Source organism: Roseisolibacter agri (assembly GCF_030159095.1).
Classification (GTDB): Bacteria; Gemmatimonadota; Gemmatimonadetes; order Gemmatimonadales; family Gemmatimonadaceae; genus Roseisolibacter; species Roseisolibacter agri.
The window spans coordinates 501,243-558,274 of the sequence record NZ_BRXS01000002.1; the positions used below are offsets into that span (position 1 = coordinate 501,243).

The window sequence follows — 57,032 nt, forward strand, 5'->3', positions numbered from 1 at the left end:
GGTGCCGCTGCAGGCCGCGCTCGCGAGGGAGCAGAAGCGGCTGCGCCTCCCGCCCGAGGCGCTCGACCGCGTGCTGGAGCTGGACCTGCGCACGCCGCTCGACCGCGACCGGAGCGTGCTGCTGCACCGGCTCCTCGTGCTCGACGTGCCGTGGGGCGCGTCGGAGCGTTCGGCGGGGAAGGGCACCTTCAAGGAGGCGTGGAAGCTGTCGTGGCGGCCGGAGCTCGCGCTGGCGGTGATCGAGGCCGCGCGCTGGGGGAACACCGTCCCCGACGCCGCGGCCGCGCGCGGCGCCGAGCTGGCCGAGCGGGCGGAGGATCTGCCCGCGCTGGCGCGTCTGCTCGGGCGGCTGCTGCTGGCCGACGTGCCGGCGGCGACCGCGCGCGCGCTCGCGCGTCTGGACGCGCTGGCCGCGATGGCGAGCGACGTCGCCGTCCTCGCCGACGCGATCCCGTCGCTCGCGCGCACGCTGCGCTACGGCGACGTGCGCGGCACCGACCGCGACGTGCTCGGGCACGTGGTCGCGGGACTCGTCGCGCGGCTCGCGGCGGGGATGCCCGCCGCGGTCGCGTCGCTCGACGACGACGCGGCGCGCGGCTGGTACGACCGGCTCGTTGCGGTGGACGACGCGATCGTACGACTCGGTGACGAGGCGCTGATCACGCTCTGGCGCGAGGCGCTGGCGCGCGTGCTCGCGCTGCCGGCGGTGCACGGGCTGGTGGCGGGGCGCGCCTGCCGCCTGCTGGTGGACGCGGGCGCGATGACGTCCGAGGACACCGAGCGGCGCTGGGCGACGGCCATCGCGCGCGGCACCGACCCGGCGCACGTCGCCGCGTTCATCGAGGGCTTCCTGCGCGACGCGGGCACGCTGCTCGTGCACGACGCGACGCTCTGGCCGCTGCTGGACGCGTGGCTGGCCGCGCTGCCGGAGGACGACTTCAGCGCCGCGCTGCCGCTGCTCCGTCGCACCTTCGCGACGTTCGCGGCGCCGGAGCGGCGCAAGCTCGGCGAGCGCGCGGTCGCGCCAGCGTCGCGGGCGCACGCCGCTTCCGCCGACGCGGTGCCGTTCGACGCGGCGCGCGCGGCCGCGACGCTGCCGACGCTCGCCCTCCTGCTGGGTGTGGAGACATGACGCACTTCCCCTTCCCGCACGCGCTCCCCACCGACCCCGAGGAGCGGCGGCTGCACCGCTGGCGCCTGGTGCTCGGCGGCGAGGCGCAGGAGCCCATGGGCGTCGCGCTCGACCCGGCGGCGACGGCGATGGACCGCGCGCTGCGCGCGCTGTACGAGGCGGGCGAGGGCGGCGCGAGCGACGGCGACCGGCGCGGCGGGCTCGCGGCGTCGTCGCCGCAGGTCGCGCGCTGGCTCGGGGACATCCGCACGTACTTCCCCAGCTCCGTCGTGCGCGTGATGCAGCGCGACGCGCTGGAGCGCCTCGGCCTGCAGCGCATGCTGCTCGAGCCCGAGCTGCTGGCGTCGGTCGAGGTGGACGTGCACCTGGTCGCGACGCTCCTCTCGCTCGGCCGCGTGCTCCCGGAGCGCACGAAGGAGACGGCGCGCCTGGTCGTGCGCCGCGTGGTCGAGGAGATCGAGCGCCGGCTGCGCGAGCCGCTGCAGCAGGCGGTGCGCGGCGCCCTCAGTCGCGCGACGCACACGCGCCGCCCGCGCCCCGCGGAGATCGACTGGCACCGCACCATCCGCGCGAACCTGAAGCATTACCAGGCGGAGCAGCGCACGATCGTCCCCGAGACGATTCATGGGACGGCACGTCGTCGGCGCGCGCTCCGCGACGTCGTGCTCCTCGTCGACCAGAGCGGCTCGATGGCGACGTCGGTCGTCTACGCGGGCGTGCTGGGCGCCGCGCTCGCGTCGCTGCCGGCGCTCGCCACGCGCATGGTCGTCTTCGACACGGCGGTCGTCGACCTCACCGACACGCTGAGCGATCCGGTGGAGCTGCTCTTCGGCGTGCAGCTCGGCGGCGGCACGGACATCCACCGCGCGCTCGGCTATGCGCAGGGCGTGGTACGGCGGCCGGAGGACACGGTGCTGGTGCTGATCACCGACCTGTACGAGGGCGGGGACCGCGACGGGATGCTGGAGCGCGCGGCGGCGCTGGTGGGCGCGGGCGTGCAGGTGGTGGTGCTGCTGGCGCTGAGCGACGACGGCGCGCCGAGCTTCGACGCGCGCAACGCGGCCGCGCTGGCGGCGATGGGCGTGCCGTGCTTCGCGTGCACGCCGGACCTGTTCCCCGAGCTGATGGCGGCGGCTCTGGAGCGGCGCGACGTCGCGGCGTGGGCGGCGGAGCGGGAGCTGGTGGTAGCGCGGGCGGAGGCGTAGGCGGCCGTGGAGCCGTCTGGTCTGGTCGACGTGCCATGGTCGTCGCATCTTGGGCTGCGATCCGGTGCGGCAGGCGATCGTCGCTCGCAGCACAACGGGCGCTAGCCAGACAATGCGAGCATCGATGACCAGCAGACGTGTCCGGCGCGAGCGCGACGATCTTCAGTCCATCCCGGGTGTGGGACCGAGCCTCGCGCAGGACCTGCGCGATCTCGGCATCCAGCACGTGGCCGACCTGCGAGGCCAGGATCCGGAGCGCCTCTACGCGCGGCTGATCGCCGAGCGTGGCGTCCACCAGGACCGGTGCGTGCTCTACGTCTTCCGCTGCGCGGTCTACTTCGCCGAGACCCCACAGCCAGATCCGGAGCGGCTGAAGTGGTGGAACTGGAAGGATGCGCAGCCGGTGGCAGCAGCGCGCCGCAACCGGAAGGCCAGATCCAGCGTCACCCGCTAGCTGACGTGGCGTTGCAGCTGGCCGAGCGACCGAGCATCAGCTTCTCCCTCTCGGCGCCCCATGCCCGGCTCGGCGCCTGTGTGCGCGCTCGGCTAGCATCTCGGCAGCTGAACCTGGGCGTTCGGCCGCAACCAACCCCGGCGATCGGACTGCAGCCGACGACGTAGGTCGTCTTGGAGAGTCCTCGTGAAACAACCGCCGATCATCGCCGCGCTCGTGCTGACGACCGGCTCATGCGCTCTCGCGCAGCACCGGAGCGCACGGTCAGGTGCTACGGCGAGCACCGCGCAGGCGGTTCAGCAGCAAGACCTGGAACGGATTCATGCGCAGATCACCGCCGACACCCTGGCGCTGCGCCGGATCTACGCCGATGACTTTCTGGGCATCGGACCGACGGGCGTCGTGCGTAACAAGGCAGAGGTCATCGCCGACTTCACCTCGCACGCGCTGACGTACCAGTCCATCACGACCGCCGAGGTGCGCGTTCGCGTCTACGGGAACGCGGCCGTGGAAACCGGCCGCTCCACGATGGTCGGCCAGGATCGGGGCAGGGCCGTTCCGCGCGACAACCGCTTCACGCGTGTCTGGGTCATGACCGCCGGGCGGTGGCAGCTGGTGGCGAATCACTATTCGCTGATGACGTCACCGTGAGCAGCGCCGTTGTGGCATTTTCGAGTCATGCCTGTGCTCGATGCGCCTGCGGCCTGCCGAATCGTTGAAGCCGACGTGGCCCGTCACGCATGATGTCGGAGCGTCCGCCGGCATCATCGAGCGGAGCAACCCGCATCACCCCATGGAGTTCGGCCACGCAGCCTAACTCGGGCTTGGATCGCCACATCGCTTCATGCACACGCTCCGCGATGGCCCGTTTCGCCGCTGAGCTCCGGCGTTGCAGGGATTCTCCGCATGGTGCACGACGCGGCGCTCATGCGACTGGCTGCGACGCGATGCGCTGCGCATGTTGAATCGCGCGGGCGGCGCGCAACCGACGACGGCTCGCAGCACGGCCGGCAGCGCGCGACCTCCCATTCCTCTCATCGGACTTCCCGCCATGGTGCGCCCTCCGCAGTGGGAGTACACGACCGCGCTGATCGACGTCTCCGGCTGGGTGCGGGCCAAGGTGGACCCCGAGGCGACGAGCGCCGAGCTGAATCGCTACGGCGCCGAGGGGTGGGAGCTGGTGAGCGCGTTCGACGTCAACGAGGGGCACGGGCGCACGTCGAAGATCGTCGCGCTCTTCAAGCGCCCGCGGCCCTGAGGCGGGCCGCTCGCTGCCCGTCGCTCCCACGCAGGCACGGCATCGCCGTCGACCGTCGCCCTCCACGCCGCTGCTCGGGCTCCTGCTGGCCATCGCCTGTCACGACGAGGTGCCCGCCGCGCGTCCGCCGGCCACTGGCTCCGACACGGCGCAGCGTGTCTCTGCGAGCGAGCGTCCCGCGCCGCTGCCGTGGGACCCGGCGGCGCGTCCCGACGTGATCGTCTTCGTCAAGCACACGCCGGGATCCCTCGTGCTGACGATCACGCTGGCTCCCGCCGACTCGGCGCAGGTCGCGGCCTTCCGGCAGCGCGCGCGCGGCGCGATCGGCGGAGTGCCGGGGGCGCGGATCCTTGGTCCGTACGGCTGGCCACGATCCGGCACGCGCGGCGAGACGCTCCTCGAAGTGGAGCTCGTGAGCGAACGCATCGCACGGGACAGCGCGCGGGTCGCGCGATGGCTCGCGGCGGATCCGCTGGTGCGCCGCGTGGAGACCGACCGGGCCCCATCCGCGCGCTGAGCGACGCGGAGCGCATGGTGCGCGCGCGGACCGCGTCGCACGATCGCGCCCCACGCAACCGACGACTCGACGCCATGCAGCCGCATCCAGACCTGCCGGACGGGTGGGAGGACCACGAGTGGATCGAGGCCGTGAGCGAGGGCGGCCCGCCCGCGTTCCACGTCCGCGACCAGGACGCGCGCATTCGTGCGCTGCCACCGTGCGAGATCGCGCCCGCCGAGCGACCCGCGCTCGTGCCCGTGCGCCTGGAGACCTATCCCGCCACCATCTGGCTTCCCGCCGCCGCGCGACCCGAGGCCGACACCGAGGACGATGGCGGGTCGGACGCGGCGAACGGCGACACGCGCGCCTACGCGGAGGTCGAGTCCTGGGAGTGGCCGGACGGCGGGTCGCTGCTGGTGTGGATCTCCGGGTCGCCCGAGCTCCCCGGTCTCCACGCGCTTCCGGGCTACCGTCCGGAGGACCGCTGCGCCGACATCGGCGGGCGCCCGGTGTGCGTCCGGCGCTATGGGCGGCCCTCCGCCTCGGGGCGGGCCGACCACTACGCCGTGGTGGACGGACACGTCGACGAGCTGCATACGCTCTACGCCCGCGTGCTTGCCGCGACGGCGGAGGCGCGGGACGCGATGCTCGCGGTACTGCTCACGCTCACCCCGGACGCGTCGGCGACGGGCGACCCGTCTGGGGAGAGGGCATGACGGGTCGTTGCAGCTGACCAGATCCCGAGCTGATGGCGGCCACGCTGGAGCGGCGCGACGTGAGCGCGTGGGCGGCGGAGCGGGAGTTGGTGGTGGCGCGGGCGGAGGCGTAGGCGGCCGGGGGCCGTCCGGTCTGGTCGACGTGCTGTGGTCGGCGCATGTTGGCCTGCGAGGCGGCGCGGCAGGCAATCGCGGCTCGCCGTACGACCGGCGTCAGACGCCAACCCCCATCCCGGACGTGCGCCCCATGACCGAGACCTTCCCGATCGTCCCCGGCCAGCTCCGGCTGCTCTGGATCGCGGTGCCGCTCGTCCTCGTCGTGCTCGGCGCCGCCGGCGCGCTCGCCTACACGCTGTCGGCGGCCCGCACTGCGCGGTTCGAGGTGTCGGCGCACGGCCTGCGCCTCCGGGGCGATTTCTACGCGCGCACCATTCCCGCCGCCGCGCTGCAGCCGGACGCAGCTCGCGCGGTCGACCTGCGGACCGAGCAGGCGCTCCAGCCGGTGGCGCGCACGGGCGGCACGGCGGTCCCCGGCTATCGGGCGGGCTGGTTCCGGCTGCGGGATGGGGAGCGCGCGCTGCTCTATGTGACCGATCCGAGTCGCGTCGCGTACGTGCCCACGCGGGCGGGCTACAGTGTGCTGGTCAGCGTCGCCGATCCGGCCGCCTTCATCGATAGCCTGCGCCGGCTCACGGCGGGCGCGCCCGCGCCGACCGGTGCGCCCGGCGTCTGACGCGGCGTTGCAGCTGACGTACGGACGCACCAGGAAGCCGACGCCCACGCGCTGCGGCGACGCTCGCCGGGGCGTCGGCCGTCGGACCGATCAGACGGGCGGAGCGCCCGGCGCACCGCCCCTGCCCGCCGCGACCATCGCGACCGCCTCGCCCAGCGCGCGCGCCACCTGCCACCGCGACTCGACCTTCAACCGCGCCAGGATCTGCTCGGCGTGATTGCGGACGGTGAACCGGCTGATGCCCAGCTGCCCCGCGATCTCCGGATTCGAGCGCCCCTCGGCGATCAGCAGCGCGATCTCCGCCTGTCGCAGCGTCAGCCCACAGGCGCCGGTGATCTGCAGGGCGGTGAACGGCGACGCGTCCGGCACCGGTGCCGCCGCGACCGGCGCGGCCTGCTGGATCGACGCCGCGGCCCGCTCCCGCACGACGCGCCGCCCCATCGCGTCCACCCGCGCCATCAGCTCCAGCGTGCGGAACGGCTTCGTGACGTAGTCGTCCGCGCCCAGCCGGAACCCCTCGACCTTGTCCGAGTCGGAGTCGCGCGCGGACAGGATGAGCACGGGACACCAGTGCCCCTCGGCCCGCAGGCGTGACAGCAGCGCGAGCCCGTCGAGCCCGGGGATGCCGAGGTCGAGCACCATGAGGTCGGGCGGATCGGCGCGCACCATCGCCAGCGCCTGACGCCCGTCGCTCGCGACCGTCGCCTGGTAGCCCTCGCTGCGGAGGTTCGCGCGGAGCGCGTCGGCGAGGTCCTCATGGTCCTCGACGATCAGGATGCGCAGGCTCGGGCTCACGTCGTCGACGGCGTTCGGGATGCTGAACATGCTGGACGGGGCAGGGGCCCGCGACGCGATCTGGCCGGAGCGCGACGCGAGGATGGGTCACTGCCCCATGTTGCCGCCCGCCCGCTGGAGCGCCATGGGTGCCTGACCCATGGGACACGCGCCGCCCGGGGTGCATCTTGGGGCACCTTCGACCGGGAAACTCGTTGCGCCTCGATCCGATGCGACAGACACTGCGGTCCGCCCTCGCGCGTCGCGGCCGCGAGACGGTCGCCTGGCTCGCCATCGGTGGCACGCTGGCGGTGATGCTGTTCACCGCGCACCAGGTGCGTCAGGGCTGGGCGCAGCGGCGAGTCGCCGCGGAGCAGGCCGTCCGCGACCAGCTGACGACCACCGCGGTGCTCATCGGCACCGAGGCGGCGAAGATGAGCGCGCTCGAGCTGCGGTCGCTCCTCTGGCCCGTGCTCGGCACGAACGGATCGCCGAACCGGCGTCCGCTCACGCTCGACGCCTTCGCCCGCGCCGGCGCGGGGCAGGTCGCCGCCATGAGCGACGATCGCGGCGCCGCGCGGCCGGGCTACTTCCGCCTCGCGCGCCGCCGCCGCGGCGAGTGGACGGCCGAGCTGCGCGGCGCGCTCGCCACCGACTCCGCGTACGGGCGCGCGGTGCTCGACGAGGTCCGGCGCTGGACCGGACGCGTCGACGTCGACCGGCCCGGGCTGCGCATCGGCATCCTCCACCCGAACGTGCAGGGCGTGCCCGTCGTCGTCGGCATGGCGCCGGAGCGCGGCGCCGACGGGCGCGCCGTCGCGCTGTTCGGCGTCGCGTACGCGCGCAGCGCGGCGCTCCGCACGCACGTCGGGCACGTGCTGCACGGCGTGTCGCTGCTGCCGGCGCCCGCGCGCGAGCGGAGCGACGGCGTGACGCACGACCGCGCTCGCGTGGACAACGCCGCACTCGCCGTGCGGCTGCGTTACGCGACGGGGTTGCGGGACGCGGTCTCCGCCGCCGCGGCGGACGACGCGGTCTGGCGCTCGGGGTTCGTCGCCACGCGCGCCATCGAGGGCCCCGACGGCGGGTTCACGGTGGAGGTGGCGGTGCCGGCGCACGTCGGCCGGCGCTACGTCGCGGCCGCGATGCCCTCGGCCAGCGAGCGGCTGATGCTCGGCGGCGTGCTGCTCCTCGGCCTCGGGTTCGCCGTGGCGGCGGCGCTCGGGCTGCGGCGCCAGTACAGGCTCGCCGAGGCGCGCCGGACGTTCGTCGCGGCGGTGTCGCACGAGCTGCGCACGCCGCTCGCGCACGTGAACGCACTGAGCGAGACGCTGCTGCTCGGGCGCGCGGAGTCGCCGGAGCAGGCGCAGCGCTGGCTGCGCGCGATCCACCGCGAGGGCCGGCGCCTCAGCGTGCTCACGGAGAACGTGCTGCTGCACGCGCGCGGCGAGCGGCGTGGCATCCGCGCGGCCCCGCAGTGGACGGACCTCGGCGCGGTCGTGCACGACGCGGTCAGCCTCGTCGAGGCACAGGCGCAGGCACGCGCGGCGCGCATTGTCGTCGTCGGGACGGCGGTGGACGGCACGACGGGCAGCGCGCGCGGCTGGGTCGACGCGGCCGCCGTGCGGCAGATCGTCATCAACTTCATCGAGAACGCGTTGAAGTTCGGCCCCGACGGCCAGACGGTGACGGTCACCGTCGACGTGGAGCACGCGCCGGCCGCCGATGGTGGCGGGAGCCTGCTGCGCCTGAGCGTCGACGACGAGGGGCCGGGTGTCCCACCCGCCGATCGCGACCGGATCTGGCAGCCGTTCGTGCGACTCGCGGAAGGTGGGAGCGCGCCGGCCGGCACGGGGTTGGGGCTGAGCGTCGTGCGGCAGCTGGTCGCGGAGCACGGCGGACGCTGGTCGGTGTGCGACGTGCCGGGGCGCGGCGCGCGATTCCGCGTCGAGCTGCCGCTCGCGGCGCCCGCGCCCATCGTCGCGGAGCGCGTGGACGAGCCCGCGACGTCGCCGGCCGCGCCGCGACGCACGATCGCGGCGACCGGGCGTTGAGCGCGCGCTGCGCGCTCGCTGCGCGTTCGCCGAGCGCACGGGGATGATGGGTCACTGCACCATGCTCGCGGTGGCGCGCGGGCGTAGGGTGTGGCTCCCACAACCCTGGTGCGTGCCATGTCGCGGTCCCGCCGTCTTCTCGCGTCCGTCCCACTCCTCGCGCTAGCCACGTCGGCGGCTGCGGCGCAGGGCCGCGCGGCGTCCGACACGCCGCTGCACGTGCCCGCGAGCGAGTTCGCGTTCGTCGCGTCGGGCGGCGGGCCACCGCCCACGAAGCCGCTCGCCGTGCACAACGGCGGCACTGCGCGGCTCACCGACGTGCGGCTGACGCGCCTCGCGTACGCGGACTCGGCGCGCGGCTCCGCGTGGCTGGTCGCGCTGCCGCGTCAGACCGCCGTCGCGCCCAACGAGCTGGCGACCGTCGGCACGCTGTGCGTCGATGCGGCGGGGCTGCCGGCGGGGACCTACCGCGCGACCGCCGCCGTCGGCGCGCGCGAGGTCGCGGAGCCGGTCCCGATCACGATCACGCTCGTCGTGACGGACGCCGCCGCTCGCGCGCGCCGCGCGGCCACACGCTGCGCCGGCGCCACCACGAAGTAGCCCGCGCACGGGGAAGTCCATCCGGCACGTCCACGCGCTTCGCCCACACGCAACGGAGACCGATCATGTCGAAGAGATCGCTCGCGAGCCTCCTGGTCCTCGGCACCGCGCTGGCGGCGTGCGCCGACGGCACCACCAGCCGCACGCTGACCGCCCCGGACGCGAGGCGGGAGATCAGCGAGGCACCGGCCGACCTCCGCGGCTCGGCCGCAGTGGATGGACCGGCCGACGTCGTCCTCGCACGCGAGGCCGCCTCCACGCAGATGGCCGCGTCCGCGCAGGCCGCGAGCGGCGGTCGTGCCTCCGGCCACGTCGAGCTCACGCTCGGCTTCGGGTTCTTCACCAACATCGTGAGCGAGCAGTACTCCTTCGTGGCGCTGCGGACGGACCCGCTCACGCCCTACGCGGCGAAGGGGCAGTACGACATGACGCTGACGACCGCGACCGGCGTCGTGCAGGAGTTCCACGGCGTCGTGGTCTGCATGGGCACCACCGGCAACACGACGCGCGTCGTCGGCCAGCTCACGTCGGTCGTCGTCAATGGCATCCCGCGCGCGATCAATCCGGCGCAGTCGCACAACATCTGGAACGTGACGGACAACGGCGAGGGCCAGGGGACGGCGGACACGGCGTCGCCGATGATCTTCTTCCCCGCGGCGATCGCGCCGCGGCACTGCGCCAACGACTTCATCCCGCCGCAGTTCGCCATCCAGGCCGGCAACGTGCAGGTCAGCCCCTGAGCGCGTGGGGGCTGACGGTCCGCGTGGCGGCGGCTCCCTGCGCCGCCACGCGACCGACGTTCAGCTCGCGTGCAGCGTGACCGCCGGATCGATGCGCGCCGCGCGGAACGCCGGGAGCCAGCACGCGCCGATGCCGACGACGGCCATGACGAACGCCACGACGCCGAGCGTCACCGGATCGTGCGGCGGCACGTCGAACAGCAGGCCCTGCATGAGCCGCGTCAGCGACAGCGCGCCCGCGACGCCGAACGCCAGCCCGACGAGCACGAGCCGTCCGCCTTCCGACAGCACCATGCGCTGCACCATGGACGCGTTGGCGCCGAGGCTCATACGGACGCCGATCTCGTTCGTGCGCGCGGTCACCGAGAACGCCAGCACGGCCGCGATCCCCACCGCCGCGACGATCAGCGCGAGCACGCCGAACGACGACACGAGCATCGCGTTCAGGCGCCGCGGCGCCACGCTCTCGTCGCGGATCTGCTCCACCGTCAGCACCTTCTCGATGGGCTGCTGCGGCGCCGCCTGACGCACGATGCGCGTCGCCGCCGCCGCGAACGACGCCGGGTCGGACCGGGTGCGGATCACGAAGCCGCCCGACGGGAAGTCGCCCTGCGCGAACGGGATGAACGTCGCCGGGATCGGCGTCGCGTCGAGGCCACCGTCCTTCGTGTCGCCCACCACGCCGACCACCGTGCGCCAGTCGCCCGAGACACCGATGAACTTCAGCACCTCGCCGGTCCACGCCACGCGCTGGCCGATGGGATCCTGACCGGGGAAGAGCTGGTCGGCGAGCGTCTTGTTCAGGATCACGACGCGCGGGCTCTCCGCGCGGTCGGTGGACGTGAACGCGCGCCCCTGCAGCAGCGGGATGCCCGCGGCGCGGAAGTAGTCGGGGTTCGCGGTGCGGTACTCGGAGTGCGGCTGCGCCTGCCCGGGCGCGATCGGGTGGCCGTCCGCCTTGATGTCGAGCGTGATGCCCGACGCGCGCAGCGGCATCGTGGAGCCGAGCCCCACCTCCGACACGCCGGGCAGCGCCGCGAGCTGGCGCTGCATCTGCTCGTACTGCCCGATGGTCGCCGCGGGGTTCGAGCCGTCGAAGTCCTTCGGCACCTCCATCGTCAGCACGCGCTCCGCGTGCAACCCCGAGTCGACGACCGAGAGGCGCTGCATCGTGCGCGTCAGCAGCCCGGCGCCCGTGAGCAGCACCACCGACACGGCGATCTGCGCGACGACGAGCGCCTGCTGGAAGCGCTGCCGGCGGACGCTGCCCGTCGTGCGCCGGCCGCCCGCGGCCAGCGTGGCGCCGAGCGTGCGCTCGCTCGCCATGCCGGGCGCGAACGAGAGGAGGATCGCGACGACGACGGCCAGCAGGAGGCTGAACGCGAGCACCGCGCCGTCGATGCGGATCTCGCCCGCGCGCGGGCTGTAGCGCGCCGCGAAGGTGGCGAGCATGCGCACGCCGCCAAAGGCGAGCAGCAGGCCGAGCGTGCTGCCGGCCAGCGCCAGCAGGAGGTTCTCCGCCATCAGCAGCCGGCGCAGCCGCCACGTGCCCGCGCCCATCGCCGTGCGGACGACCAGCTCCTGCTCGCGGCGCACCCCGCGCATGAGCGTCAGGTTGGCGACGTTCGCGCACGCGATGACCAGCACGAACGCGGCCGCGCCCATCAGCAGCAGCATCGTCAGCCGCGCGTTCTGGCCGAGCACCTCTTGGAACGGCGTCAGCGTCACCTGGAAGCCGGAGCCGGCGTCGTACGCCTCGGGATGGTCCGCGTGCGCGCGCGCCGTGATCGCCGCGACCTCTGCCCGCGCCTGCGCGACCGTCGCGCCGGGCGCGAGGCGGGCGATCATCGCGGTCATGCGATGCGTGCGGCCCGTCACCATCATCGCACTCAGGTGGTGCTCGCTGTTCACCATGTTCATGAGGGCGTCGATCCGCGCCGGGAAGTACGGTGCCGGCTGCAGCACGCCCACCACGCTGACCGCCTTGCCGCCCACGCGCAGCGTCCGGCCGACGACCGACGGGTCGCCGCCGAACCGCTTCTGCCAGTAGTCGTGCGTCAGCATCATGACCGGCGTGGCGGCGGGGCCGTCGTCGCGGTCGGTGAAGCTGCGGCCGAGCACCGGCGAGAGCCCCATCACCGAGAAGTAGTTCCCCGTCACGAGCCCCACGTCGATGCGCACCGCGTCGTCCTCGCCGACGAGCGTGAGCGTGAGCGGCGAGTACTCGGCGATCCCGGCCAGCGCCTTCGATCCCGTGCGGAAGTCCGCGATCTCGGGCACCGAGAAGAACACGTCCTCGCCGCCGGGCCCGCGGATGGACTGCCGCAGGTACATCAGGCGGTCGCCCTCGCGGTGCGGCAGCGGCTTGAGCATGACGCCGCGCACCACGCTGAAGATCGCGGTCGTGGCGCCGATGCCGAGTCCCAGCGTGACCACCACGGCGAGCACGAAGCCCCGGGCGCGCAGCAGGGTCCGGACGGCGTAGCGCAGGTCGGCGACGAGCATGGGGGGTGTCCTTCGGAGGGTGGGCAGGGGGGCGGCAAACGTAGGCTCCACTGATACGACGCACGAGGGCGGGCGGAATCGACAACGCGCCGGATGTTTCTTCGCGGCGCCGGCGACGGGGACCACGGGAGGCGCGGCGTCGCCCGATCCAGCAGAAGCCGGGCGGTCGTCGGTCGCTACCTTGCGGCCATGTGGCCAACCGTCTGGACCGTCGGGCACTCCACCCGGCCGCTCGACGAGTTCCTGGCGGTGCTCGCCGCGCACGACGTCGGGCTGGTCGCCGACGTGCGGCGCTTCCCCGGCTCGCGACGCCTGCCGCACTACGCGGCGCCGACGCTGGAGGCGTCGCTCGCCGCGCGGGGGGTCGCCTACCACTGGCTGCCCGCGCTCGGCGGACGACGGCGGCCGGATCCCGCCTCGCCGAACGTCGGCTGGCGGCATCCGGCCTTCCGCGCCTACGCGGACCACGTGGCCACCGGGGAGTTCGCCGACGGGCTGCTCGAGCTCCTGCTGCTCGCGCAGGGGCTCCGCACCGTCGTCATGTGCTCCGAGATCCTCTGGTGGCGCTGCCACCGGCGGCTCATCGCCGACGTGCTGGTGTCGCTCGACGTGCCGGTCGTGCACATCCGCGACGCGCGCGTGGCGGAGCCGCACCGCCTCACCGCACCCGCGCGGCTCGTGGACGGGCGGCTGACCTACGAGCCGGACGACGGCGCGTCCGGCTGACGCGACTCAGCGCTTCGTCGCGCGACACCCGCGCCCCGTCTCCGCGCACGCCAGCGCCGCGCGCAGCGCACGCTCGTAGGCGGCCGACTGCTGGTCGCCCGGCATCGCGGCGACGCGCACGGCGACGTCGCCCATCTCCAGCTGCATCCGCTCCGCCTGCCGCACGGCCACGCTGTCGCCCGCCGACGCGCGCGTGAGGATGCGCTGATAGCGCGTCATCAGGCTGTCGAAGGCCGCGTCGCGGTCGTCGCTCGCACGGTCGTCCGGCGTGCGGTCCGCGTGTGCACGACTGCTCGCGGCCGCGCGGCTCGCCTGCTCCGCACGGCGCGCCTCCAGCAGCGTGCGGCCCAGCATCACCGTCGGCGACAGCGCGACCGCCTCCTCGCCGATCCCCACCGCGAGCGCGAGCGCCTTGTCCAGCTTCCCCTCGCCGCGGCCGGCGCGCGCGTCGCCCACCTTGTCGACCACGCTGGCGCCGAGCGCGCGGGCGCGGCCCAGGAGGCGGCGTGGGGACTTCGTGGCGGGCGCGGTCGCGGTGTCGGCGGCGGGCTGCGGCGTCGGCTGCGGGGCCTGCGCGGCGAGCGGCGTGATCGCGACGAAGGTCAGCGCGAGCGTCAGCGCGGCAGTGGAGAGGCTGGGCATGGGTGGGTCCCCCGAGTGGCGTGGCGGATGCCGGACGGCCGCACGTTGGGACTCCTCGCCGATCGCCACATGGGGAGCGCCTCCCCATCCCCCGTCACGCCGTGGGGCGCGCCTCCGCGAACTCGGCCGCCACGCACTCGACGAACGTCCGCACCACCGGGCGCGCGTCGGCCGCGCGATGCAGCGCGAACATCCCGAGCGCCCGGTGCACGCCCTCGACGCGCCGGACCACCGTGCCGGGCGGCGGGTCCTGCTGCGTGGACTGCGTCACGAACGTCCACCCCGCGCCCGCGGCGATGAACGCCACGCCCGCGGCGAAGCTCGGCGGCGCGGTGGCGATGCGCGGCTCCACGCCGCCGCTGCGCGCCGCGTCCACCATGTGGTCGTAGAGCGCCGCGTTCACGTCGCGGCCCGGCACCAGCAGCGGCAGGTCGGCCAGCTCGCGCAACGTCACCTGCGCGCGCGGCGCCAGCGGGTGCGTCGCCGGCAGCAGCGCCCAGCTCGACGACTCGTCCGCCAGCCACACCGCGTCCAGCTCGGGCGCGAAGTCCGACGCCGCCGCGCCGATGCCGAAGCCGACGTCGATCCGCTCCTCGCGCAGCGCGGCCGGATGCAGCGGCCACGGCGTCGGGTCGAGCTCCACCGTGCTCCCCGGCGTGCGCCGCCGGAACGCGTCCAGCGCGGCGGTCACGCGTCGCATGGCGCTCGCCCAGTCGGGGAGCGCGAGGCGCAGCACCGCGCCCTCCAGCGCCGCCGCCTGCGCGGCCCTCCGCCCCGCCTCGACCTCCGCCAGCGCGCGCCGCGCGTGGTCCAGGAACGCGCGCCCCGCGGGCGCGAGCCGCAGCCCGCGCGACGTGCGCTCGAACAGCGCCACGCCCAGCTCGCGCTCCAGGTCCTGGATCTGCCGGCTGAGCGCGCTCTGCGCGACGTGGAGCCGCGCGGCCGCGCGCCCCAGGCGCCCGTCCTCCGCCACCGCCACCAGGTAGCGCAGGTGCCTCAGCTCCACGACGCCGCGCTCTCGTCCGCACTCTCGTGCGGGTGCTGCTCGTGGTAGGCGTCGCGCAGGCACGCGAGGAACGCCCGCACGAGCGGCCGCTCGTCGTCTTTACGCCGCAGGGCGAACAGCCGCACCGTGATGGACGCGTCGCGGATGGGCAGCACGACCGTGCCGGGCGGCGGCGTTCGCATCAGGCTGCGGAAGCCGAGGATGAAGCCCGCGCCCGCGGCCACGAGCCCCGCCGACGCCGCGGGGCTCGGCGGCGCGACGATGACGCGCGGCTCGCGTCCCGACCGCCGCAGCTCCGCCACGCAGTGGTCGTACATCGCCGGGTAGACCGCGCGCTCGGGGAGCAGCATCGGCACCTCCACCAGCTCGCGCAGCGTGACCGCCTCGTGCCGCGCCAGCGGATGCGTCGACGACAGCACCACGCGGTCCACCGGCTCCTCGGCCAGTGCCTCGCCGTCCAGCGCCGACGGCAGGTCGGTCAGGCGCACCGCCGGGCAGAAGCCCGCGTCCATGCGCCCCGCCGCGATCGCGGCCGGCTGCTCGGTCCACGCCGTCGGGTCGAAGGTCACCGTCGCCGCCGGCATCCGCGCGCGCAGGCAGTCCACCGCCAGCCCGATGCGCGCCACGTGCTCGCCCCAGTCCACGGTGCCGATGCGCAGCGTGCCCGCGGCGCCCGCCACGACGTCGCGCACCGCGTGCGCCCCCGCGTCCGCCGCCGCCAGCGCCCGCTGGGCGTGCGCGAGGAAGACGCGCCCCGCCTCGGTGGGCTGCATGCCGCGCGGCAGCCGCGCCAGCAGCGGCGCGCCCAGCTCGCGCTCGAGGTCCTGGATCTGGCGGCTGAGCGCGGACTGGGCGACGCGCAGCCGCGCCGCCGCCCGCGCGAGGTTCCCCTCGGCGACCACCGTCACGAAGTAGCGCAGGTGTCGCAGCTCCATGCCCGTGAACATGTGTCCCCCGGGCGGCACTGTCGAGGCCGCGGAGGGGGGCGCGTTCGCTCGGAGAGAACGGTCCGTTCGGAACAAAGTCATGCGCGAACGCGCCCGGGCGCCGTAGTGTCCCTGCGCCCCGAACGCGTGGCGCCGACTGCGGTTGCACCGGACCCCGTGCGATCCCGACCATGACTCCCAGCCTGACCCCGACCGACCTGGCGCGCCTCGCGACGGCGGCCGACGCGCTGCTCTCGCCGCTCGCGAGCCCAGACGGCGCCGCCTGGCGCACGCGCGTGACCGGCGCGATGCGCGAGCTGTTCGGCATCGACAACGCGCTCTTCGTCACCACCGAAGGCGAGCGCCTGCGCTTCGACTGCGACACCGCGCCGCCGGCCGTGCTCCGGCGCTTCGAGCAGCTCACGCGCGCCGAGGCGCGCACGGGGCGCATCCGGTCGGTCGACACGCTGGTGGACACGTGGTTCCAGCGCCGCGCCGCGATGGGCGTCGAGATCTACAACGAGCCGCTCAACGACCGCATGGTCGACTACCAGCTGCACCGCAGCACGATCGTCAACGAGGCCGTGCGGCCCGGCGGCATGTACGACTTCCTCGGCTTCATGACCGCGACGGCGGGGCACGAGCTGATGCTCTTCATGGGCCACGAGCGGCCGGGGCGCTCGCGCTTCGGGAGCGACGGCGAGCTGCCCGTGCTGCGCGCGCTGCTGCCCGCGTTCCGCGCGGGACATCAGGCCCTCGCCGCCGTCGGCGCGCATCGCGCGGCGCTCGGCGCCACGCTCGACGAGCTGACGGACGCGGTGCTCGTGGTGGGACCCGACGGGCGCGCGCTGCATCGCAACACCGCGCTCGTGCGCCTGCTGGCCGCCGATCCGCAGCGCGAGCGCCTGGAGGCGGCGCTCCTGCTCGCGTCGTGCGGCTGGACCGGCACCGCGCGCCGCACCGCGACGCCGCGCGCCGCGGAGCAGCGCGTCGCCACGAGCGTCGGCCGCTACGTCGTGCGCGCGTCGCACCTGCCGCCCGACCTGCTGGGCGAGGCGGGCGGCGCGCTCGTGACCGTCGTGCGCGACGTGGCCGGCGCGGACGCCGCGCGCACGCTTCCCGCGCGCTTCGGCCTGACGCAGCGCGAGGCCGAGGTGGCGCAGGCGCTCGCGCGCCGCCTCACCAACGCGGAGGTCGCGCGCGCGCTCGGCATCAGCCCGCACACGGCGGAGCGGCACACCGAGCGCGTGCTCGCGAAGCTCGGCGTCCGCTCGCGCCACGAGGTCGCGCAGAAGCTGCACGAGGAGAACGACACGCTGGCGCTGGCCGTGGCCTGAGCCACGCGCGCGCGCGCAATCATGCGCGCGCGAGATGGGGAGCCGCTCCCCATGTGCGCGGAGCACGGAAGGACGATCGTGGCGTCGCACCACCGACGACCCGACCCGTCCCCCTCCGCGACTCCGCGCCATGCGCTCCTTCACGACGTTCGTTCGCACCGCCCTCGCCATCGCGCTCGTGAGCGCGTGCGGGGGCGATGCCGTCACCGGCAGCACCGGCAGCCCGCCGGTCACGGTCCCGCCGCGCGACACCACGCCGGCGCCGCCACCGCCCAGCACGACGCCCGGTCCCGTCGGCCCGCTGACGCCGGTCGTCGACCGCGCGCGCGCGGCGAGCGACAGCATCCCGCTCTCTGGCGGCACGCTCGTCGCCACCGGCGCCGACGGCACCACGTATCGGCTGACGATCCCCGCGACCGCGCTCCTGCGGCCCGTGCGCATCACGATGACGCCCATCACCGACGTGACGGGCTTCACCGCGCGCGGCGGCCGCTGGCTGGGCGTGGACCTGCAGCCGCACGGGCTGCGCTTCGCGAGCCCGCTCACGCTCGACGTGGTGCCGGCGGGCGGCACCGGCGCGGTGCGCGCGCAGACGTTCGCGTACGGCGCGGACGGGGCGGACTTCCACCGCTTCCCGCTGGTGGCCGACCGCACGCGCCTGCGCATGCAGCTGCTGCACTTCAGCGGCGCGCTCGCCTACGTCGGCGACGGGATCTCGATCCCCGTGCTCCCCGGCCCGCCCGCCGACGCCGAGGCACAGCTGGAGCAGGCGGTCGCGGAGCTGGTGAACGCCGAGCGGGACGCGCAGCTCACCGGCCGCCCGGGGGACCCGGACTTCGTGGCGAAGCTGGAGCAGCTGCACGCCGCCTACTTCGACGCCGTCGTGCAGCCGATCCTGACGCGCATGGTGAGCGACTGCAAGTTCGCGGAGCAGAACACGAGCAAGGCGCTCGGCTGGGCGCGCTCGGTGGAGCTGCTCTTCCCGGACCGCTTCGGCCGGCAGACGGGCGCGGTGACGGACGCGATGCTGCGCGCCACGCAGCACTGCCTCGAGGAGGCGATCGCGCCGTGCATCGACTGGGGCGACCCGGCGCAGGTGCAGCGCGTCCTCGCCTACGACCGCCAGCGGGAGCTGCTCGGCATGGAGGGCCCGCCCAACATCTACGATTCGGCGCTCGCGTGCGGCGACCTCGAAGGCACGTTCACGGCCGAGATGAGCGAGGGCGGCTTGCGCGAGGTGGTCCGCGCGACGGTGAAGTTCGCGCTCGACCGCGGCGCCTCCGGACCGGGCGGGCGCTCGTACGTCGTCCGGTCGGGACAGGTGACGTGGAGCGGCGAGCTGTCGGTGCCCGGCTGCCGGGCGACGGTGCAGGGCGTGAGCGCGCCGGTGCGCGCGGGCGACGGCACCGTGAGCATCCTCCGCGTCGGCACGGCGCAGCTCTACTTCGGCCGCGGGATCTCGCAGCTGCCCAACGCGTCGGTGATCGTCGACTGCCCGGACCAGCCCACGCAGACCGCGCCGTATCCGGTGGGCGCGCGGGCGTGGCTCTCCATCCCGTATCCGCCGGGCGGGGTGCTGGGCGACGGCGACCGCACGATGGTCGGCAGCTTCGCGGACGGGCGCACGACGTGGCGCTGGTCGATGCGGCTGACGAGCGGCGTCGCGGGGCCGTGAGGCGCTCGAGGTTCTCCACGAGGAAATCCACAGACGTTCTCCACATCCAGACCGGGATCCGATCCATGCGTCCATACATCGCTTCCACGCGCGCGCGTCTCGCGCTCGCCCTCGTCGTCGCCGCGCTCGCGGGCTGCACCGGCGGCAGCGACGTCACCGCGCCGGCCCTCGATGCGCCGGCACTCGCCAAGTCCCCGAGCGGCGGCGCGATCGCGGCGCTCGTCGTCAGCCCCGCCAGCGTCACCGGCGGCGCGACGGTGCAGGGCACCGTCACCATCGCCAGCGCGGCGCCCGCGAAGGGCACGACCGTCACGCTCGCGAGCAGCGATCCCACGGTGGCGACGGTGCCGGCCACCGTCACGGTGCCGCGCGGGCAGACCAGCGCCACGTTCGCGGTCGTGACCAAGGCGACGTTCGGCGCGACGGTGACGATCACGGCGACGCAAGGCCGCAGCGCGCAGTCGGCCTCGCTGTCGCTCGTCGGGCCGGTGCTGGCCGACCTGACGCTCTCGCCCGCGAGCCTCGCGCGGAACGCGACGGGGCAGGGCCTGGTGACGCTGAGCGGCCCCGCGCCGGCCGACATCAACGTCACGCTCACCACGAGCAGCAACGCGGTGCTGGTGCAGCCGATCGTGACGATCCCGGCGGGGATGTCCCAGGCGACGTTCGACATCCTCGCGCTGCAGACCGGGTCGGTGACGATCACCGCGACGCTGGGGCCGCAGACGCGGAGCGCGGCGCTCACGGCATACTGAGCGAGCCGCCGCACCCATCACACATCCACACGGGAGGGACATCGATGTCGAAGCCCCGCAGCGCCGGGCAGATGCTCGTCTCCACCGGTGCCGTGCTCGCGATCCTCTCGCTCGCCGGCTTCGGCCTGTGCCTGGTCTTCCAGTGGCCGTCGCAGTTCGTCCTCGGTGCGGTGGCGGATGCGAAGGTGACGCTCGCGGACGTCGTCACCGGAACGGTGCTCTCTCCGCCGCTCGCCCCGTGGGTCATCCTGGTCGTGGCGACGCGGCTCGCCGGCAGCAGGCGCTGGTGGGGCACCGTCGCCACCGCGGTCCTCTGCGTGCTGGGGGTGGTGTTCGCGATCGGCGGGTGGGGGGAGGCGTTCGGGCCCGCGAACCCGGCGGTGCCCCGCGCGGTGCTCCTCACGGGTGGCATCGTCTGGATGCTGCTCGGGCTGTCGTTGCCGACCTTCGGCCTGCGGGCGCTGCTCGCGCGGCGGCGCGGGTAGGCGGGGACGCGGCGGCGGACGCGGTGTCGGACGCGGAAGCCTTCACCGTACCGGAACAAACCCTGTGAATCCGGCCCGCGTCCAACCACGTACGCGCCACCGAGGCCCTCGCGCCCCGGCCGCCCGTCGTGTCCCCCACGCCCCGGACCATGCGCAACCTGAAGCTGGCGTTCCGCACCCTGCGGTCCACGCCGTTCGTCACGGCCGTCGCCATCCTCTCCCTCGCGCTCGGCATCGGGGCGAACGCGGCGATCTACTCGCTCGTCGACCAGATGCTCCTGCGGCCGCTCCCCGTCCGCGAGCCCGAGCGCCTGGTCAACCTCGTGGCGCCGGGGCCCAAGCCGGGATCGACGACCTGCAACCAGTCCGGCGACTGCGAGGCGGTCTTCAGCTACCCGATGTTCCGCGACCTGCAGCAGCGGCAGGCGCCGCTGGCGCAGCTCGTCGCGCACCGGATCCTCAACATCAACCTCGCCTTCGACGGGCAGACGCTCGACGGCGAGGGCGCGCTCGTCTCCGGCAACTACTTCTCCGCCCTCGGCCTCACGCCCGCCGTCGGCCGCCTGCTCGGCCCCGACGACGACCGCACGCTCGGCGGGCACCCCGTCGCCGTGCTCTCGCACAGCTACTGGGAGACGCGGCTCGGCGCCGACCCGTCCGTCGTCGGCAAGGCGATCGTCGTCAACGGGAACCCGCTGACGATCGTCGGCGTGGCGCCGCGCGGCTTCGAGGGCACCACGCTCGGCGCGCGCCCGCGCGTCTTCGTGCCCATCACGATGCGCGCGCAGCTCAACCCCGGCTTCACCGGCTTCGACAACCGGCGCGACTACTGGGTCTACCTCTTCGGCCGCCTCAAGCCCGGCGTCACGCCCGAGGTCGCGGCGCGCCAGCTGAACGCCGTCTACCGCCCCATCCTCGCCGACGTCGAGGCGCCGCTGCAGGAAGGGATGAGCGCGGAGACGAAGCAGCGCTTCCTCGCGCGGCAGGTGACGGTGGAGCCGGGCGCGCGCGGCCAGAGCTCCATCCACGGCGAGGCGCGCACGCCGCTCGTGCTGCTGTTCGCGATCACCGCGATGGTGCTGCTCATCGCCTGCGCGAACATCGCCAACCTCCTGCTCGCCCGCGGCGCCGCGCGCGTCGGCGAGATGGCCGTGCGCCAGTCGCTCGGCGCCGGCCGCCGCCGCCTGGTCGCGCAGCTGCTCACCGAGGCGTGCGTGCTGGCGGCGCTCGGTGGCATCGCGAGCCTCGTCGTCGCGCAGTGGACGCTCACCGGCGTCGCGTCGATGCTGCCCAGCGACGCGATCGAGACGCTGCGGTTCAAGCTCGACCTGCAGGTGCTCGGCTTCACCGCGCTGGCGGCGCTGCTGACCGGCGTCGCGTTCGGCCTCTTCCCGGCGCTGCACGGCACGCGCCCGGACCTGATCGGCGTCATCCGCGCGGGCGCGGGACAGATCGCCGGCGGCGCGCGCGCGGCGGCCCGCTTCCGCGTCGGGCTCGTGACGGCGCAGATCGCGCTCTCGGTGATGCTGCTCGTCTCGGCCGGCCTCTTCATCCGCAGCCTGCGCAACGTCACGCGCGAGGAGCTGGGGCTGCAGGTGGACCAGCTGGTGACGTTCGCGATCTCGCCCGTGCGCAACGGCTACAAGCCGCCGCAGTCGCGCGAGCTGTTCGCGCGCGTGCGCACCGAGCTGGCGACGCTCCCCGGCGTGACCGGCGTGACGACGGCGCGCGTGCCGGTGCTGTCGGGCGACAACTGGGGCAACGACGTCTCGGTGCAGGGCTTCGAGCGCGGCCCCGACACCGACGCCGGCGCCTCCTTCAACGCCGTCGCGCCGGGCTACTTCCGCACGCTCGGCGTCGCGCTGGTCGCGGGGCGCGAGTTCACGGAGGCGGACCGCCTGGGCGCGCCGAAGGTGGCGATCGTCAACGAGGCGTTCGCGAAGAAGTTCGGCCTCGGGCGCGACGCGGTCGGCAAGCGCATGGCGCGCGGCGACACGGCGGCGCTGGACATCGAGATCGTCGGGCTGATCCCCGACACGAAGTACAGCGAGGTGAAGGACCCGGCGCCGCCGCTGTTCGTGCTGCCGGTGCTGCAGGACTCGATCGTGGGCTCGGTCACGGTCTACGCGCGCACGTCCGGCTCGCCCGAGCAGCTGCTGCGCGCGATCCCCGGCGTCATCAAGCGCCTCGACCCGAACCTCCCCGTCGAGGAGCTGAAGACGATGCCGCAGCAGGTGCGCGAGAACACCTTCCTCGACCGCATGATCAGCACGCTCTCGGCGTCGTTCGCGGTGGTGGCGACGCTGCTGGCGGCGGTGGGACTCTACGGCGTGCTCGCGTACACGGTGGCGCAGCGCACGCGCGAGATCGGGGTGCGCATGGCCCTCGGCGCGGACGCGCGGCGCGTGCGCGGCCTCGTGCTGCGGCAGGTCGCGACGATGGTGGGCGTGGGCAGCGTCGTCGGCGTGGCGGCTGCGGTCGGCCTCGGGCGCGCGGCCGCGTCGCTGCTGTTCGGGCTCAGCGCGCACGACCCGGTGACGATCGTCGTCGCCATCGGCGTGCTGCTGCTGGTGGCGGCGGGCGCGGGGTGGATCCCGGCGCGGCGCGCGGCGCGCGTGCACCCGATGCAGGCGCTGCGCTACGAGTGAGCGGGGGCGCGGCGGCCGTGGCGTGACTGGCCGCCGCGCGATGCGGGGCGCATGTTGGGCTGCCGTGCGTGCGGCGGGGATGCTGCCTCGCCGCACGCGCGGCGCTCGGCAGCCCGCGAGCGCCTCCGGACCTCACGCCTCCGTCGATGTCGTACCGCGAGGACCACCGCTGGGAGCACCGCGTCATCGAGCACGATCTCCGCGACGCGATCGGCGTCAGGCGGCACCCTCGCCTGCCTGTTCCGCGCCGAGCCCGCGCAACGCTGCCCGAGTGACGAGGACCAGCGATCCGCCGTCGGTCGACGAGCCGGGCGCCACGCCCACGCGTCCACGGCCGGCGGCCAGTGTCGAGGCGTACGTGGCCGACGTGGTCGCGGCGTGCGCCGAGCCGGCCGGTGCCCTGGTGAGCCTCGTCCTGTTCGGCAGCGCGGCCACCGGCGGGTTCGCGGCGTCGATCTCGGACGTGGACCTGCTGGCCATCCTCCGGGACAACACGGACGCCGTCGAGCGCCGGCGCGTGCGCGACACCATCGCCACGCTCGAAGCGCGGCACGGGCTCGCGAAGCCGCCGTGGCGGGGCCCCCCGCTCGCGCGGGCGCTCGCGGCGTTCGCCGACCGGGTGAACGCCAACGTCCGCGCGTTCTTCGTGTGCACCCGCGCCGACCTGCTCTCGGGCGACCCCGCGCGCATCCTCGGCATCCCGCGCGCGCAGGCGGCCTTCGTCGACCGGGTCGCCGTCCCGAGCATCGTGGCTTCGGGCGTGACCGTCTGGGGCGAGGACCTGCTCGCCGCCGTGCCGCTCCCGCCGATCCGCCGGCTCGACGTGGCCAAGGCGTTCTTCGGGCTGTTCAACCAGGCGCTGTTCACGGCGGTCTGGTACCCGCTGCTGCCGGGGGCGACGAAGAACGCGATGGACACGCTCAAGCGCTCGGTGCACAGCTGCTACTTCTGCCACCACGGCCGGCCGGCGCCGCTCGCGGTGGAGGTGGCGTACTTCGAGGCGCGCTACGGCCCGATCCCGGCGCTCGCCCGACTGCTGATGCTGCGGCACGCATACCGACCCTCGTTCCGGTACGTCGTCGGCTGCCTGCCGGCGCTCGCGCGGCTGCACTGGCGAACCGCGCGGGACGTGCGCTTCCCGCGCCCGCCGCTGAGCTTGGGCGTCAGTCGCGTGGAGGTGCTCCTCGACACGTGACGGTCCATCGGTCCCCCACAACCCGGAGCAGGCGCGCCACCATGGGAATCCTGACCTTCAGCCTCAACGTCACCCTCGACGGTTGCGTCGACCACCGGGAGGGCGTCGCCGACGACGAGACACACGCCTTCTTCACGCGCCTCATGGACGAGAGCGGGGCGATGCTGTGGGGCCGCGTCACCTACGAGATGATGGAGAGCTACTGGCCGGCGGTCGCCCGCGGCGACGTGGAGGCGCCACCGGCGACGCGCGAGTGGGCGGTCAAGCTGGAGGCGAAGCCGAAGTACGTCGTGTCGTCGACGCGCACGCGCTTCCCGTGGACCAACAGCCACCACATCGACGGCGACCTGCGCACGGGCGTGCAGCAGCTGAAGGACGCGACCCCGGCCGGCGTGCTCCTCGGCAGCGGCAGGCTCGCGGTCGCGCTGGACCGACTCGATCTGATCGACGAGTACCTGTTCCTCGTCCATCCCAGGATCGCGGGCCACGGGCCGACGCTGTACCAGAGCGGGCTGCCCGGCACGCGGCGACTCGAGCTCGTGTCGGCGACGCCGCTGCGCAGCGGCGCGGTCGCCATGCACTACCGGCGCGCGCCCGGCTGACGACCGGTTGCCGCGAACGGCGCGGCACGCGCAGGTTCCTCCCCGCGCCCCGACGTCCGGTGGCGCAGTCACGGCGAACATGAGAGCAGGAACGGAGCGCGACATGGACGTGCACACGCGGATTGGCACCTACCTCGCCGCGCAGCCGGAGCGCAAGGTCGTACTCGCGGCCGTCGCCGCGCTCTGTCTCGCGACGCCCGCCACCGCGCAGCCCGCGAATCCGTCGACGACGCTCGGTCCCGAGGTCCGCCAGTTCGTGAGCGTCGACGCCCCCGTCGTCGCGCTCACGCACGCGCGCGTCATCGACGGCACCGGCGCCGCCGCGCGCGCCGACCAGACGCTCGTCGTCGAGCGCGGCGTCATCCGCGCGCTCGGCCCCGACGGGCAGGTGGCGATCCCCGCGGGCGCGCGCGTGCTCGACCTGAACGGCCGCAGCGTGCTGCCGGGGCTCGTGATGGTGCACGAGCACATGTTCTACCCGTCGGGCGGTGGGAGCGTCTACAACGAGCAGGCGTACAGCTTCCCGCGGCTGTACCTCGCCGGCGGCGTCACCACCGCGCGCACCGCCGGCAACATGGCCGGCTACGCGGACCTGGAGCTGAAGCGCGCGATCGACGCGGGGCGCGCGGTCGGGCCGTCGCTCGACGTCACCGCGCCGTACCTCAACGGCCCCGGGCTACCCATCTACCAGGTGCACGCGCTCACCGGCCCGGACGACGCGCGGCAGATGGTCGCGCACTGGGCCGACCGCGGCGCGACGTCGTTCAAGGCGTACATGCAGATCACGCGCGAGCAGCTCGCCGCCGTGATCGCGGAGGCGCACCGGCGGAAGCTGAAGGTCACGGGACATCTCTGCTCGGTGACGTTCCGCGAGGCGGCGGCCGCGGGCATCGACAACCTGGAGCACGGCCTCGTCGTCGCCAGCGACTTCGCGCCGGGGAAGCAGCCCGACCAGTGCCCGCCGTCGCAGGCGGCGTCGATCGCCGCGCTCGACGTCGCGAGTGAGCCGGTGCAGGCGCTGATCCGCGAGCTGGTGGCGCGGAAGGTCGCGGTCACCTCCACGCTCACCATCTTCGAGACCTTCACCCCCGGGCGCCCGAGCGCGCCGCAGGGCGCGCTGGACGCGATGCTCCCCGAGGTGCGCGACCAGTACCTGCGCCGCCGCGTGCAGATCGCCACCCAGAGCAGCTCGCCGTGGACGCGCACGTTCGCGAACGAGATGCAGTTCGAGCGCGACTTCTTCCGCGCCGGCGGGCGCCTGCTCGTCGGCACCGACCCGACGGGCTACGGCGGCGTCGTCGCCGGCTACGCCAACCACCGCGCGCTCGAGCTGCTCGTCGAGGCGGGGCTCACGCCGCTCGAGGCGATCCAGGTGGCGACGCGCAACGGGGCCGAGTATCTGGGGAAGGCGGACAGCGTGGGGACGATCGCGGTCGGGCGGCGCGCGGACCTCGTGGTCGTGCGCGGCGATCCGTCGGCGCGCATCGGCGACGTCGCGAACGTGGAGACGGTCTTCAAGGGCGGCATCGGCTTCGACGCACCGCGGCTGTTCGCGTCCGTGCGTGGCCGCGTCGGGCTGCACTGATATCTTCCGATCATGACCCAGCCGACGACGACGTCCGATCCCGTGCTCGCGCTCATGGACGCGGAGCGCGCCAGCTTCCTGGCCGAGGTGGCGCGCGTGCCCGCCGCGCGGCAGGCCGAACGCACCGCGCCCGACCGCTGGTCGGTGGCGGAGATCGTCGAGCACGTGGCGCGCATCGACTTCGGCGTCGCGCGGATCCTCGGCATGCACGCCGCGCAGCCGCGTCCCGCGACGCCCGAGGTGCTCGCGGCCGCGCAGCTCACGCCCGAGAAGGTCGCGCGCGTGCGCAGCCGCGCGGAGCGCATCGAGGCGCCGGACCGCGTGCGCCCCACCGGCGAGCTCGCGCCCGAGGCGGCGCTGGCGCAGCTCGCCCAGGCGCGCGAGGCGCTGAAGGCCGTCTACGTCTCGGCCGATCCCGCGGTGCTCGACGGCGTCGTGCACGAGCATCCCGTCATCGGCCTGCTGACGCTGCGCGGGTGGTTCCAGCTCGCGGCGCACCACGACGCGCGGCACGCGCAGCAGGTCGCGGAGCTCGCAACCGAGCTGGCGCGCGACGCCTGAGAGCTACGGCCTGCGCTCGCGCAGGTTGCGGAAGGTGATCGAGTAGCGGCGCGCGTCGACGGCGGGGATGCTGTGCTCCCACTCCGTGCGCGACGCGCCGCGCAGCAGGTACGCCGAGCGCGGCTCGGCCACCAGCGAGACGCGCTCCCACGCGTCGCCGACCTGGCGGCGCAGGCGGAAGCGGCAGGGCGCCAGCAGCGAGATCCCCACCACGTCGCCGAACACCGCCTTGTCGCGGTGCCAGCCGATCCCGGCGCCGGCGTCGTACTCCGTCACCAGCACCTGCTGCAGCGCGTCGGGCGACAGGTCGGCGAAGCGCGCCGCCACGTCGCGCAGCGACAGCAGGAACGCGGGGATGTCGTCCGCCCGGTCGAGCGTGCGCGCCGCGAAGTCGTAGCGCCATCCGAACGACACGGTGCGCCGCTTCCCGACGTAGCCGTGGAACTCGAACTCGCGGAACGGCAGCGTCTCGACGTGTGCGAGGAGCGTGCGCTCGTCGTCCGCGGTGATGACGTCCGCGCGGTAGCGGAACCCCTCGGGCAGGGCGGGCGCCGGCTCGGGCTCCGCGCCGAACAGCGTGAACTGGTCCGACATTCAGAACGGGTCAGAGCGCGTCGGCGATGGCCGCGATCTCCTCGGCGTCGCGCCACGCCTCCGTCAGCGCGGCCAGCTCCACCTCCAGCGCCGCGCGCTCGGCCTCCTCGTGCGCGACCATCTCCAGCGCCAGCCGGTCGACGGCGGGCATGCGCAGCAGCGCGATGCGCTCCGCGCTCCCGATGCCGCCGTGCGCCCAGAACGAGCGCCCGGTGAGCTGCACCGCGAGGTCCTCGACGAGCGACACGACGTCGGTCGTGGCGACGGTCGCCGCAGGTGCATGCGCCACCGCCACCGCTGCGCCGCCGGTGCCGCCGCCGCGCCCCCACTGCCACCGCCACGCCGCGTCGAGCACGCGGCGGTAGTAGCCGTCGGGCTGCATCGCCTCGTCCACCTTGCGCACCGCGGCCGCGACCAGCTCGGCCGACCCGGAGAACTGGTTCACCGCCGCCAGCAGCTTCGCGCCCGTGCGCAGCCCCTCGGCGCCCGAGAGCCGCACGGGCCCCAGCTCGTGGTCGATCTCCAGCTGCCACGGCTCGCCGCGCTCGGGCCGCACCAGCTGCGCCGACGCGAGGTGCCGCCGCCGCAGGATCGCCGTGTCGGCGCCCGGGTGCGCGCTGGTCGCATCGCGCGGCACGATCGCCAGCACGCGCTCCGCGCGCTTCCCGGGGCCCGACAGCCCGGCCGTCAGCCGCAGCACGCGCTCCTCGTCCGGGACCAGGCGGTCGGTGGCGTGCAGCCAGCGCAGCGCGTGTGCGCCGGCGCCCAGCAGCGCGGTCGTGGCCCGCACCACCGCGTCGCGGCGCGGCGTGCGGCGGCGCAGCAGCCGTGCACCGTAGCGCCAGACGGCCACCTCGGGGCGGAGCGCCGGCCCGATGCGCACCAGCTCCGTCCCGTCGGGCAGCCCGGCGAGGCCGACGTTGTCGGTGCCGTAGCGCTGGTGCGCGTCCCGGAAGCGGCGCTCGCACTCCTCCATCGCCTCCCACCGGTCGTCGATGGGCGCGAGGTTCCACCGCCCGCACCGGACGCAGACGGCCCACAGGCGGCCGCGCGCCCGGTCGAAGGCGAGCCGCCGGCCCACGGGGAACGTCTCGAGGGCGTCGTTGCGGCCCAGCGGCGCCAGGCAGTGGATGCAGGTGCTGTACATGTCAGCCCCGGACTGCAAATCAGGGACGCGCGCGACGGGGCCGAGGCCGCCGCGCTTCTACCGCGACCGTCGCCCGCTGTCCGGGAGACTGTACGTCACGCGCCCCGTCTCGTCCAGAAAGTCGAGGCTCGCGCGCCCCAGCGAGTCCACCACCAGGCGGACGCGCGGCTTCCCCGAGCGGTCGGAGAGGTTCACGAGCGCGCTCTTGGCCACGTCGCGCCCCACGTAGACGCGCTGCGCGAACAGCGGCTGGCCGTCGCGCGGCTCCTGCCACCTCCGGAGCGCCTCCGTGCGCGCCGCCCCCTCCGGCAGCTTCATGATCGAGTCCCGCTCGGCCACCAGGTCGTAGATGTCGACGTCGGCGCGGTCGGCGACGGTGAACCCCATGCGCCGCTGCCCGTTCTGGTCGGCATACTGGAGGTAGAGCACCTGGTCCTGGTTGTACTGGTCGAACGACATCCCGACCGACGACTGGAACTTCCCGTCGGGCCCGCGGCGCCCGGTGAAGGTGAGGCCGCCGTTCTCGGTCCCCTCGTCGTTGAAGAAGATGATCCCCGGCCGCGTGCCGCCCGCGTAGCCGAACGGCTTCCCCTTGTAGATCGGGCCGATCGAGCGCGGCCGGTTCGAGATCACCATCCGCAGCTTCCCGTCGGGCTCCACCACGTTGATGCGCTCGACGTCGATCTCGGTGAAGCGCTGCTTCGCCGGCTGCCCCGCCCGCGTGAACGCCGCGAGGCCGAGGACGAGCAGCAGGGTCGTGGAGACGAGGGTGTAGGCGCGCAGGAAGCGGAGCTGCCGGGCGACGCTGGCGTCCATGGGAGACTCGGCTGGATGGAGGGGAGGGACGGACGGGAGTCCACCGTCTGCACGCGGGCGGCGCCGCGATCATACCATCGGCGCGATGGTATGGAGCGACGTCGGCGCGCGTGTCTGGGCGTGCCCCGTTCGCCGCGCCCCCCACACGGGAGTCCCCACGTGCGCCGCTCCGCGCTCCTGCTGCTGCTCCTCGCGTCCGTCGCCGGCGCGCAGCCCACGCGCTTCGAGGTCACCGTCGCGCCCGAGGCGCACCGCGGGCCGCTCACCGGGCGGCTGGTCGTGCTCGTGTCGAAGGTCGGCGAGCCGGAGCCGCGGCTGCAGCTCTCGCCCGTGGGGCCGGCGATCTTCGGCGTCGACCTGGAGCAGCTCCCGGCGGGCCGCGTCGCGGTCGTCGACACGGGCGCGGCGTCGCATCCCATGTCGCTCGCCGCGCTGCCGCCGGGCGACTACTACGTGCAGGCGGTCGTCAACGTCTACGAGCAGGCGCGGCGCAGCGACGGGCACACGATCTGGGTGCACCTCAACGACGGGACGCAGGAGTTCTTCACCGTCGCGAAGGGCAACCTCCACGGCGACGTGCAGCGCGTGCGACTCGGCGACGGCGGGACGGTGCGCCTCGCGGTGACGAAGGTGATCCCCGCGACGCCGCGCCCCGCGGATACCGAGTGGGTGAAGCGCGTCAGCATCCAGAGCCGCAAGCTGACCGCGTTCTGGGGCCGGCCGATCCACATCCACGCGACGGTGCTGCTGCCGAAGGGCTACGCGGAGCACGCGAGCGTGCGCTATCCGACCGTGTTCACGCTCGGGCACGGCGTGCCGTTCGGCTTCACGACCGACTCCACGCGCGTGCGCAACCTCGGGCGCATCAATCCCGTGACGGGCGTCGAGACGGGGTACGACTTCTACCGGGCGTGGAGCGCGGACTCCTTCCCGCGCGTGATCGCGGTCAGCTTCGAGCAGCAGACGCCGTACTTCCCCGACGGCTACTCGGTCAACTCCGCCAACAACGGCCCGTACGGCGACGCGGTGATCGAGGAGGTGATCCCGGAGCTGGAGCGGCGCTTCCGCATGATCGCGAAGCCGTACGCGCGCCAGCTGGAGGGCGCGTCCACCGGCGGCTGGCAGACGCTCGCGCTGCAGCTGCGGAACCCGGACTACTTCGGCGGCGCGTGGGTGCTCAACCCCGACCCGATCGACTTCCGGCGCTGGCAGCAGACGGACATCTACGCGGACACGAACGCGTTCGTGCTGCCCACGGGCCCGTTCACGAGCACCGAGCGTCCGTTCCGCCGCACGACGGAGGGCCAGCCGGTGTGGTCGGCGCGCGACCTCAGTCGCTTCGAGGCGGTGCTCGGCAGCCGCGGGCGCTCGGGCTACCAGCAGGAGGCGTGGGAGGCGATCTACGGCCCGGTCGGCGCCGACGGATACCCGAAGCCGCTGTGGAACCGGCGCACGGGCACGATCGACCGCGAGGTCGCGACGTACATGCGCGAGCATGGCTACGACCTGCGCGAGTACGCGCAGCGCCACTGGGCCACGCTGGGGCCGAAGCTCGCGGGCAAGCTGCACTTCTTCACCGGCGAGATGGACGACTTCTACCTCAACCTCGCGGTCTACCGCTTCGAGGACTTCCTGAAGGGGACGACGAGCCCGAGGTCCGACGCCGACTTCACCTGGAACCGCCCGATGAAGGGCCACAGCTCGCACGCGTGGACGTGGGCGGAGTTCGTGCGGCTGGTCGCGGCGACGGTGAAGCGCGGGGCGCCGGCGGGCGAGGACGCGCGGGCCTGGAGCTACTAGCGGCGCGGAGCGGGCGGCCGATGTGGCGCCCGTCGCCCGACGATCCCACATTGGGGCCGCCGTCTCCGGTCGTCCGCTCCCACTTCCGAACCGTGAGGCTCTCCATGCGCCGGACCGCGTTCCCGCTCGCCGCCCTCACCGCCAGCGTCGCCGCCTGCGCCAGTGGCGAGAAGGCGGCCGACACCGCCGCCGCCGTCGACACGACCGCCCCGGCCGCGACCGCGGCGCCCGCGCCGGCGGCGCCGGCGGCGCTCACCGCCGCGGACATCGCCGGCGAGTGGGCGGGCACCTCCTACGCGACGCCGGGCGACTCCGTGGTCGCGCGGTGGCACATCAGGAGCGTGACCGATTCGACCGCCGTGCTGACCTTCGACGACACCAAGAAGACGGTCAACTACCGCACGACGCTGGCGGGGGACAGCCTCGTCTCGGTGTCCGAGCCGTACACGCCGCCCGGCGCTCCGGCCAACGCGCCGAAGACGACCTTCCACGCCGTCGGCCGCCTGACGGGCGACACGCTGCGCGGCGTGACCCACGTCATGCTGGCGTCCAAGCCCGACTCGATGGTCGCCGAGCATCGCTGGGTGGCGACGCGGCCGAAGTAAGGGCGACGGTCGGTGCGCGAGCGCGGGCACTCCGGCACGAGTCGGGGTGCCCGCGTTCGCATGCGCACCGGACCCGAACGGCGAACGGCATTGCAAGGATGAAGATCGGATAAATTCCGATAACGACGGAGGGCTCCACGTTGTGGCGAGGAACATCGCCCGACACGGAGCCCTCCGTCGTTATCCGATCTTGTCAGATCTTATCCTTGCTGCCCTTGCCGTCCAGGTCCGGCGCGCCGGGCCCGCTCGAATCACTGCAGCACCGACGGCGCGAGCGATCGGCGCAGCGTCGTCAGCGCGCGGCTCAGCTGGTTCGCGACCGTCTGCGTCGACGTGTCCATGAGCCCAGCGATCTCGCCGTACGACAGCCCGTGCACGCAGCGCAGCACGAACACCGTGCGCCGGCGCGGCGGCAGCGCGCCCACGCCGCGCGCGAGCGCCCGCCGCAGCTCCTCTCGCTCGACCGCGAGGTCGGCCCCGGCGTCGGCCGGCGCGTCGGCGTCGCCGAGGACGCGCACCACGCGCGCCGCCCGCTCGCGCGCGGCGTCGCGGCGCCGCCGCGAGATCGCGAGGTTGCGCGTCACGCGGTACAGCAGCCCGCGCACCGAGCCCTCGGGCCGCCACGTCGCGCGCCACGCCCACAGGCGGCAGAAGGTCTCCTGCACGACGTCCTCCGCCTCGACCGGGCCGGCCACGCGCGCCGCGTACGCCACCAGCGGCGCGCGGTAGCGCCGCAGCAGCTGCTCCAGCGCGTCCACGTCGCCGGCGCGCAGCCGCGCGAGCAGCCACGCGTCCGACGCGTCCATTCAGCGCCCCGCGGGCACGCGCGCGAACGTGTTCCCGAACGCCCGCACGCTCGCGACGCCGCCCGTGCCGTCCGGCGCGAACGTCACCAGCGACGGCGCGCTGCGCGGGTCCGCCCAGAGCGCGCGGAAGGTGTCGTAGTGCCAGTGCTCCAGGCGCCCCGCGTACGCGCGGCCGTACGTCAGCTGCAGCGCGCCGCCCTGCACCGCCACCACGACGTCGCCGAAGGTCGGCTCGCGGTACGTCCCCGCGTAGCGCTCCAGCGGCAGGCTCGGACGCGTGTCGGCGACGCGGCGCTGCTCCTGCTGCCGCCGCGCGGCGTCGGCCTGCGCCTCCAGCCCGCCGTAGAGCGTCAGCAGCTCCGCGCTCCAGTCGCGCGCGCCCGCCGCGCCGCGGTACATGTCGAACACGCGGTACATCAGCGCGTGCCGCAGCTCGGCGTGGTCGCGGTTGGCCAGCACGTAGACGCCCACGCGGCGGTCCGGGAGCAGGCCGATGATCGCGCTCATCCCGTCGATGCTCCCCGTGTGCATCGCCACCGCCTCGCCCGCGTAGTCGTGCAGGAACCACCCCAGGCCGTAGGTGAAGAAGTGCGGCCGCACGACCGTCATCGTCGGGTACATGCTCGTCGGCGCGATCGTCTGCGGCGACAGCAGCTCGCGGAACGTCGCCTCGCTCAGCAGCCGCTTCCCGCCCACGCGCCCGCTGTCGAGCACGAAGCGCATCCACTTCGCCATGTCGTCCACGCTCGACCACACCGAGCCCGCCGCGGCCACGGGATCGACGGGCCGGTTGGCGACCACGCGCAGCGTGTCGCGGATCCGGTCGTGCGGCGCGGCGACGTTCGGCTTCCCGGCCAGCCCGGCGAGCGTCGCCTCCGTGTTCGTCATGCCGAGCGGGACGAAGATGCGCGTGCGCACGAAGGCGTCCCACGGCATCCCCGACGCGGCGCGCACCACCTCGCCCGCGGCCGCGTACATGATGTTCTGGTAGATGAAGCCCGAGCGCAGCGAGTACGCCGGCCGCAGCGTCCCCACGCGGCGCAGGATCTCGGCCGTCGGGTAGTCGGCGCCCGCCCACAGCAGGTCCGCGTTGCCGAGCCCCGCGCGGTGTGTGAGCAGGTCGCGCACGGTCAGCTCGCGCGTCACGTACGGGTCCGCGAGCTGGAAGCCGGGCAGGTACGTGGTGACCTTCTCGTCCCACTTCACCTTCCCCTCGTCCACCAGCATCCCCAGCGCGGCGGCGGTCATCGCCTTCGTCGTCGAGCCGATGGCGAAGCGCGTGCCGGCGTCCACCGCGTCGGGCTTCCCGAGCTCCCGCACGCCGTAGCCCTTCGCGAGCACCACGCGGTCGCCCTGCACGACCGCGATCGCGAGCCCCGGCACCTTCCAGTCGCGCACCGCCTTCGCGACGTACGCGTCGAGCGCCGCGACGGAGGCCGAGCCGTTGGACGCGGGCTGCGCGGCGGCCTGCGTGGCGCCCGCGACGGCGAGCAGCAGCGTGATGGCGAGCGAGCGCGTGGCGAGCATGGGTGGCGCGGTGAGGAAGTGAGGGGTCAGACCGCGGCGACGGCGCCGGGCGCGCGGAGCACGGTGCGGCGGACGGTCAGGTCGTCGATGCGGTCGACGTCGACGGTGACGCCGAGCCCCGGGCGGTCGAGCGGCACCGTCACCATGCCGTCGTCGCTCATCGTCCACTCCGGCGTCACCACGTCGCGCGCCCAGTAGCGCGCGCTCGGCGACAGGTCGCCGGGCTTGGTGAAGCCGGGCAGCGACGCGAGGGCGACGTTGCACGCGCGGCCGATCCCGCTCTCCAGCATCCCTCCACACCATACAGGGACACTGTGTTGCACCGAGAAATCGTGGATCGCCAGCGACGCCGCGAAGCCGCCCACGCGCCCGGGCTTGATGTTCACGATGCGGCCCGCGCCCAGCGTCACCATGTCGCGCGCGCGGTCCAGCGACGTGATCGACTCGTCCAGGCAGATCGGCGTCCGCAGGCGGCGCTGCAGCTCCGCGTGCTGCACCAGGTCGTCCCACGCGAGCGGCTGCTCGATCATCAGCAGGTCCAGCGCGTCCAGCCGCGCCAGCTGGTGCGTGTCGGCCAGCGTGTAGGCGTTGTTGGCGTCGGCCATCAGCGGCGCGTCGGGCCCCAGCGCCTCGCGCACCGCGGTCACGTACTCGACGTCCGCGCCGGGCTGGATCTTCAGCTTGATCTTGCGGTAGCCCTGCGCCAGCGCCTGCCGCGCCTTCTCGACCAGCGCGTCCGGCGTGCGCTCGATGCCGAGCGAGATGCCGGTGGCGATGTGCGTGCGCGTGCCGCCCAGCAGCCGCGCCAGCGGCACGCCCGCCCGCTCGGCCGCCACGACCCACATCCCCATCTCCACCGCGGCCTTCGGCATCAGGTGCCCGCGGAAGTCGCGCTCCAGCGCGGGCAGGATCTCGCGCGGATCGCCGAAGGAGCGGCCGAGCACGCGCGGCGCGATCCACTCGGTGATCGCCAGCCACGACGTGTCGATCGTGTCGGGGCTGTACATCGGCGTGTCGAACGCCACGCACTCGCTCCACCCGGTCGCGCCCTCGTCGTCGCGCAGCTCCAGCAGGAGGATGCGCCGGTCGCTGACGACGCCGGACGAGATGCGGAACGGCTCCTTCAGCGGCAGGCGGATCTCGCGCAGCGCGAGCTCCTCGAGTCGGATCATGCGTCGTCCTCCGTGAAGGCGTCGCGCGCCAGCTCGTAGTAGGGGAGCGCGTCGCCGTCGCCGCGTCGGAAGGCGACGATCCGGTAGCCGCGCGCCAGGTGCTCGAGGAACGCCGCGCGCGTGACGGCGCGCCACTCGGCGCGCTGCTCGGGCGGGAGCGCGTGCACGTCGTGCGGGACTTCGATCCGCACGGTCGGGCCCTCGGAGGCGTCGCGCGGCGCGGCGTCGTCGCGCGTCAGGTCCCACGTCACCACCAGCCGGTCGGTGGGCATCGCGCCGTGCAGCGGGCTGCCGGTGCCCGCGCCGTACATGTTGGGCACGTACTCGGTCGCGCGCGCGCCCAGGCGGACGAGGTTCAGGCGCGCGTTGCGCGCGACCAGCGGATCGAACGTCCAGTGCATCGTCTCGACGCCGAGCGCGCGCACGAGCTCGCGCTGGTGGCGCTTGAGGCGCTCGCCGATCCCGCTGCCGCGCGCCTCGGGGCGCACCGCGAGCATGTCGGACCAGTGGACCAGGCGGCCGTGCATCGGGCCCGTCATGCCGAACACGAAGCCCACCATGCGCTCGCCCTGGAACGCCGCCGCGACGACGCCGCCGAGCTTCTGGCTCACGAGCAGCACCGAGGCGGGGACGCGCTCCGAGAAGCCCTCCCCCCACGTCTCCTCCTGCAGCGCCACGCACTCGCGGTACTCGGCCAGCGTCTGCACGCGGCGGATGACCTCCGGGGCGCCGATGGCGGCTGGTGGAGGCGCGGCGGTCGTCGGCCCGTGGGCGCTCTCATGGATCATGCGGTCGCACGCAGGGGGCGGAGTGGCCGTGGCGGGCGGCGGTCCGGCGGCGGGGATCCGTCCAGCCCGCCCGTCTTGCCGGCGTCGGCGCCCCAACATACCTTGGCGACAGTGTTGTATACAATAGCGTGTACCGTACGAGCTGGCCGTACGCCTCCGGGCGCTCCGCAGCACCTCCCTCCGTACCTACCTCGCTGGAGTCACGTATGCGCCACCAGCCGGGGCGGCCGCCGATCGGCCGCTCGCCCCACCGCGCCGCGACCATCGCCGGCCTGGCCGCAGCGCTGCTCCTCCTCGCGCCCGCCCCGCGCCTCGCCGCCCAGACGACCCAGCCCGGCGGCGCGACCGGCACCATCGTCGGCCAGGTCACCGAGGCGTCCGGCCGTACGGGACTCGCCGCGGTCACGCTCGTCGTCGAGGGCACGCGGCTCGGCGGCTCGACCGGCGCCGACGGGCGCTTCCGCATCACGGGCGTGCCGGCGGGATCGCACGCCGTGACCGCGCGGCGCATCGGCTACGGACAGCAGCGCGTCGCCGTGACGGTCCCCGCGGGTGGCGAGGTGGCCGCGAGCTTCACGCTCTCCTCCAGCCCCATCGCGCTCGACCAGGTGGTCGTCACCGGCACCGCGGGCGCGCAGGAGCGGCGCGCCATCGGCAACGCGGTCACGAGCGTCGCGGCGGCGGAGGTGCTCGACAAGTCCGCCGCGCCCGACCTCTCCAGCCTCCTCAACGCGCGCGCACCCGGCGTCACCATCAACCCGCGCAGCGGCCGCCTCGGCGCGGGGCCGAGCATCCAGATCCGCGGCCGCAGCTCGCTGTCGCTCGACAACCAGCCGCTCGTCTACGTCGACGGCGTGCGCATCAACAACGCGACCAGCACCGGCCCGCAGAGCGTCGGCGGGCTGGGGCAGCAGGGCGCGAGCGTCGGCGGACGGCTCAACGACATCAACCCCGAGGACATCGAGAGCATCGAGGTCATCAAGGGGCCCGCCGCGGCGACCATCTATGGCACCGAGGCCGCCAACGGCGTCATCCAGATCATCACCAAGCGCGGCGCGAGCGGCACGCGCCCGCAGCTCAACCTCGTCGTCGAGCAGGGGACGCTGCACTTCCGCGACGCCATCGGGCGCACGCCGCTCAACTACTTCCGCACGGCGGGCGGCGAGATCGTGACGTGGAACGGGCTGCAGCAGGAGGCTGACTCCGGCCGCCCGATCTACGAGATGGGCCAGACGCGCCGCTACAGCGGCACCGTCTCCGGGGGCCGCGAGGCGATGCGCTACTACCTCGGCTCGTCCTACGAGACCGACTTCGGCGTGGAGCCCAACAACTCGCTGCGGCAGTTCGGCGTGCAGGCGAACCTGAACTCGCAGCTGCGCGCGAACACCGACTTCGCGTCGAGCCTCAAGTTCGTGGAGCTGGCGAACCGCCTGGGCGCGGACATCGGCGCCTCGGGGCTGCTGGGCGCGCAGGTCGGGCACCGGCTGCTCTTCCCGAACACGCGCGGCTTCTTCGCCATCGTGCCGGAGATCGCGCAGCGGCTCTACGACAACCGCAGCGACATCAACCGCTTCACCGGCAGCGCGACGCTCACCAACCGGCCCGCGAGCTGGTTCACGCACCGCGCGATCGTAGGCCTCGACTACTCGGGCGAGGACGCGCGCGCGGTGGAGCGCTTCGCGCCGCCCGAGCTGGCGCGCTACCTCTCGACCGCCGCGGCGAGCGGCCGCATCGGCCAGACGCTGCGCCGCAACGCGATCTTCACCGGCGACTACGCCGGCACCGTGAAGGCGCAGCTCGCGTCCACGCTGCAGTCGTCGACGTCCATCGGCGGGCAGCTCTACAAGACCGAGGCGCACACGAGCTTCCTGGGCGGCACCGGCTTCCCCGGCCCGAACGTCGAGACGGTGTCCGCGGTCGCCACGCAGCTCGCGGCCACGCAGCAGCAGATCATCAACACGACCATCGGCGCCTACGCGGAGCAGACGTTCGCGTGGCGCGACCGGCTCTTCCTCACCGGCGGGCTGCGCGTGGACAACAACAGCGCGTTCGGCGAGGACTTCAAGTGGGTGACGTACCCCAAGGTCAGCGCCAGCTGGGTGCTGCACGAGGAGTCGTTCTTCCCGTGGCGCGCCGCGTTCAGCACGCTGCGCCTGCGCGCCGCGTACGGCGAATCGGGGCGGCAGCCGGCCACCTTCGCGGCGCTGCGCACCTTCAACCCGGTGCCCGGCCCCGGCGGCACGAGCGGCGTCACGCCCGGATCGCTCGGCAACGCGGACCTGCGCCCGGAGCGCGGCAAGGAGTGGGAGGGCGGCTTCGAGGCGGGGCTGTTCGACCGCCTGACGCTCGACTTCACCTACTTCAACAAGCGCACGGTCGACGTCATCGTGAACCAGCCGGTGGCGCCCTCCAGCGGCTTCCCCGGCAACCAGGTGCGCAACCTGGGCGAGGTCACCAACCACGGCATCGAGCTGAGCGCGACGCTGCAGGCGCTCGCGCGCCGCGGCTTCTCGTGGGACATCACGGGCAACGTCGCCACCAATCGCGACCGCATCGAGAGCCTGGGCGGCCTGCCGTCGCTCATCGCGACGTTCGGGCCGAGCAACCAGGTCGGCTACCCGATCCAGGGGATCTGGACCCGCCGCGTCGTGTCGGCCGACCGCAACCCGACCACCGGCCAGGCGACCAACGTCCTCTGCGACGGCGGCGCGGGCGCCGCGCCGATCGCCTGCGCGCAGGCGCCGTTCGTCTACGTCGGCACGCCGACGCCCAGGGTCACCGGCGGCGTCGGGAACACGTTCAACCTCGGGCAGCGGCTGCGGCTCTACGCGCTGGTGGACTTCAAGCGCGGTTACCGGATGTTCAACGCGGTGAACTACCTGCGCTGCACGGGGCAGACGGGCGCGCCGCTCTGCCGCGAGAACTACTTCCCCGAGGAGTTCTCGCCCGTGCACCTGGCCGAGCACTCGCCGGGGGCGATCGCGGTCGGGACGAACGACCAGTTCTTCGAGGACGCGTCGTTCGCCAAGCTGCGCGAGGTCTCCGCGACCCTCACCTTCCCCGAGCGGTGGGTGCGCTCGCGGATGTCGCTCACGCTCGCCGGTCGCGAGCTGCACACGTGGACGAAGTACAGCGGGGTGGACCCCGAGGCCAACCAGAACAGCGTCGCGACGACGGCGCTCCAGCAGGAGCAGGCCGTCACGCCGCCGCTCACGCGCTTCCTCGCCACCCTCAACGTGACCTGGTGACCATGCGACTCCTCCCCTCGCGCGCGCGCGCGGCGATCGCGTGCGCCACCGCGGTCGCGGCGGCCGCCGCCAGCGCGTGCACCGACATCACGACGCTCAAGCAGGAGAACCCGGGACAGCTCTCGGCCTCCACGCTCTACGCGCCGCAGAACGCGCAGCTGATCGTCAACGGCGCGATCGCCGACTTCGACTGCGCCTTCACGCGCTACGTCGTCGGCAGCGGCCTGCTCTCGGACGAGCTGTCGAACGCGATCGGCAGCGTCGACAACTACAACTACGACGCGCGCCGGCTGCTCACCAACGCCGACTACGGCACCGGCACCTGCGGCAACAACCAACGGCCGCCCATCTACACCACGCTATCGGTCGCGCGCGCGTCGGCCGACACCGCGCTCGCCCGGCTGCGCGAGTGGACCGACGCGCAGATGCCCGCGGGCGTGAACCGCACGCGCCTCATCGGGCAGGCCGCCACCTACGCCGGCTACAGCCTCGTGCTGCTGGGCGAGGGGATGTGCACGGCCGCCATCAACCTCGGGCCCGAGCTGCAGCCCGCGCAGCTGTTCGAGCAGGCGAAGATCCGCTTCGACTCCGCGGTCGTCGCGGCGACGGCGGCCAACGACCAGCCCACGCTCAACCTGGCGCTGCTGGGCCGCGCGCGCACGCTGCTGAACCTCAAGAACCCGGCGGCCGCCGCCACCGACGCGGCGCGCATCCCGGCGGGCTTCGTGGCCAACATGGTGGGCGAGGGCACGAACAACCGCCGCCAGAACTTCGTCTTCATCTCGATCAACCAGAGCAACTGGTCGACGGTGGACGCGTCGTTCCGCGGACTCACGACCGAGAGCGGCGCCGCGGATCCGCGCGTGGCGGTGACCAACACAGGCCGCGCCGGCACCGCGCAGGGCTCGCAGGTCTGGACGGCGGACAAATACGGGTCGCTCACCGCGCCCATGCCGATCGCGCGCTACGCGGAGGCGCAGCTGATCCTCGCGGAGGCGCGCGTGGCCGCGGGCGACCTCGCGGGCGCGGCCGCCGCCATCAACGCCGCACGCGCCGGGCGCGCGGCGCTCGGCACCTACAGCGCGACCGGGCAGACCGCGGCCCAGGTGCAGGCGCAGATCGTCGAGGAGCGGCGGCGCGAGCTCTTCCTGGAGGGGCACCGCCTGGGCGACATGCGCCGCCTCAACATCCCCTTCACGCCGGCCGCCGGCACGGCGTACCCCGGCGGTGGCGGCGTGTACGGCTCGCAGACGTGCTTCCCGCTCCCCGACGTCGAGCGCATCAACAACCCGACGATCGCCGGCGGCGCCTGAGGCACGTGGTCCCTCAACTCCTGGAACCTGCTCGGATGGCGGCTCTGACCCCGAGGTCCCCGATGCGCGCACGCACCCGCACGACCTTCACGACCGCCACTGCCCTCGCGACGCTCGCCGCGGCGGGCGTCGTCGTCTCGCCACGCCTCGTCGTCGCGCAGGCGCGCGAGCCGTATCCGGGCTACGCGGCGTACGTGGAGCAGGCGCTGAAGACGTGGAAGGTCCCCGGCACGGGGATCGCGATCGTGCGCAACGACTCGGTCGTCTTCGCGCGCGGCTTCGGCGTGCGCGAGCTGGGCAGGCCCGCGCCCGTGACCGAGCGGACGCTGTTCGCGATCGGCTCGTCGTCCAAGGCGTTCACCGCCGCGGCGGTCGCGATGCTGGTGGACGAGAAGAAGGTGTCGCTCGACGCGCCGGCGGCGACCTACCTGCCCGGCCTGCAGCTGGCCGACCCGTACGCGACGCGCGAGCTCACCGTGCGCGACCTGCTGAGCCACCGCAGCGGCCTCGCGCGCGGCGAGCTGGCGTGGTACGGCTCGGGCTTCGACCGCGACGAGATCGTGCGGCGCGTGCGCTACCTGCAGCCGTCGTGGAGCTTCCGGAGCCAGTTCGGCTACCAGAACATCATGTACATCGCGGCCGGTCAGGTCGTCGCGCACGTCGCGAACACGACGTGGGACGACTTCGTGAAGAGCCGGATCTTCGGGCCGCTCGGCATGACGTCCAGCAGCACCTCCACGAAGGCGCTCGACCCGCAGATGGAGCTCGCGACGCCCCACGCCACGGTGAACGACACCGTGCGCCCGGTCGGCGCGTGGCGCAACATCGACAACGCGGGGCCGGCGGGCTCGATCAACTCCCACGTGGTGGACATGGCGCAGTGGCTGCGCCTGCAGCTCGGCCGCGGCAGCTATGGCGGCAGGCAGCTGATCAGCGCCCGGATGATCGAGGAGATGCACACGCCGCACACGGTCATCCGCCTCGACTCGGCCGCGCGCGTGCTCAACCCCGACACGCACCTGCAGGCGTACGGCCTCGGGTGGTTCCTGCAGGACTACCGCGGGAAGCTGGTGGTGCAGCACGGCGGCAACGTCGACGGCTTCACGGCGCTCGTCGCGATGATGCCCGAGGAGAAGCTCGGCGTCGTGATCCTCACGAACATGAACGGCACCGGGCTCCCGACGGCGCTGATGAACAAGCTCTTCGACCTCCACCTGAAGGCGCCGGCGCGCGACTGGAGCGGCGACCTGTACGCGCGCACGCTGGCGGCGCAGGCGCGCGCGAAGACGGCGCAGCAGCGGCTGGAGGCGTCGCGCGTCAGGGACACGAAGCCGTCGCTCCCGCTCGCGGCGTACGCAGGCACGTATGCGGACAGCCTGTACGGCGACATCGTGGTGCGCGAGCAGAACGGCAAGCTGTCGATGACGTTCGGGCCGATCTGGCGCGGGGAGCTGGAGCACTGGCACTTCGACACCTTCCGCACGAAGTTCGACACGCCCGTGCTGGGGCCGATCCCGGTGCTCTTCCGGCTCAACGCCGCGGGCAAGGTGGACGAGATGGTGCTCGACATGGCCGGCGTCGTGACCTTCAAGCGGCGCCCCGATCCGGCGCCCGCCGCCGCCAACAACCGGTGAGCGCCCCACGCTCGATCGCGCTCGCCGCGTGCCTCGCGGCGGTTGCGGCAGTCGCGTGCGCGCGCGGCGGGGCGGCCGTCGCGACCGACGCACGCCCGGCGGCCAGTGTCGCCAGCGACGCGCCGTACGACGTCGTCATCGTCAACGGCCGCGTCGTGGACGGCAGCGGGAACCCGTGGTTCGACGGCGACGTCGCGATCCGCGGCGACCGCGTGGTGCGCGTCGTCCGGCGCGGGATGCTGGGCGACGCGCCGGCGCGCACCCGCATCGACGCGACGGGGAAGATCGTCGCGCCCGGCTTCATCGACGTGCAGGCGGGCGGCCCGTACCTCACCGGCGACGGCCGCTCCGTCAGCAAGCTGACGCAGGGCGTGACGACGGAGATCCTGGGCGAGGGCTACACGTCGGCGCCCGTCAGCGACCTCACGCTCGCGGACCTGGCCGCGTCGGGACCGGAGGCCGTGGCGATGGCGCGCCGCTTTCAGGGGCCGCGCGGCTTCGACGCGTGGCTGCGCGCGATGGAGGCGCACGGCGTCTCGCCGAACGTCGGCGCGTTCGTCGGCGCGAGCACGCTGCGCCAGTACGGCATGGGGCTGCGCATGGGCGTCGCGACGGGCGCGCCGCTCGACTCCATGCGCACCGCGCTCCGCAACGCGATGGAGGACGGCGCCTTCGGGCTCGGCTCCGCGCTCATCTACCCGCCCGGCAACTTCGCCGGCACCGAGGAGCTGATCGCGGTCGCGAAGGCGATGGCGCCCTACGGTGGGCTCTACATCACGCACATGCGCTCCGAGGCCGACAAGGTGCTCGAGGGCATCGACGAGGCGCTGCGCATCGGGCGCGAAGCCGGCGTCGCCGTCGAGATCTACCACCTCAAGGCCGCGGGCACCACGAACTGGGCGAAGATGCCCGCGATGATCGCGAAGATCGACTCGGCGCGCGCCGCGGGGCTCGACGTGCAGGCGACGATGTATCCGTACACCGCGGGTGGGACTGGACTCGCCGCGTGCCTGCCGCCGTTCGCATCAGAGGACGGGAAGCTGCTGCGCAACCTCGCCGACTCCGCCGCCCGCGCGCGCATCCGGGCGGAGGTCGCGAAGCCCACCAGCTACTGGGAGAGCCTGTGCGAGCAGGCGACGCCGCAGGGCGTGCTGCTGGGCGTGATGCGCGGCGCCGCGAACCAGCAGTGGTCGCGCAAGCGGCTCGCCGACGTCGTCGCGGGCACGGGGAAGAGCTGGCTCGACGCCGTGATGGACCTCCTGCTCGCCGAGGGCGGCAACATCGGCACGATCTACTTCCTCATGAACGAGGAGAACGTGAAGCTGACGCTGCGGCAGCCGTGGATGATCATCGGCACCGACGCGGCGGGGATGGATCCCGACAGCGCGCGCGGAGGCGCGCATCCGCGCGCGTACGGCACCTATCCGCGCATCCTGGGGAAGTACGTGCGCGACGAGGGCGTCATCCCGCTGGAGGACGCGATCCGCAAGATGACCGGCGCGGTGGCCGAGCGGCTGCTGATCCGAGACCGCGGGCTGCTGCGCGAGGGGATGCACGCGGACGTCGTGGTGTTCGATCCGGCGACGATCCGCGAGCACAGCACGTTCGAGCAGCCGCACCGGCTCTCGACGGGCGTGGAGCAGGTGTTCGTGAACGGCGTGCAGGTCGTGCGCGACGGCCGGCACACCGGCGCGAAGCCGGGCCGCGTCGTGCGCGGGCCCGGCTGGCGCGGTGCCGCGCGCTGAGCGCTCGTCGGCGCGCCTCAGCGCTCGGGGAAGCGCAGCAGCATGTTGGCCAGCGGCATCTCGCGCCGCCGCGTCTCGGGCGTGGCGGCGCGCGTGCATTCGGCGATCAGCCGGCGGCACTGTCCCACCACCTGGAACGTGTCGAGCAGGTACGGCACGCCCTGCGCGCCGAGCGGCGACGGGCCGTCGCTGACGTGGAAGTGCAGGTGCGGCTCGGTGGAGTTGCCCGAGTTGCCGACGAGGCCGAGCACCTGGCCGCGTCGCACGCGGTCGCCCTGGCGCACGCGCAGGGAGCCGGGCTTCAGGTGCGCGTAGAACGCGTGGCGTCCACCGCCGATGTCGACGATCACGTGGTTGCCGCCGACCGTCTCGAGCGTGATCGGCACCGCGCGGCCGCCGGGCACGTTCTCTGGGATGCCGTCCTTCGTCGCCGCGACGATGCCGTCGGCGACGGCGATCGCGTCCTTCCCGTGGGCGTGGTAGCTCTCGTTCTTCAGGCGGTCGCCGACGTACGTGCGGCCGCTGTCGTCGACGATCAGGTAGTCGATGCCGAACCGCTGCGCGATCGACGCGTTGCCGTCCACGGGCACGAGCGCGCGGCGGTGCCCGGATTCGGCCGCCGGCCCGTTGGCGGTGAGCCAGCTGCCACCGCGCAGGGGCGGGCCGACGACGACGGCGCTGGTGGTCACGGGCACGGGCGGCCCGTCGATCGTCTGCGGAGCGCCGCTGTCGCCCACCGCGACGGTGAGGCGGTGGCGGAGCGTGGCGGGCGGCGTGCGGCCGTCCACGGGCACCCAGAGGAAGGTGACCCCGCGCAGCCCGCCGCCGATGCGCGCGCGCTCGAGCAGGGCGGGCGGCGGCGCGACGCCGGGCCGGGTGAGCGCGCGTCCGAGCGCGCTGTCGGCCAGCGCGAGCAGCACGCGCGCGTCGGTGCCGGGGGCCAGCACCTCGACGCGGCGCAGCGCGAGCGGCGCGGCCGCGAGGTTGGTGACGTGCAGCTCGTAGACGAGGAACGCGTCGCCGTCGCCGACGGCGACCGTGGGCGGCTTGGGGACGTGCAGCTCGACCGCCGGCGGGAGCTGCGCGCCCTGCGAGTACGCGGCCTGCGGGAGGAGGAGGGGCGCCATGCACGCGAGGAGCGCGGCAAAGATGCGCGTCGCGTGCGGGCCAGGGGAACGCCGTCGCATCGTGCGAGGGGCGGGAGGGGACAGGGGAGGCACTGTACACAAAGCTGGATACAACTCGCGGCGGCGAGTATGTTGCCCGGGGCGCCGACCCGCAAGGCGATGCCGCGCGCGGGGCGCTTGGCGCCACGCGTGCACGCCGTTAACCATGCGGCGCTCGCCGTCATGACATGACGTTCACCCGATCCGCTGCACCGGTGTCGCCCACCAGCCGCTCGCCCCGCGCCGCCACGACCGCCCGCCCTGCCGCCGCTCGTGCCGCCTCGCGCGGCGACGCGACCGCCGGTCGTGGGGAGAGCGTGGGCCGCGCGTACGCCCAGCTGCGCGAGCTGATCGTGCGCGGGCGGCTGGCGCCCGGCACCCGCATCGTGGAGAGCGACATCGCGGCCCGCCTCGGCGTCAGCCGCACGCCCACGCGCAGCGCGCTGCACCGCCTGCAGCAGGAGGGCTACATCGTCGCGGCGGAGGGGACGCGCGAGCAGCGGCTGGTGGTCGCGCCGCTGACGCAGGACGACGCGCGCGAGCTGTTCCACATCGTCGGGCAGCTGGAGGCGCTCGCGGCGCGCCAGGCCGCGGAGCTGCCGGCGCCCGCGCGCACCGCGCTCGTGCGGACGCTGCGGCGCCTGAACGGCGAGCTGGCCGACGCGGCGCACGGCGAGCGCCCCGATCCGATGCGGCTCTTCGACTCGGACACCGCGTTCCACCACGCGTACGTCGAGGGCGGCGGCGGGCCGCGGCTGCTGGCGCTGCACGACGCGATCAAGCCGCAGAGCGAGCGCTACGTCCGCCTCTACATCAGCAGCCTGGTCGACGAGATCGACACGTCGGTGGCGGAGCACGACGCGATCATCCGGCACATCGAGGCCGGCGAGCCGCAGGCCGCGCACGCGGCGGTGGACACCAACTGGCGCAACGCGGCGGGCCGGCTGGGGCGGGTGATCGAGGCGCTGGGGGAGCGCGGGAGCTGGTGAGCGGCGGCTGTGGGCTGCGGATCTCGAATCCGGGATGCGTCGGCGCGCCGGACCTGTTGGCCTATGGGGGGACTACGGATGCTTCGGATGATGCGGATGCTGCGGATCGCTCCTCGTTGAGCACGGCGCGTCGCCGCCACGCGGAGCGATCCGTCTGATCCGTCGTATCCGGAGCATCCGTAGCCTCACCAATGGTCACAGGGGTCCGGCGCACCCTTGCCGGCCTCTCTGCATTGCGAGCCGCCACGCCGCCTCGTAGGTTGTACGCAACACTGTATACAGTGTCGCCCGCCGAGCGTCCCCTCCTCCCGAGCTCCGCGCATGTCCGCACAGGATCCCGTCTCCCGCCGCGCGTTCGTGCAGCTCGCCGCCGGTGCCTGCGCCGCCCTCGCCGTGACGCCCGGCATCGCCGCCCCGATGCTCAACCGCGGGCGCTTCCGGCTGTTCGGCAGCGCCGGCCGCGACTACTCGGCGCGCGCCATCGCGCTCGTGCAGCGCTCCGTCGTCATCGACATGCTCGCGCCCTTCACGCTCGACTTCCCGCAGCAGGCCAAGTGGGAGCGGAACCCCGAGAGCTTCACCGCCGCGCAGTTCCAGAAGTTCAGGGACTCCGGCATCAACGTCTTCCACCCCGCGATCGGCCTCGGCGGCATCAACGCGTACGAGACCGCGCTGCAGTGGTTCGCCGGCTGGAACTCGTTCATCGCCGGCAACGACGAGCGCCTGATGCGCATCGACTCGCCGGGTGACTTCGGGCGCGTGAAGGGCTCCGGCAAGGTCGGCGTGCTGCTCGGCCTGCAGAACGCGCAGCACTTCCGGCGCCCCGACGACGTCGACCTCTTCCACGGCCTCGGCCAGCGCGTCGCGCAGCTCACGTACAACAGCCGCAATCTGATCGGCAACGGCTCCACCGAGCGGCGCGACGAGGGGCTCAGCGACTTCGGCGTCGCGATCGTCGAGCGGATGAACCGGGTCGGCATGGCCGTCGACGTGTCGCACTGCGGCGACCGCACCACGCTCGACGCCTTCGAGGTGTCGAAGAAGCCCGTGCTCATCACGCACTCCAACGTGCGCGCGCTCGCCAACGGCCATCCGCGCGACAAGGCCGACGAGGCGATCCTCGCCGTGAAGAAGTCGGGTGGCGTCATGGGCATCACGGGCGTGCGCATGTTCGTGCGCGATAAGGAGCCCACCACCATCGAGCACGCGCTCGACCACTTCGACTACGTCGCGAAGCGCATCGGCCCCGAGCACCTGGGCGTCGGCAGCGACATCGACCTCGATGGCTACGACGACATGCCGCCGGAGCTGAACAAGCAGCTGCGCGCCGGCTACAAGGGGAGCTACGGCTTCCGCGACAAGATCGACATCGAGGGGCTGGACCACCCCAAGCGCATGTACGACCTCACGGAAGGGCTGATCCGCCGCAAGTACACCGACGCGCAGATCGAGGGGATCCTCGGCGGCAACTTCCGGCGGGTGCTCTCCGAGATCTGGACCGTCTGAGCCGCCGATGTCCGCCGACGACATCGACGTCCGTCCGCTGCGCACGGCGGACGACTACGCCGCCTGCGTCGCGCTGCAGATGGCGACGTGGGGCGAGGGATTCCGCGAGGCGGTGCCGGCGACCATCCTGCGCATCGCGCAGCGGCTGGGCGGCGTCGCCACCGGCGCCTTCGCGGCCGACGGCACGCTGCTCGGCTTCGTCTTCGGGATGACGGGCGTCGAGGACGGCGACGTCGTGCACTGGTCGGACATGCTCGCGGTGCGCGACGCCCTCCGGAACCACGGGATCGGCCGCCGGCTCAAGCTCCACCAGCGCGACGCGGTGCGCGCGGCCGGCGCGACGCGCATGTACTGGACGTACGATCCCATGCTCGCGCGCAACGCGCACTTCAACCTCACCCGGCTGGGAGCGCGCGTCGTCGAGTTCGTGCCCGACATGTACGGCACGGACACCGGCAGCGCGCTGCACGGCGACTCGGGCACCGACCGCTTCATCGTCGTCTGGTCGCTCGCCGAGCGAGGCGAGTCTCCGACGTCGCCTCGAGCGGCGGAGGTCGCGCACGACGCCCCCATCCTCAACGACGGCGCCGCCGATGGGCGCGACGCCGAGCCCGCACGCCACGCGCACGGCATGCCGCCACGGGTGCGCGTCGAGATCCCGTCCGACATCCTCGCCGTGCAGGACGCCGCGCCGGCGCGGGCGGCGCACTGGCGCGCCACCGGGCGGCACGCGCTGCAGTGGGCGCTCGCGCACGGCTACGCCGTCGAGCGCTTCGTGCACGACGCGGCGGCGGGGCGCGGGTTCTACCTGCTGGCGCGGGCCTGACGCCGCGGCGCCGCGCGGCGTATTCATCGTGGGCGCACTCACCACCGCGGGCCGCCAGCCGGCCGGGGAGCTCCGCATGCCCTTCCTCCGACGCTCGTCGCTCGCCGCACTGTCGCTCGCGATGGCCGCCACGGTCGGCGCGCAGGAGCCCGTCCGCAAGGACCCGCCGCGCGACTACTCCGCGCCCGCCGGCGCGCCGTACGTGGCCGAGGAGGTCACCGTCACGACGCCGGCGGGCCACACGCTCGCGGGCACGCTGACGCTGCCGCGCGGCGCGAGCCGCGCGGCTCCGGTGGGCGCGATCGTCACGATCACCGGCTCCGGTCCGCAGGACCGCGACGAGGCGCTCGGCCTGGAGGGCTACCGCCCCTTCCGCCAGCTCGCGGACTCGCTCGGCCGCCGCGGCATCGCGGTGCTGCGCATGGACGACCGCGGCACCGGCGCGTCGAAGGGGACGTTCCGCGGCGCCACCAGCGCCGACTTCGCCGAGGACGTCCGCGCGGGCCTGGCGTACCTGCGCACGCGGCCCGAGATCGACGCGCGGAAGCTCGGCGTGGTCGGCCACAGCGAGGGCGCCGTGATCGCGCCGATGGTGGCCGAGAAGGAGCCCGCGCTCGCTGGGATCGTGCTGCTGGCGGGCGTCGCGCAGCCGGCGCGCAGCGCGCTCGCCTTCCAGCTGAAGAACCTCTACGAGCACGATACGCTGCTCACCGTCGCGAGGCGCGACTCGGCCATCGCCGCGATCCCGCAGCGCATCGAGGCGATGATGGCCGCCGATCCGTGGATGCGGTTCTTCCTCACGCACGATCCCGCGGCCACGATGCGCCGGGTGAGGACGCCGGTGCTGATCCTCACCGGCGCGCGCGACCAGCAGGCCGCGCCCGAGCAGGTCGTCGAGCAGGAGGCGGCGTTCAGGGCCGGCGGCAATCCCGACGTGACCGCGCGCGTGCTGCCCGGGCTCAACCACCTCTTCGTCGTCGACGCCGACGGCTTCCCCGGCAACTACCGCAAGCTGCCGCCGCCCGTCATGGTGCAGCCCGAGGCGCTCGGCATCGTCGTCGACTGGCTCGCCGCGCGCCTGCGCTGAGCGCCTGCGCTGACCCTCGTCACTCCTCATGCCCGACACGCCCACGACGCTGCACCCCGCGCGGCTCGCGCTGCGCGAGATCCGCCTCCCGCTGAAGGAGGCGTTCCGCATCTCGTCCGGCGTCGTCACCGAGCGGCGCATCCTGCTGCTCGAGCTGCACGACGCCGACGGCATCGGCGTGTGGGCCGAGTGCGTCGCCGGCGAGCAGCCCAACTACAGCGCGGAGACCATCGACACCGCGTGGCACGCGATCACCGCGTGGGTCGCGCCGCGCGTGCTGGGCAATCCCATCGCGGGCCCGGGCGCGGTGCACGACGTGCTCGCGCGCGACTTCCGCGGTCACCCGATGGCCAAGGCCGCGGTCGAGATGGGGTGCTGGGCGCTCGCGGCGGAGCGCGCCGGCGTGCCGCTCGCGCGGCTGCTGGGCGGCACGCGCACGCACATCGCCACCGGCATCTCGCTCGGCATCCAGGCCACACCGGACGCGCTGGTGGAGCGCGCACTGGCCGCGCGCGCGGCCGGCTACCGGAAGATCAAGCTCAAGATCCAGCCCGGCGCCGACGTCGAGTACGTGCGTGCCGTGCGCGCCGCCGTCGGTCCCGACGTCGCGCTCATGGCCGACGCGAACTCCGGCTACACGATCGACGACGCCGACCATCTCGTGCAGCTCGACGCCTTCGGCCTGACGATGATCGAGCAGCCGCTGGGCCGCGAGGACCTGGTGCAGCACGCCGAGCTGCAGCGCCGCCTCGCGACGCCGCTCTGCCTCGACGAGTCGATCACCGACGCCGACCGCGCGCGCGACATGCTCACGCTCGGCAGCGGGCGCATCGTCAACATCAAGCCGGGGCGGGTGGGCGGCTTCACGTCCTCGCTCGCGATCCACGACGTGTGCCAGGCCGCCGACGTGCCCGTGTGGTGCGGCGGGATGCTGGAGAGCGGCATCGGCCGCGCCTACAACGTCGCCCTCGCGTCGCTCCCGAACTTCTCGATGCCGGGCGACCTCTCGCCGAGCGCGCGCTACTGGGCGCGGGACGTCGTGACGCCCGAGTGGACGATGAGCGCGGATGGGATGGTGGCGGTGCCGCTCGACCGGCCGGGCATCGGCGTGCAGGTGGACGTGGACCGCATCGACGACCTGACCGTGCGGCGCGAGGTGTTCGGCGAGCGGAGGGCGGCGCATGTCTGACGTCCCCGAGAAGCTGGCCGCGCTCTTCCCGCCCGACCGTGCCGACGCGCTGGTGGCGCTGCGCCGCGACCTGCACCGCCATCCCGAGCTGTCGTTCGCGGAGACGCGCACGGCGGGCGCGCTGGAGCGCGCGCTCGCGCCGCTGCGCCCCGCGTCCATCGACCGCGTGGCGGGGACGGGCGTCGTGGCGCGCATCCGCGGCCGCGATCCGGGCGCGCCCGTGGTCGCGGTGCGCGGCGACATCGACGCGCTGCCGATTCACGAGGCCACGGGGCTCGAGTACGCCTCGGTGCACGACGGCGTGATGCACGCCTGCGGGCACGACGTGCACGCGTCGTGGGCGGTGGGCGCCGCTCACCTGCTGGCGGAGCGGCCGGCCGCAGGCGACGTGCTGGTCGTGCTGCAGCCGGCGGAGGAGACGGGCACCGGCGCGGCCGCGATCCTCGCCAGCGGCGCGCTCGACGACGTCCGTGCGATCTTCGGCGCGCACGTCGATCGCCGCTTCGCGGTCGGCGAGGTCGTGGCGCAGGCCGGGCCGCTCGCCGCCGCCGCGGACGACTTCTTCGTCGAGCTGCTGGGGCGCGGCGCGCACGGCGCCCGCCCGCACGAGTCGGCCGATCCGGTGGTGGGCGCGGCGGCGCTCGTGACCGCGCTGCAGACCATCGTCTCGCGCCGTGTGAACCCCGCGATCCCGGCGGTCGTCACCGTCGCGACGCTGCAGGCGGGCACCGCGCCCAACGTGATCGCCGAGCGGGCGACGATGAGCGGGACGCTGCGCGCGGTGGATCCGGCGACGCGCACGCTGCTCGCGAGCGAGGTGCGCCGCATCGCCGACGGCATCGCCGCCGCGCACGGCCTCACCGCGAACGTCCGCATCGACCTCGGGCCGCCGCCCATCGTGAACCCCGAGCGGCCGGCGGCGTGGGCGCGCACCGCCGCCGAGTCGCTGCTCGGCGCCGACGCCATCGTGCCGCTCGGCATCACGAACATGGGCGGCGAGGACTTCGCGTACTACATGGAGCGCATCCCCGGCTGCTTCCTGCGCGTCGGCGCGCGCGAGCCGGGCGGCGCGCCAACGCCCGCGCACACGCCGCAGTACCACGCCGCCGAGGCGAGCCTGTTCGTGGGCGCCGCGGTGCTGGCCGAGTCGGCGCGCGTCGCGTCGGCCGCGCTGGCGGGCGGCGAGCGCGCCTGACCGATCCCGTTCCGATCCCTCTCGCACGAGGCGACCATGGACCACCTCCGCCGCACGCTCGGGTTCCGCGACCTGCTGCTCATCGTGGTGGGGACGGTCATCGGCTCGGGCATCTTCATCGTGCCGGCCACGGTGCTGCGGCAGACCGGCGGCGCACTCGGCCCCGCGCTGCTGGTGTGGCTGGTGGCCGGCGTGCTGTCGCTCCTGGGCGCGCTCACCTACGGAGAGCTGGGCGCGTCGCGGCCCGAGGCGGGCGGGCTGTACGCGTACATCCGCGACGCGTTCGGCCCGCTGCCGGCGTTCCTCTACGGCTGGACGACGTTCCTCGTGATCGGCGCGGGCTCGGTGGCCACGCTGGCGGTGGCGTTCACCGGCTACCTGCGCCAGTTCGTCGAGCTGTCGCCGATGGCGGCGCGCGTGGTCGCCGTGCTGCTGATCGCGCTCATCGCCGTCATCAACGTGCGCGGCACGCGCGAGAGCGCGAGCGTGCAGAACTGGAGTACCGGCATCAAGGCGGCCGCGATCCTCGTGATGAGCGTCGCGCTGCTCGCGTCCGGCGGCGGCGGTGTGGCGGCCGCGCCCGTGTGGCCGGCCGCGGTGACGCCCGGGCTGCTGTCGGGCGTGGGGCTCGCGATGATCGGCGTGCTGTGGGCGTACGAGGGGTGGCAGTACGTGACCTTCTCCGCGGGCGAGGCGCAGGACGCGCAGCGCACCTTCCCGCGCGCCATCGTCGCCGGCACCGGGCTGCTGATCGGCGTCTACATGCTGGCCAACGTCGCCTATGTGGCGGCGATCGGCGTCGACGCGGTGCAGGCGAGCGACCGCGTGGCCGCGACCGCGGTGGCCGCGCGCTTCGGGCCGGCGGCCGGGAAGCTGATCGCGGCCGTGATCCTGGTGTCGATGTTCAGCGCCGCCAACGGGCTGACGCTCACCACGCCGCGCATGTACTACGCGATGGCGCGCGACGGCGTCTTCTTCCGCAAGCTGGCCGAGGTGCACCCGCGCTACGGCACGCCGGCGTTCGCGATCGTCGCGGGATCCGTGTGGGCCGCGGTGCTGGCCGCCAGCGGCACCTTCGAGCAGCTGCTCACCTACGTCGTGTTCACGGGCTGGATCTTCTACGGCCTGGGCGCGGTGTGCATCTTCGCGTTCCGGCGCCGCGAGCCGAACGCGGTGCGCCCGTTCCGCGTGCCCGGCTACCCGGTGACGCCCGCGCTGTTCGTGGCCGCCTCCGCGGCGATCGTGCTCAACGCGCTGTTCACGCAGCCGGGGCGCGCGCTGGTGGGCGTGGCCGCGGTGCTCACGGGCATCCCCGCGTACCTGCTCTGGCGCGCGCGCGCCGCGCCGCTGACGACCGCATCCGACGCCTCCTGATCGCCTCCCCCACGCCTCCGACGATGCCACGCCGCCTTCGCGTCCTCGTCCCGCTGCTGGTCGGCGCCACCGCGACCGCCGCGCCCATCGCCGCGCCGCTGCGCGCCCAGCTGCCCGCGCCAGAAGTCGCCGCCGACACCGGATACGTCCGCTACAACGCGATGATCCCGATGCGCGACGGCGTGCGGCTGAACACCGAGATCTTCGTCCCGAAGCGCACGAGCGGGAAGGTGCCGATCCTGCTCATCCGCACGCCGTACGGCGTGGGGCCGAACGCGGTCCTCGGCACGCAGCCCGGCCGCTCGCTCTACGAGCTGGCGCAGGACGGCTACGTGTTCGTCGCGCAGGACCTGCGCGGGCGCTTCAAGTCCGAGGGGCAGTTCGTGATGATGCGCGCGCCGCGCGACCCGAAGGTGAGGAACGCGATCGACGAGGCGAGCGACGCGTACGACACCGTCGACTGGCTCGTGAAGCACGTCCCGAACAACAACGGCCGCGCGGGGATCTTCGGCGTGTCGTACGCCGGGTGGACGGCCGCGATGGCGCTGCTCGACCCGCACCCCGCGCTGCGCGCCGCCAGCCCGCAGGCCAGCCCCGCCGACATGTTCCTCGGCGACGACTTCCACCACAACGGCGCGTTCCGGCTGTCGTACGGCTACGAGTACGCGACGATGATGGAGACCGGCAAGGAGATCGAGCCGGTGAAGTTCGACACCTACGACACGTACGACTGGTACCTGAAGCTCGGGCCCCTCGCCAACGCGACCGCCAAGCTGCAGGGGAAGCTCCCGACGTGGACCGACTTCTCGCAGCATCACGCGTACGACGAGTTCTGGCAGAAGCAGACCATCGTCCGCTACCTCACCAAGCCGCTCACGGTGCCGACGCTGAACGTCGCCGGCTGGTGGGACCAGGAGGACTTCTTCGGGCCGTTCGCGATCTACCAGGCGCTCGAGAAGCAGGATCGCCAGAACAGGAACTTCCTCGTCGTCGGCCCGTGGAACCACGGCGGCTGGAACCGCGCCGAGGGGAAGACGCTGGGCAAGATCGACTTCGGCGCGGCGACGTCGCTGTACTTCCGCGAGCGGATCCAGGCGCCGTTCTTCCGCTGCCAGCTGCACGGCCGCTGCGACGCGCCGCAGCCCGAGGCGCTGGTGTTCGAGTCGGGCGCGAACGAGTGGCGCACCTACGACAGCTGGCCGCCGAAGCAGGGGATCCAGCAGCGCGCGCTCTACTTCGGGCCGAACGGCACGCTGTCGTGGAGCCCGCCGGCAGCGGCGGGTGCAGCCGGTGCCGCGGCGCCGACCGCGATGGCCGCCGACACCACGCGCGCGTTCGACGAGTTCGTGTCCGATCCCAACAAGCCGGTGCCGTACCGCCCGCGCCCCATCGAGGCGACGTACGACGAGCGCGGCTCGGGATGGGGCGCGTGGCAGGTGGAGGACCAGCGCTTCGTGCACAACCGGCCGGACGTGCTGAGCTGGCAGACCGAGCCGCTCACCGAGGACGTCACGATCGCCGGGGACGTGCTGGCGGAGATGTTCGCGTCCACCACCGGCAGCGACGCCGACTGGATCGTGAAGCTGATCGACGTCTATCCCGACATGGACACGACGAACGTCAAGATGAGCGGCTACCAGCTCATGGTCTCGGGCGAGGTGTTCCGCGCGCGCTTCCGCAACTCGTTCGAGAAGCCCGAGGCGCTGGTGCCCAACCAGCCGACGCCGGTGAGGTTCGGGCTGCACGGGCAGGCGTACCGGTTCAAGAAGGGACACCGGATCATGGTGCAGGTGCAGAGCAGCTGGTTCCCGGTCATCGACCGCAACCCGCAGACGTTCGTGCCCAACATCTTCGAGGCGAAGGCGTCCGACTTCCGCGCCGCCGCGCACCGCGTCTTCCGCTCGGCCGACATGCCGTCGCACCTCACGCTGCCGGTGAAGGAGCCGTTCCGCCCGTGAGCGCCGCCATCCGTCGCGCGTGCGTCGCCGCGCTGCTGCTCGCCGTCGCCACACCGCTCGCGGCGCAGGCGCCTGCAACGTCCGCCCCAGAGTACGACGTCGTGATCCGCAACGGCCGCGTGCTCGACGGCGCGGGCAATCCGTGGATTGTCGCCGACGTCGCGATCCGCGACGGGAAGTTCGCGCGCATCGGCACGGTGCGCGGCCGCGGGAAGACGGAGATCGACGCGCGCGGCCGCTACGTCTCGCCCGGGTGGATCGACATGATGGACCAGTCGGGAAGCGTGCTGCCGCGCAACCCGCTGGCCGAGAACAAGCTCGGGATGGGGGTGACGACGGCGATCGGCGGCGAGGGCGGCACGCCCGTGCCCGCGTCGGAGATCCCCGCCTACTTCCAGCGGCTGGAGACGCAGGGGATCAGCATCAACTTCGGCACGTACTTCAGCGAGACGCAGGCGCGCGTGCCCGTGCTCGGCCGCTCGGCCCGCGCGCCGAACGCCGCGGAGCTGGAGCGCATGCGCGCGATCATGGACACCGCGATGCGCGCCGGTGCGATGGGGATGACGACGGCGCTCATCTACCCGCCCAGCAGCTACGCGAAGACCGACGAGCTGGCGGAGGTGGCGAAGGTCGCGGGGCAGTACGGCGGCTTCTACGCGAGCCACATCCGCGGCGAGGGCGCCGACGTCGTGGGCGCGGTGCGCGAGGCGATCGCGGTGGGCGAGCGCGGCGGGCTGCCCGTCGAGATCTTCCACCTCAAGGTCGCGCACCGGCCCGGGTGGGGAAAGCTGATGGCCGAGGTGCGCGACACGATCGAGGCGGCGCGCGCGCGCGGCGTGGACGTGGCCGCGGACATGTACGTCTACACCGCCGGCGGCACGGGCCTCGAGGCGACGATCCCGAGCTGGGCGCACGAGGGCGGCAACGACTCGCTGAAGGCGCGCCTCGCGTCGCCCGAGGTGCGCGCGCGGCTGAAGAAGGAGCTGACGACCGGCTCGCCCGGCTGGTGGAACATCGTCGAGGCGGCGGGCGGGTGGGACGGCATCGTGCTCGCGAACGCGCGCGACCCGAAGAGCGCGCGCTTCCACGGGAAGGGCCTCGCGGCGATCGCGAAGGAGCTGGGGAAGGATCCGGCCGACGCGGCGTGGGATCTGGTCGCGGCCGGGAACGGCCGCGTGATGGCGATCTACCACATGATGGGCGAGCCGGACATCGAGACCGCGCTGCGCTTCCCGTGGACGAGCATCGGCAGCGACGCGGGCGCCGCGCTGAGCGCGGGCGCGGCGGACGAGCTGGGGCTCCCGCATCCGCGCAGCTACGGCAACCACGTGCGCGTCATCAGCCGCTACGTGCGCGAGCGGAAGGTGCTCACGCTGGAGGAGGCGGTGCGGAAGATGACGTCGTGGCCCGCGACGCGGATGCGCCTCGCCGGCCGCGGCGCCATCCAGGTGGGCAACTGGGCGGACGTGACGATCTTCGACCTCGCGACGCTGGACGACCGCGCGACGTACGAGGCGCCCACGCGGTCGCCCGCGGGGATCGACTGGGTGCTGGTGAACGGCGTGGTGGTGCTGGACCACGGGAAGCACACGGGCGCGAAGCCGGGGCAGGTGCTGCGCGGGCCGGGGGCGGCTCCCACGACGCGCTGACACTCCGCGGCGGTTCCTCCGTAGGGGCAGTCGCGTCCTTGACTTCATAACGCAAAGGACTTCATACTGGCCCGACCGGACCGCG

The 57,032-nt window shown here is 73.8% G+C and carries 49 protein-coding genes (1 of these 49 only partly in view); 36 read left to right on the forward strand and 13 right to left on the reverse strand.

Going from position 1 to position 57,032, the window contains the following annotated elements:
• The 8 genes from rosag_RS07050 to rosag_RS07085 form a co-directional block, all read left to right on the forward strand.
• Nucleotides 1–1,132: the 3' portion of a DUF5682 family protein gene (locus rosag_RS07050; protein ID WP_284349355.1), read on the forward strand. The gene continues 1,121 nt to the left of window position 1, outside the view; the window shows 1,132 of its 2,253 coding nt (coding positions 1,122–2,253); the start codon falls outside the window, past its left edge; its stop codon occupies nucleotides 1,130–1,132.
• Nucleotides 1,129–2,337 (forward strand): VWA domain-containing protein, encoded by a 1,209-nt coding sequence (locus rosag_RS07055; protein WP_284349356.1) that lies wholly within the window; start codon nucleotides 1,129–1,131, stop codon nucleotides 2,335–2,337. Before rosag_RS07050 ends, rosag_RS07055 begins: the two co-directional genes overlap by 4 nt.
• Before the next feature lie 124 nt (nucleotides 2,338–2,461).
• Nucleotides 2,462–2,791: a helix-hairpin-helix domain-containing protein gene (locus rosag_RS07060; RefSeq protein ID WP_284349357.1), complete on the forward strand. Its 330-nt coding sequence runs from the start codon at nucleotides 2,462–2,464 to the stop codon at nucleotides 2,789–2,791.
• A gap of 186 nt (nucleotides 2,792–2,977) precedes the next feature.
• The gene (locus tag rosag_RS07065; RefSeq protein WP_284349358.1) at nucleotides 2,978–3,442 is read left to right on the forward strand and encodes a nuclear transport factor 2 family protein; all 465 of its coding nucleotides are present in this window, start codon (nucleotides 2,978–2,980) and stop codon (nucleotides 3,440–3,442) included.
• A 400-nt stretch (nucleotides 3,443–3,842) separates the two neighbouring features.
• Nucleotides 3,843–4,049: a DUF4177 domain-containing protein gene (locus rosag_RS07070; RefSeq protein ID WP_284349359.1), complete on the forward strand. Its 207-nt coding sequence runs from the start codon at nucleotides 3,843–3,845 to the stop codon at nucleotides 4,047–4,049.
• Nucleotides 4,050–4,263: 214 nt separating this feature from the next.
• Entirely contained in the window at nucleotides 4,264–4,566 is a 303-nt protein-coding gene (locus rosag_RS07075) for a hypothetical protein (RefSeq protein WP_284349360.1), read from the forward strand.
• A 74-nt stretch (nucleotides 4,567–4,640) separates the two neighbouring features.
• The gene (locus rosag_RS07080) at nucleotides 4,641–5,264 is read left to right on the forward strand and encodes a hypothetical protein (protein ID WP_284349361.1); all 624 of its coding nucleotides are present in this window, start codon (nucleotides 4,641–4,643) and stop codon (nucleotides 5,262–5,264) included.
• A gap of 142 nt (nucleotides 5,265–5,406) precedes the next feature.
• Nucleotides 5,407–5,997 (forward strand): PH domain-containing protein, encoded by a 591-nt coding sequence (locus rosag_RS07085; RefSeq protein ID WP_284349362.1) that lies wholly within the window; start codon nucleotides 5,407–5,409, stop codon nucleotides 5,995–5,997.
• 90 nt (nucleotides 5,998–6,087) lie between these two features.
• On the opposite strand, the gene rosag_RS07090 is transcribed toward rosag_RS07085, so the two are convergent.
• Nucleotides 6,088–6,822, reverse strand: coding sequence for a response regulator (locus tag rosag_RS07090; protein ID WP_284349363.1), 735 nt, complete (start codon nucleotides 6,820–6,822; stop codon nucleotides 6,088–6,090).
• A gap of 179 nt (nucleotides 6,823–7,001) precedes the next feature.
• Between rosag_RS07090 and rosag_RS07095 the strand changes: the two genes are divergently transcribed.
• The 3 genes from rosag_RS07095 to rosag_RS07105 all read left to right on the forward strand — a co-directional run bounded on the left by rosag_RS07095 (nucleotide 7,002) and on the right by rosag_RS07105 (nucleotide 10,165).
• Nucleotides 7,002–8,825 (forward strand): sensor histidine kinase, encoded by a 1,824-nt coding sequence (locus rosag_RS07095; protein ID WP_284349364.1) that lies wholly within the window; start codon nucleotides 7,002–7,004, stop codon nucleotides 8,823–8,825.
• Nucleotides 8,826–8,942: 117 nt separating this feature from the next.
• The gene (locus rosag_RS07100; protein WP_284349365.1) at nucleotides 8,943–9,425 is read left to right on the forward strand and encodes a hypothetical protein; all 483 of its coding nucleotides are present in this window, start codon (nucleotides 8,943–8,945) and stop codon (nucleotides 9,423–9,425) included.
• Nucleotides 9,426–9,490: 65 nt separating this feature from the next.
• Nucleotides 9,491–10,165 carry a hypothetical protein gene (locus rosag_RS07105; protein ID WP_284349366.1) on the forward strand — a complete coding sequence of 225 codons (675 nt, stop codon included), beginning with the start codon at nucleotides 9,491–9,493 and terminating at the stop codon, nucleotides 10,163–10,165.
• 60 nt (nucleotides 10,166–10,225) lie between these two features.
• On the opposite strand, the gene rosag_RS07110 is transcribed toward rosag_RS07105, so the two are convergent.
• Nucleotides 10,226–12,670 (reverse strand): ABC transporter permease, encoded by a 2,445-nt coding sequence (locus tag rosag_RS07110; RefSeq protein WP_284349367.1) that lies wholly within the window; start codon nucleotides 12,668–12,670, stop codon nucleotides 10,226–10,228.
• Nucleotides 12,671–12,859: 189 nt separating this feature from the next.
• Between rosag_RS07110 and rosag_RS07115 the strand changes: the two genes are divergently transcribed.
• The gene (locus rosag_RS07115) at nucleotides 12,860–13,396 is read left to right on the forward strand and encodes a DUF488 domain-containing protein (protein WP_284349368.1); all 537 of its coding nucleotides are present in this window, start codon (nucleotides 12,860–12,862) and stop codon (nucleotides 13,394–13,396) included.
• A gap of 6 nt (nucleotides 13,397–13,402) precedes the next feature.
• Here the strand turns inward: rosag_RS07115 and rosag_RS07120 are convergent, their stop codons facing one another.
• From rosag_RS07120 to rosag_RS07130, 3 genes are all read right to left on the reverse strand, one after another.
• Nucleotides 13,403–14,038 carry a hypothetical protein gene (locus tag rosag_RS07120; RefSeq protein ID WP_284349369.1) on the reverse strand — a complete coding sequence of 212 codons (636 nt, stop codon included), beginning with the start codon at nucleotides 14,036–14,038 and terminating at the stop codon, nucleotides 13,403–13,405.
• Nucleotides 14,039–14,132: 94 nt separating this feature from the next.
• Entirely contained in the window at nucleotides 14,133–15,044 is a 912-nt protein-coding gene (locus rosag_RS07125; protein WP_284349370.1) for a LysR family transcriptional regulator, read from the reverse strand.
• Nucleotides 15,035–15,979 (reverse strand): LysR family transcriptional regulator, encoded by a 945-nt coding sequence (locus rosag_RS07130; protein ID WP_284349371.1) that lies wholly within the window; start codon nucleotides 15,977–15,979, stop codon nucleotides 15,035–15,037. The genes rosag_RS07125 and rosag_RS07130 overlap by 10 nt, the downstream gene beginning before the upstream one ends.
• Nucleotides 15,980–16,161: 182 nt before the next feature.
• Here rosag_RS07130 and rosag_RS07135 point away from each other — a divergent pair, with 182 nt between their 5' ends.
• The 9 genes from rosag_RS07135 to rosag_RS07175 all read left to right on the forward strand — a co-directional run bounded on the left by rosag_RS07135 (nucleotide 16,162) and on the right by rosag_RS07175 (nucleotide 26,813).
• A complete protein-coding gene (locus rosag_RS07135; protein ID WP_284349372.1) occupies nucleotides 16,162–17,307 on the forward strand; it encodes a helix-turn-helix transcriptional regulator in 1,146 nt (381 codons plus the stop codon).
• Between the two features lie 130 nt (nucleotides 17,308–17,437).
• Nucleotides 17,438–18,982 (forward strand): hypothetical protein, encoded by a 1,545-nt coding sequence (locus rosag_RS07140; RefSeq protein WP_284349373.1) that lies wholly within the window; start codon nucleotides 17,438–17,440, stop codon nucleotides 18,980–18,982.
• Between the two features lie 65 nt (nucleotides 18,983–19,047).
• Complete coding sequence (locus rosag_RS07145) at nucleotides 19,048–19,737, forward strand: hypothetical protein (RefSeq protein ID WP_284349374.1); 690 nt, start codon at nucleotides 19,048–19,050, stop codon at nucleotides 19,735–19,737.
• Between the two features lie 44 nt (nucleotides 19,738–19,781).
• Entirely contained in the window at nucleotides 19,782–20,222 is a 441-nt protein-coding gene (locus tag rosag_RS07150) for a hypothetical protein (RefSeq protein ID WP_284349375.1), read from the forward strand.
• 149 nt (nucleotides 20,223–20,371) lie between these two features.
• A complete protein-coding gene (locus tag rosag_RS07155; protein ID WP_284349376.1) occupies nucleotides 20,372–22,870 on the forward strand; it encodes an ABC transporter permease in 2,499 nt (832 codons plus the stop codon).
• 271 nt (nucleotides 22,871–23,141) lie between these two features.
• On the forward strand, nucleotides 23,142–24,065 hold the full coding sequence (locus rosag_RS07160; protein ID WP_284349377.1) for a nucleotidyltransferase domain-containing protein: 924 nt from the start codon (nucleotides 23,142–23,144) through the stop codon (nucleotides 24,063–24,065).
• A 41-nt stretch (nucleotides 24,066–24,106) separates the two neighbouring features.
• Entirely contained in the window at nucleotides 24,107–24,667 is a 561-nt protein-coding gene (locus rosag_RS07165) for a dihydrofolate reductase family protein (RefSeq protein WP_284349378.1), read from the forward strand.
• Between the two features lie 103 nt (nucleotides 24,668–24,770).
• A complete protein-coding gene (locus tag rosag_RS07170; RefSeq protein WP_284349379.1) occupies nucleotides 24,771–26,252 on the forward strand; it encodes an amidohydrolase family protein in 1,482 nt (493 codons plus the stop codon).
• A gap of 12 nt (nucleotides 26,253–26,264) precedes the next feature.
• Nucleotides 26,265–26,813, forward strand: a complete 549-nt coding sequence (locus rosag_RS07175) for a DinB family protein (protein ID WP_284349380.1) — start codon at nucleotides 26,265–26,267, stop codon at nucleotides 26,811–26,813.
• Nucleotides 26,814–26,816: 3 nt separating this feature from the next.
• On the opposite strand, the gene rosag_RS07180 is transcribed toward rosag_RS07175, so the two are convergent.
• The 3 genes from rosag_RS07180 to rosag_RS07190 are packed head-to-tail and all read right to left on the reverse strand — an operon-like array spanning nucleotide 26,817 to nucleotide 29,370.
• Nucleotides 26,817–27,407: an alpha-ketoglutarate-dependent dioxygenase AlkB gene (locus rosag_RS07180; RefSeq protein ID WP_284349381.1), complete on the reverse strand. Its 591-nt coding sequence runs from the start codon at nucleotides 27,405–27,407 to the stop codon at nucleotides 26,817–26,819.
• A 10-nt stretch (nucleotides 27,408–27,417) separates the two neighbouring features.
• Complete coding sequence (locus tag rosag_RS07185; RefSeq protein ID WP_284349382.1) at nucleotides 27,418–28,554, reverse strand: hypothetical protein; 1,137 nt, start codon at nucleotides 28,552–28,554, stop codon at nucleotides 27,418–27,420.
• A gap of 57 nt (nucleotides 28,555–28,611) precedes the next feature.
• The gene (locus rosag_RS07190) at nucleotides 28,612–29,370 is read right to left on the reverse strand and encodes a hypothetical protein (protein WP_284349383.1); all 759 of its coding nucleotides are present in this window, start codon (nucleotides 29,368–29,370) and stop codon (nucleotides 28,612–28,614) included.
• Nucleotides 29,371–29,529: 159 nt separating this feature from the next.
• On the opposite strand from rosag_RS07190, the gene rosag_RS07195 reads away from it, so the two are divergent.
• Nucleotides 29,530–31,170: an alpha/beta hydrolase-fold protein gene (locus tag rosag_RS07195; protein WP_284349384.1), complete on the forward strand. Its 1,641-nt coding sequence runs from the start codon at nucleotides 29,530–29,532 to the stop codon at nucleotides 31,168–31,170.
• A gap of 104 nt (nucleotides 31,171–31,274) precedes the next feature.
• Complete coding sequence (locus rosag_RS07200) at nucleotides 31,275–31,775, forward strand: hypothetical protein (RefSeq protein ID WP_284349385.1); 501 nt, start codon at nucleotides 31,275–31,277, stop codon at nucleotides 31,773–31,775.
• 251 nt (nucleotides 31,776–32,026) lie between these two features.
• On the opposite strand, the gene rosag_RS07205 is transcribed toward rosag_RS07200, so the two are convergent.
• The 4 genes from rosag_RS07205 to rosag_RS07220 are packed head-to-tail and all read right to left on the reverse strand — an operon-like array spanning nucleotide 32,027 to nucleotide 36,068.
• Nucleotides 32,027–32,581 (reverse strand): RNA polymerase sigma factor, encoded by a 555-nt coding sequence (locus tag rosag_RS07205; RefSeq protein WP_284349386.1) that lies wholly within the window; start codon nucleotides 32,579–32,581, stop codon nucleotides 32,027–32,029.
• A complete protein-coding gene (locus rosag_RS07210) occupies nucleotides 32,582–34,108 on the reverse strand; it encodes a serine hydrolase (protein ID WP_284349387.1) in 1,527 nt (508 codons plus the stop codon).
• A 26-nt stretch (nucleotides 34,109–34,134) separates the two neighbouring features.
• Complete coding sequence (gene menC / locus rosag_RS07215; RefSeq protein WP_284349388.1) at nucleotides 34,135–35,280, reverse strand: o-succinylbenzoate synthase; 1,146 nt, start codon at nucleotides 35,278–35,280, stop codon at nucleotides 34,135–34,137.
• Nucleotides 35,277–36,068, reverse strand: a complete 792-nt coding sequence (locus rosag_RS07220) for a GNAT family N-acetyltransferase (RefSeq protein WP_284349389.1) — start codon at nucleotides 36,066–36,068, stop codon at nucleotides 35,277–35,279. Before rosag_RS07220 ends, menC (rosag_RS07215) begins: the two co-directional genes overlap by 4 nt.
• A gap of 206 nt (nucleotides 36,069–36,274) precedes the next feature.
• Between rosag_RS07220 and rosag_RS07225 the strand changes: the two genes are divergently transcribed.
• The 4 genes from rosag_RS07225 (at nucleotide 36,275) to rosag_RS07240 (ending at nucleotide 44,008) form a co-directional block, all read left to right on the forward strand.
• Complete coding sequence (locus tag rosag_RS07225; protein WP_284349390.1) at nucleotides 36,275–39,316, forward strand: TonB-dependent receptor domain-containing protein; 3,042 nt, start codon at nucleotides 36,275–36,277, stop codon at nucleotides 39,314–39,316.
• Nucleotides 39,317–39,318: 2 nt separating this feature from the next.
• On the forward strand, nucleotides 39,319–40,629 hold the full coding sequence (locus tag rosag_RS07230; RefSeq protein ID WP_284349391.1) for a RagB/SusD family nutrient uptake outer membrane protein: 1,311 nt from the start codon (nucleotides 39,319–39,321) through the stop codon (nucleotides 40,627–40,629).
• 62 nt (nucleotides 40,630–40,691) lie between these two features.
• Entirely contained in the window at nucleotides 40,692–42,263 is a 1,572-nt protein-coding gene (locus rosag_RS07235; protein WP_284349392.1) for a serine hydrolase, read from the forward strand.
• Nucleotides 42,260–44,008 carry an N-acyl-D-amino-acid deacylase family protein gene (locus tag rosag_RS07240; RefSeq protein ID WP_284349393.1) on the forward strand — a complete coding sequence of 583 codons (1,749 nt, stop codon included), beginning with the start codon at nucleotides 42,260–42,262 and terminating at the stop codon, nucleotides 44,006–44,008. The genes rosag_RS07235 and rosag_RS07240 overlap by 4 nt, the downstream gene beginning before the upstream one ends.
• Nucleotides 44,009–44,025: 17 nt before the next feature.
• Here the strand turns inward: rosag_RS07240 and rosag_RS07245 are convergent, their stop codons facing one another.
• Nucleotides 44,026–45,135, reverse strand: a complete 1,110-nt coding sequence (locus rosag_RS07245; protein WP_284349394.1) for a M23 family metallopeptidase — start codon at nucleotides 45,133–45,135, stop codon at nucleotides 44,026–44,028.
• Nucleotides 45,136–45,389: 254 nt separating this feature from the next.
• Here rosag_RS07245 and rosag_RS07250 point away from each other — a divergent pair, with 254 nt between their 5' ends.
• The 9 genes from rosag_RS07250 (at nucleotide 45,390) to rosag_RS07290 (ending at nucleotide 56,947) form a co-directional block, all read left to right on the forward strand.
• A complete protein-coding gene (locus rosag_RS07250; protein WP_284349395.1) occupies nucleotides 45,390–46,163 on the forward strand; it encodes a GntR family transcriptional regulator in 774 nt (257 codons plus the stop codon).
• Between the two features lie 321 nt (nucleotides 46,164–46,484).
• On the forward strand, nucleotides 46,485–47,669 hold the full coding sequence (locus rosag_RS07255) for a dipeptidase (protein WP_284349396.1): 1,185 nt from the start codon (nucleotides 46,485–46,487) through the stop codon (nucleotides 47,667–47,669).
• Between the two features lie 7 nt (nucleotides 47,670–47,676).
• On the forward strand, nucleotides 47,677–48,495 hold the full coding sequence (locus tag rosag_RS07260; RefSeq protein WP_284349397.1) for a hypothetical protein: 819 nt from the start codon (nucleotides 47,677–47,679) through the stop codon (nucleotides 48,493–48,495).
• 76 nt (nucleotides 48,496–48,571) lie between these two features.
• Nucleotides 48,572–49,582: an alpha/beta hydrolase family protein gene (locus tag rosag_RS07265; RefSeq protein ID WP_284349398.1), complete on the forward strand. Its 1,011-nt coding sequence runs from the start codon at nucleotides 48,572–48,574 to the stop codon at nucleotides 49,580–49,582.
• Nucleotides 49,583–49,610: 28 nt separating this feature from the next.
• Nucleotides 49,611–50,771, forward strand: a complete 1,161-nt coding sequence (menC, locus tag rosag_RS07270) for an o-succinylbenzoate synthase (RefSeq protein WP_284349399.1) — start codon at nucleotides 49,611–49,613, stop codon at nucleotides 50,769–50,771.
• A complete protein-coding gene (locus rosag_RS07275; RefSeq protein ID WP_284349400.1) occupies nucleotides 50,764–51,966 on the forward strand; it encodes a M20 metallopeptidase family protein in 1,203 nt (400 codons plus the stop codon). The genes menC (rosag_RS07270) and rosag_RS07275 overlap by 8 nt, the downstream gene beginning before the upstream one ends.
• Nucleotides 51,967–52,002: 36 nt before the next feature.
• Nucleotides 52,003–53,340, forward strand: a complete 1,338-nt coding sequence (locus tag rosag_RS07280; protein WP_284349401.1) for an APC family permease — start codon at nucleotides 52,003–52,005, stop codon at nucleotides 53,338–53,340.
• Between the two features lie 23 nt (nucleotides 53,341–53,363).
• On the forward strand, nucleotides 53,364–55,298 hold the full coding sequence (locus rosag_RS07285; RefSeq protein WP_284349402.1) for a CocE/NonD family hydrolase: 1,935 nt from the start codon (nucleotides 53,364–53,366) through the stop codon (nucleotides 55,296–55,298).
• A complete protein-coding gene (locus rosag_RS07290; RefSeq protein ID WP_284349403.1) occupies nucleotides 55,295–56,947 on the forward strand; it encodes an N-acyl-D-amino-acid deacylase family protein in 1,653 nt (550 codons plus the stop codon). Before rosag_RS07285 ends, rosag_RS07290 begins: the two co-directional genes overlap by 4 nt.
• Nucleotides 56,948–57,032 lie beyond the last annotated feature (85 nt).

Bases quoted from the DNA above. Each gene is read 5' to 3' on its own strand.
- rosag_RS07210 (WP_284349387.1), bottom strand. From the start codon at position 34,108: ATGCTCGCCACGCGCTCGCTCGCCATCACGCTGCTGCTCGCCGTCGCG.
- rosag_RS07140 (WP_284349373.1), top strand. From the start codon at position 17,438: ATGCGCTCCTTCACGACGTTCGTTCGCACCGCCCTCGCCATCGCGCTC.
- rosag_RS07105 (WP_284349366.1), top strand. From the start codon at position 9,491: ATGTCGAAGAGATCGCTCGCGAGCCTCCTGGTCCTCGGCACCGCGCTG.
- rosag_RS07145 (WP_284349374.1), top strand. From the start codon at position 19,048: ATGCGTCCATACATCGCTTCCACGCGCGCGCGTCTCGCGCTCGCCCTC.
- rosag_RS07200 (WP_284349385.1), top strand. From the start codon at position 31,275: ATGCGCCGGACCGCGTTCCCGCTCGCCGCCCTCACCGCCAGCGTCGCC.
- rosag_RS07090 (WP_284349363.1), bottom strand. From the start codon at position 6,822: ATGTTCAGCATCCCGAACGCCGTCGACGACGTGAGCCCGAGCCTGCGC.
- rosag_RS07070 (WP_284349359.1), top strand. From the start codon at position 3,843: ATGGTGCGCCCTCCGCAGTGGGAGTACACGACCGCGCTGATCGACGTC.
- rosag_RS07135 (WP_284349372.1), top strand. From the start codon at position 16,162: ATGACTCCCAGCCTGACCCCGACCGACCTGGCGCGCCTCGCGACGGCG.
- rosag_RS07175 (WP_284349380.1), top strand. From the start codon at position 26,265: ATGACCCAGCCGACGACGACGTCCGATCCCGTGCTCGCGCTCATGGAC.
- rosag_RS07150 (WP_284349375.1), top strand. From the start codon at position 19,782: ATGTCGAAGCCCCGCAGCGCCGGGCAGATGCTCGTCTCCACCGGTGCC.
- rosag_RS07245 (WP_284349394.1), bottom strand. From the start codon at position 45,135: ATGGCGCCCCTCCTCCTCCCGCAGGCCGCGTACTCGCAGGGCGCGCAG.
- rosag_RS07235 (WP_284349392.1), top strand. From the start codon at position 40,692: ATGCGCGCACGCACCCGCACGACCTTCACGACCGCCACTGCCCTCGCG.
- rosag_RS07110 (WP_284349367.1), bottom strand. From the start codon at position 12,670: ATGCTCGTCGCCGACCTGCGCTACGCCGTCCGGACCCTGCTGCGCGCC.
- rosag_RS07205 (WP_284349386.1), bottom strand. From the start codon at position 32,581: ATGGACGCGTCGGACGCGTGGCTGCTCGCGCGGCTGCGCGCCGGCGAC.
- rosag_RS07100 (WP_284349365.1), top strand. From the start codon at position 8,943: ATGTCGCGGTCCCGCCGTCTTCTCGCGTCCGTCCCACTCCTCGCGCTA.
- rosag_RS07285 (WP_284349402.1), top strand. From the start codon at position 53,364: ATGCCACGCCGCCTTCGCGTCCTCGTCCCGCTGCTGGTCGGCGCCACC.
- rosag_RS07180 (WP_284349381.1), bottom strand. From the start codon at position 27,407: ATGTCGGACCAGTTCACGCTGTTCGGCGCGGAGCCCGAGCCGGCGCCC.
- rosag_RS07230 (WP_284349391.1), top strand. From the start codon at position 39,319: ATGCGACTCCTCCCCTCGCGCGCGCGCGCGGCGATCGCGTGCGCCACC.
- rosag_RS07225 (WP_284349390.1), top strand. From the start codon at position 36,275: ATGCGCCACCAGCCGGGGCGGCCGCCGATCGGCCGCTCGCCCCACCGC.
- rosag_RS07190 (WP_284349383.1), bottom strand. From the start codon at position 29,370: ATGGACGCCAGCGTCGCCCGGCAGCTCCGCTTCCTGCGCGCCTACACC.
- rosag_RS07130 (WP_284349371.1), bottom strand. From the start codon at position 15,979: ATGGAGCTGCGACACCTGCGCTACTTCGTGACGGTGGTCGCCGAGGGG.
- rosag_RS07255 (WP_284349396.1), top strand. From the start codon at position 46,485: ATGTCCGCACAGGATCCCGTCTCCCGCCGCGCGTTCGTGCAGCTCGCC.
- rosag_RS07120 (WP_284349369.1), bottom strand. From the start codon at position 14,038: ATGCCCAGCCTCTCCACTGCCGCGCTGACGCTCGCGCTGACCTTCGTC.
- menC (WP_284349388.1), bottom strand. From the start codon at position 35,280: ATGATCCGACTCGAGGAGCTCGCGCTGCGCGAGATCCGCCTGCCGCTG.
- rosag_RS07260 (WP_284349397.1), top strand. From the start codon at position 47,677: ATGTCCGCCGACGACATCGACGTCCGTCCGCTGCGCACGGCGGACGAC.
- rosag_RS07115 (WP_284349368.1), top strand. From the start codon at position 12,860: ATGTGGCCAACCGTCTGGACCGTCGGGCACTCCACCCGGCCGCTCGAC.
- rosag_RS07080 (WP_284349361.1), top strand. From the start codon at position 4,641: ATGCAGCCGCATCCAGACCTGCCGGACGGGTGGGAGGACCACGAGTGG.
- rosag_RS07265 (WP_284349398.1), top strand. From the start codon at position 48,572: ATGCCCTTCCTCCGACGCTCGTCGCTCGCCGCACTGTCGCTCGCGATG.
- rosag_RS07095 (WP_284349364.1), top strand. From the start codon at position 7,002: ATGCGACAGACACTGCGGTCCGCCCTCGCGCGTCGCGGCCGCGAGACG.
- rosag_RS07220 (WP_284349389.1), bottom strand. From the start codon at position 36,068: ATGATCCATGAGAGCGCCCACGGGCCGACGACCGCCGCGCCTCCACCA.
- rosag_RS07155 (WP_284349376.1), top strand. From the start codon at position 20,372: ATGCGCAACCTGAAGCTGGCGTTCCGCACCCTGCGGTCCACGCCGTTC.
- rosag_RS07055 (WP_284349356.1), top strand. From the start codon at position 1,129: ATGACGCACTTCCCCTTCCCGCACGCGCTCCCCACCGACCCCGAGGAG.
- rosag_RS07185 (WP_284349382.1), bottom strand. From the start codon at position 28,554: ATGTACAGCACCTGCATCCACTGCCTGGCGCCGCTGGGCCGCAACGAC.
- rosag_RS07280 (WP_284349401.1), top strand. From the start codon at position 52,003: ATGGACCACCTCCGCCGCACGCTCGGGTTCCGCGACCTGCTGCTCATC.
- menC (WP_284349399.1), top strand. From the start codon at position 49,611: ATGCCCGACACGCCCACGACGCTGCACCCCGCGCGGCTCGCGCTGCGC.
- rosag_RS07170 (WP_284349379.1), top strand. From the start codon at position 24,771: ATGGACGTGCACACGCGGATTGGCACCTACCTCGCCGCGCAGCCGGAG.
- rosag_RS07165 (WP_284349378.1), top strand. From the start codon at position 24,107: ATGGGAATCCTGACCTTCAGCCTCAACGTCACCCTCGACGGTTGCGTC.
- rosag_RS07060 (WP_284349357.1), top strand. From the start codon at position 2,462: ATGACCAGCAGACGTGTCCGGCGCGAGCGCGACGATCTTCAGTCCATC.
- rosag_RS07275 (WP_284349400.1), top strand. From the start codon at position 50,764: ATGTCTGACGTCCCCGAGAAGCTGGCCGCGCTCTTCCCGCCCGACCGT.